We start from the raw sequence: 55,314 nt of genomic DNA, 5'->3' as shown, positions 1-55,314 counted from the left end.
GGTGTTCCGCTTCGTCGACACCGCCGGCCTGCGCAAGCGGGTCAAGATGGCCTCGGGCATGGAGTACTACGCCTCGCTGCGGACGAGCTCGGCGATCGAGTCGGCCGAGGTCGCCCTGGTGCTGATCGACGCCTCCGAGCCGATCGCCGAGCAGGACCAGCGGGTCCTGACGATGGTGGTGGAGTCCGGGCGCGCCCTGGTCATCCTGTTCAACAAGTGGGACAAGGTCGACGAGGAGCGCCGCCACCAGCTGACCCGCGAGCTGGAGCGCGACCTGATCAGCGTGCGCTGGGCGGAGCGGGTCAACGTGTCCGCGCTGACCGGCCGGTCGACCCAGCGGATCGCGCCCGCGCTGAACCGCGCGCTGGCGTCCTGGGACACCCGGGTGCCGACCGGGCGGCTCAACCAGTGGCTCAACGACCTCGTCGCCGCGACCCCGCCGCCGGTCCGCGGCGGCAAGCAGCCGAAGATCATGTTCGCGACGCAGGCGCAGACCCGCCCGCCGACGTTCGTGCTGTTCACCAGCGGGTTCCTCGAGGCGGGCTACCGGCGCTTCATCGAGCGGCGGCTGCGCGAGGAGTTCGGGTTCGGTGGCACGCCGATCCGCGTCTCGGTCCGGGTCCGCGAGAAGCGCGCCCGGAAGAAGTGATGCGGGCCCTGCGCGGCCGTCCCGGCGCGCGGACCTGGGAGCTCGGCCGGATCGACACCCCGGTCCCCGGTCCGGGGGAGCTGCTCGTGCGGGTCCGGGCGGCCGGGGTGAACCGGGCCGACCTGCTCGCGCTGGGCGGTGGCTACCCCGCCCCGCACGCCGACGACGACGGCTCCTTCACCGCAGGCATGGAGCTCGCGGGTGAGGTCGTCGCCGCCGGTCCGGGCGTCACCGGCGCCCCGGGCCGCGGGCCGGGGGACCGGGTGTTCGCGTCCGCCCCGGCCGCGTTCGCCGAGTACGTCGTCGTCGACGCCCGCCGCGCCCTGCCCGTCCCGTCCGGGCTGAGCTGGACCGAGGCCGCCGCGCTGCCGGTCGCGCTGGAGACCGCGCACGACGCGCTGGTCACCCAGGCCGGATTCGGCGCCGAGGGCGGCGCCGTCCTGGTGCTCGGGGGCAGCACCGGGGTCGGGCAGGTCGCGATCCGGCTGGCCGCGGCGCTGGGGGCCTCGCCGGTCCTCGCGACGACGACCTCGCCCGCCAAGCGATCCGCGCTCGTCGACGCGGGGGCGATCCCGCTCGTCGGGATCGATGCGCTGGGTGATCTCGACGGGCCCGTCGACGTCGTGCTGGACCTCGTCGGCGGCGACCACCTGGCGGCCGCCCTGTCCGCCGTGCGGATCGGCGGGACGATCGTGCAGATCGGCCGGCTCGCCGGGCCGTCGGCGACGCTGGACCTGAACACCCTGTCCTTCCGCAGGCTGCGCCTGATCGGCACCACCTTCAGCGTCCGTGGCGCCGCCGAGCGTGCCGCCGTCGCCACCGCGCTGACACCGGTCCTCGGCCTCGTCGGCGACGGGCGGGTGCGTGCCACCGTCGACCGCGTCGTGGCCCTCGACGACGCCCCGGACGTCGTCGCGCACCTGCGGTCCGGCAGGGCCGTCGGCAAGGTCGTGATCGAGGTGTCCGGCTCGTGACGCCACGCCCGCCCCCACCGGCGCCGCCCCGATGTGACGGTGTCGAGTTGACGGTGCAGAGGTGACGGTGCCGGAGTGACGGCCGTCGCACGGCTCCGGCGGGCGGGTGCTGCCTGCGAGCCCTCGATCCTGCTCGCTCGGCGCACCGTCACCACGGGCCCCCTGGAACGGTGACGACACGGTCACTATCGTGGCCGGACGTGAGGGAGACACCGGCCGAGGTCTTCCACGGCCGGGTCGCGGAGCTGGACCTGCTCGCCGAGGCGCTGCGCGACGCCGTCGCCGGCGGCGCCTCGGCCGTGCTCCTCGGCGGCGACGCCGGGGTCGGCAAGACCCGGCTGGTGTCGGAGTTCGGCCGGACCGCGACGAGCGGTGGCGCGGTCGTGCTGTCCGGCCGCGCGCTGGACATCGCCGACGCCCCGCCGTTCTGGCCGGTCGTGTCCGCCCTGCGCGAGCAGTCCCGCAGCCGCGGCGCGCTGGGCCGGGAGTGCGCCGCCGCGCTGTCCCGGCTGGACCGCGCCGACGGACCGGCCGGGCGGGTCGAGATGCTGGGGGAGCTGGCCGCCGTCGTCGAGCGGGCGGCCCGCCGGGCACCGGTGGTGCTCGTCGTCGACGACCTGCACCGCGCCGACCGCTCCACCCGCGACCTGTTCGCCTACCTGCTGGCGGCGCTGTCGTCGTCGCCGGTGCTGTTGGTCGGCACCTATCGCGACGACCCGGCGGGCGGTGTCCCGGTCGACCTCCTCGGGCTCACCGGGGAGCTGCGCCGGCACCGTGGGGTGCGCTTCGCCCGGGTGGAGCCGCTGCCCCGGCACGAGCTGGCCGAGCTGGTCGCGCGGTGGGCACCCGAGCGGCACGACGTCGAGGACCTGGTGTGGCGGCACTCCGGTGGGAACGTGTTCCTGGCCCGCGAGACCGTCCGCGCCGTGCTCGACGGGGACCCGCACGGCGTGCCGCAGTCCGTCCGCGAGCTGGTGCGGGCCGGCGCCGCCGGGCTGTCGGCGGCGGCGACGGCGGTCGTGCGGGCCGTCGCGGCCGGGGTCGGGGAGGTCGAGCACGCGTTGCTGGCCGCCGTCGTCGACGTCGACGGGGCGGAGCTGGCCGCCGCCGTGCGGGAGGCTGCCGACGCCGGGTTCGTCGTCGTCGCCGGTGCCGACGGCTACACGCTGCGGCACGGTCTGATGACCGAGGTCGTCTCCGCGGACCTGCTCCCCGCCGAGCGGGTCGAGCTGCACGGCCGCTACGCCACCGCGCTGCACGGCGGCCACCGCGTCCCCGGGTCGGCGGCCCGTCTCGCGCACCACTGGCAGCTCGCCGGGCGCCCGGACGAGGCGCTGGAGGCGACCCTCGACGCCGCGCAGGAGGCGGAACGGCTGCGCGGCTACGCCGAGGCGCACCGGCACTGGCTGCGCGCGGCCACGTTGCCGGTCCCCGCCGCCGTCCGCGACCGCAGCCGCTACCTGGAACGGGCGGCGGCCGCCGCGGCCCTGGCGGGCGACCACGGCTCGGCCGTGGCGCTGCTGGCCGAACGGCTCGGCGAACCCGACGCGCCCAGCGGCACCGAGCAGGCGGTGCTGCGGTCCCGGCTCGGCCGCTACCTCGGTGCGGCGGGTCAGCTGACCGAGGCCGAGGGGGCCCACCGGCGCGCCGTCGCCACCCTGCCCGCCGACGACGACCCGGACGACACCGCCGTCGCCGCCCGCGCCGAGGTCCTCGCCGGGTACGCGGCCGCGCTCCTCGACCGGGCCGACTACGCCGGTGCCCGCACCGTCGCCGAGGAGGCGCTGGTCGCGGCGCGCCGGGTGGGGGAGCCGCGGGCACTGGCATCGGTGCTGGCGACGCTCGGGTTCGGTGCCGCGCACTCCCGCGACGGCACCGCCGGGCTCGACGCGCTGACCGAGGCGGTTGCCGTCGCCGAGGCCGGCGGCGACCCGGAGACGCTGGGGGAGTGCCTGGCCCGGCGCGCGGAGCTGCTGACCGGCCCGCTCAACGCCCTCGACGGCGGCGTCGCCGCGGCCCGGGCGGGCGCCGAGCGGATGGCCGGGCTGGGGCTGGGGCGGACCGCGTCGGTGTCGCTGCGGGTGGTGGCGGCGAACGGGCTGTTCCGCGCCGGAGCCTGGGACGAGGCCGAGCAGGAGGTGGCGACGGCGTGGGCGGCCGCCCCGTCCGGTGCGCAGATGTTGGAGCTGCGCCTGGCTCGCGCCCGGCTCCGGATGGGTCGTGGCGACCTCGACGGCTCCGACGTCGACCTGACCGCGGCCGAGCTCGTCGCCGGGTCGACGGGGCTGCCCAAGCAGCGGCTGCCGCTGCTGATCCTGCGCGCCGGGCTGGAGATGTGGCGGGGCAACCCGGAGCTGGCGTTCGCCCACGTCGGGAAGGGGCTCGACGTCGTCGAGTCCGGCATCGACGACGTCTTCGCGGTGGCGCCGCTGCTCTGGCACGGCGCCCGCGCGCACGCCCAGGCCGTCCTCGCCGGACGACCCCCCGACGCCAGTGGGCTGCGGCGGCTGCGCCGCCACCGCCGGGACCTCGTCGAGCGCGGGGAGCGTTCGGCCCCGGCGCTGCGCGGGGTGATCGCGAGCTACGAGGCCATGTGCTCCGCCGAGGACGCCCGGACCACCCCGGGTGCCGACCCGGACACCTGGCGGGGTGTCGCCGACCTGCTCGACGGCCTCGGCCAGCCCTACCCGGGTTCCTACGCCCGGCTGCGCAGCGCCGAGGCGCTGCTGTCGGGCCGACGCACCGAGGACGGCGCCGCGGACCTGCGCCGTGCCGCCGATCTCGCCGCGGGACTGCGGGCCGGTCCGCTGCTGACCGAGATCGCCGAGGTCGCCCACCGGGCCCGGATCGAGGTGCCCGCACTCGCCGCGGTCGGCGCGGTCGGTCATGCCCCGGTCGCCGTGGACGGCCCGCTGGCCCGGCTCACCGACCGGGAACGTGAGGTGCTGGAGGTCCTCGCCGACGGCGCCACCAACAAGCAGATCGCGGCCCGGCTGTTCATCACCCCGAAGACGGTCGGTGCCCACCTCGCCTCGGTATTCGCCAAGCTCGACGTCACCAACCGCACCAGCGCGGCGGCCGTCCTGCGTGAGCACCGCGCCGACATCTAGGTCATTCGCCCTATACCGTCGCCACGCCCGCTCGACCAAGGTGATCACCGGACCGAGCGACGCGGAGGAACCGATGACGGCCACCATCGACACGCCCTCCGACGAGGGCGCCGCCGCGGCGGGCCGGGCGCGCGTCGCGGAACTGCTCGCCACCCCACCCGAGACGATCGACGGCGTCATCGCGCACCAGGAACGCCTCCAGGAGATCCTCGAGAGCGAGTACGGCCCCGGCGACGGCGTCGCCTCGTTCAACCGGCTGTACCTGCGCATCACCCGCGGGATCCGCGACCAGCTCGACGACGACCTGTTCGCCGACCGGGACTTCCTGGTCCGGCTCGACGTGGAGTTCGCCCGCCGCTACTTCCGGGCGCTGCACGCCGAGGCGACCGGCGGGACCCCGCCGCGGTCCTGGGGGGTGCTGCTGGAGCGCCGTCGGCACGAGCGGATCTCCCCGGTGGAGTACGCGGTCGTCGGGGTGAACGCACACGTCAACTTCGACCTGGCACCCGCGGTCGTGCGGACCTGCACCGTCCTCGGGCGCAGCGCCCCCGGTCCCGCCGAGCGAGCCGACTACCGGGCCGTGAACGACGTGTTCTCCCTGCACATGGTCCGCCTGCTCGACGATTTCGACCAGACGGCCCCCGGTGAGATCTCGCTGACCGAGCAGCTGCTGGGCTGCGTCGCCGACGTGCCGGTGGTGCTGGCCCGCGACGTCGCCTGGCGGCAGGCGCTCGAGCTGTGGGAGCTCCGCTCCCGGCCGATGGAGTACGAGAACGAGGTCGCGGCGCTCGACCGCCGGACCGCGCTCCTGGGGCGTGGCCTGCTCACGCTGGGAGCCCTGACGTGACACCCGCCCGAGTGGGGGGCGGGCGGGTGTCACACCCTCGGTCGGCGGCGGCCCCGCCGCTCGACAGCGTGCTGATCATCGACGACCACGAGCTCGTCGGGTCGTCGCTGGCGCTGGCGCTGCGCGCAGAGGGTGAACCGGCGTCGTTCCGGCCCGCGCACTCCCACGTCGACGTGCACCGCGCCGTCGCGGGGGTCGAGCCCGGGTTGCTGGTCCTCGACCTGGACCTCGGTCGCGACGCCGACGGCCGCCGGATCGACACCGTCCCGCTCGTCCCGGGGCTGCGTGCCCAGGGCTGGCGGGTCCTCGTGCTCTCGGGGAGCTCCAACCCCATCCGGATCGGCGCCGCCCTGCACCACGGCGGCTTCACCTGGGTGTCGAAGACGGCCTCGATGCCGGCGCTGGTCGTCGCGATCCGCGAGGCCCGCGCCGGCCGTTCGCTGCTGCACGCCACCCACCGCGACGAACTCGTGCAGCGCTACGTCGAGTGGGACCGCCGCCAGCGGGCCGTCCGCGGACGCATCGCAACCCTGACCCGCCGCGAGCGGGAGGTCCTCGAACTGCTCGCCGCTGGCATGCGGGCGCACGCCATCGCCGAGCACTTCGTCGTGTCGCTCCCGACGGTCCGCACGCAGGTCAGGGCCGTGCTCGCGAAGCTCGACGTCGGCTCGCAGCTGGAGGCGGTCGCCCTCGTGCGCAGCGTCGACGCCACGGACGACACCCCTGGTGGGGGCCTGCCGTGGATGCGGTAAAGTTCCACGTGCCCCGCGAGGGGTGGCCGGGACGTGGCGCAGCTTGGTAGCGCACTTGACTGGGGGTCAAGGGGTCGCAGGTTCAAATCCTGTCGTCCCGACAGGCCGGAGGCCGGTATCCGAGAGCATCGGGTACCGGCCTTTACTCGTGTGACCAGCGGATTCGTGGCTTTGTCGTGGTCCCCGGATAGTCCCCGCGGCTGGTGGGCCCGAGTCCTCGGGCGGTCCCGCGAACCGCCGAGTGACTAACTGAGTGACTATGCGCGGGAGGTCGGTCCGCCATGATCGTCGCTGTTGAGGGACCCAGTGCGGCGGGGAAGTCGACGTGGTGTGCGCGGTTCGGGAAGGGCCGGGTGGTCCCGGAGTACACCCCGACGGGGCGCGAGCCCGACGGTGTGGATCGGGAAGCCCAAGCGGCCTACTGGGTCGGGGTGAACGCGGATCGATGGGCGGCGGCCAGGTCGATCGACGCGGACGGTGGTGTCGCGGTGTGTGACAGTGACCCGCTGAAGCTGCATTACAGCTGGTGTTTGGCGCGGATCGGAGCAGGCCCGATCGACCGGTGGGAGCACGAGTTGCGCGCGGTGCGCCGGGCGTTGGAGACCGGTCGGCTGGGGTTCGCCGATCTCGTGCTGGTGTCTGTTCCCGATCTGGCGACGTTGCGGTCGCGGAAGGTCGGTGACCGGACGAGGTCGCGGCGTAGCTTCGAGCTGCACGCGCGGCTACGTGAGCCGTTGCGGGAGTGGTACCGGGCCGTGGATGGACTGGAGCCGGGGCGTGTGTGGTGGGAGCTGCCGGGTTCGGGCGTGCCGATGGGCATCGAGCCCCGACGGAACCGGTCGGACCCCGCGTTGCTCGATGCCCTTGTCGACTCACTTCCCGCGATTGCGACTGCGTGAGCCGATGAGCTAGCGATCGACGACCGGGAAGATGTCGTCCATCGCGGTTGCGCCCTGCTCCAGGACGGGCCGGAGCTGCTGCCGGTACACGGCCTCGGTGATGGCCGTCCCGCTGTGCCCGACCAGCCGTGAGATGTGCTCCAGTGGCATCCCGGAGTCCGAGAGCAGCGAGACGAAGCTGTGCCGCATCTCCCGGGGTGTCCACTCGGCCGCGTTCAGGCCGGCGGCGGCTGCGACCTTGCGAAACGATCGGCGGACGTTGTGCGCGTCCATCTCTGATCCGGTTCGGGTGGCGAAGACCAGCGAGTCGGGCGCGCTGTCAGCTCCGGGTCGGTTCGCGTGGTCACGGAGCACGGTGACGCAGCGCTGCGGCATCCCGAGGCGGCGGCGGGACCTCCGCGTCTTGGTGTCCCCACCGATCCGCACCGACCTGACGACGGAGATCGATGGCGGGAGCGGGGGAGTCGCGTTCGGAGCCCCGTCGAGGTCCACGTCTCCCCAGCGCAGTGCACGCAGTTCCTCGGTCCGGGCCCCGGTGAGGAGCGAGAGGACGATGTACGCCCGCAACGGACTGGCGTCGGCGGCCTGGAGGAGCGCGGTCGCCTGTTCCAGGGTGAGGGACTTGGAGGGGCGGCCCGTGCGACCGGCCGGGGGAGTGCAGATCGAGACGACGTTGCGCTTCACTTTGTCCCGGGCCATTGCGTGGGTTACCGCGCGGTTGAGCAGCGAGTGCATGAGCCGCACTGTCCGGGTGCTGACCGTGGGTGCCTCTGCCCGCATCCACCGGTCGACGTCGTCGGCGGTCAGGTCGCGCAGTCGTCTTGCTCCGAGCTGGCTGACGATGTGGGTCTCGGCGATCGTCCGGTAGTTCGACACCGTCGACGGTGCGCGGCCCGACAGCCCGAAGGCCAACCAGTCGTGCACTGCTTCGCGGACCGTGTAGCTCCCGGGAGCGACCGTGGTGCCGTCCTCGTGGTCGCGCAGGATCTCGCGCAGCTTGGCCTTGGCCGCGGTCTTGGTGGTCCTGCTGGCCTTGCGGGTGATCCGTTTGCCCCGGCCGTCGAACCCGAGTGTGGCGGTGGCGATCCAGCGTTGGCGGGACTCGTCTCAGTGCAGTCCGCCCTCTCCGCGGCTCCTGCGGTTGGTCATGACGCGGCCCGGTAGTCGTCGGTGTCGGCGGCTTCGCGCTCCAGGAGGGCGATGTGCTCGGCGATGGCGGACGCGGGGATGAGCCGGGTGCGCCCGACGCGGACAGACCGGAGGCGGCCACTGCGGAGCTGCTCGTAGATCACGCTGCGGCTCAGGGAGAGAACGGCCATCGCGTCGGTGACGCGGTGCAGTTCCTTGCCGGTCATGACGTCCTCCCGTGCTCGGTGCGAGGAGTGCTGCGGGTGCGGCGTTGTACCCGTCGCCGTTCGGCGATGCCGAGGGCGATCTCCCGCTCGGCGTTGTCGCGGTGCCCGATGTGCATGACCTGCCAGTCGTTGACCACCAGCACCGAGCCCGGCTCCGTGCGGGTGTCGAGGGCGGCCAAGGTCTCCCCGAGCCGGTAGGTGCGTCGATCCCCGCGGATCGCGCCGAAGGTCGTGGAGTAGGCGCGGGACTTGGTGAGGAAGTGGCCGCGGAACCCGAGCATGTGTGCCCATCGGCGCAGGTTCAGCCCCTCGTACTCCTCGCGCCCACCGAGCTCCCACGTGGTTTCGATCAGCCGCCGGTGGTGCGCTGTGATGTCGAGGTGACGGACATGGGCGATGTCGCGGATGGGCCGGTCGGTGGCTTCGGACTTGCCGGGGTGCCCTTGGTGGCGTACTTGGCGACGTAGGCGGCCAGGGCTGAATCGGTGATCTCGCCGTCGTCGTTCTCCAGCAACGCCGCGGTGGTGGAGGTGATGGGGCGGACGTCGACCTGCGAGCCCCACGCGAGTGCCAGCGGGGCGCCGTCGGGCCGGTCGACGGCGAGCGAGACGCCGCGTGCAGCGTCCCGGATGGCGGCGTTGAGCCCGTCGGCGGTGAGGCCGGCGGGTGGGGTGGTCCAGGGCCCGTCGGGGCCGTCGAGGCGGACGACGGTCGGCAACGACGAGGCGTCACGGGCCGACTCGGCGGTTCCGGGTGGTGGGGAGATGGTCATCGGCGAACCTCCGTCACGGTGTGTGCGCATGGCCGAGCACTGTCGGCGACGGGCTCGGGGTGGTCCAATGCCGGTTGGCGCCGCCGTGATGCATGGCGCTCATCAGCGTGTCCGAGGCGGCCACGTCACCGGAAGGTGCGTGTGACGGCGACGGTGACCTGCGGGGCGCCGCCGAGGAGCCCCAGCTGCCGGTCCGCGAGTCGACGGCGGGCATCGACTACAGTCGCCTTCGGACTTGCTGGATCGGGGACGGGTGATGACGCGCATGGCTGCTTCGGGCTCGCGCAGCCGGGGCGTGTCACCGCAGGAGTACGACGAGCTGGCCCGTGACGCGGTCCGCCAGGTCGTCCCGAGCGCAGACCTGGAGGCCATGGCGTTCGGGTTCGGCCTCGTCCGGGTGGCCAATCGGTTCCAGCAGGACGTCGAGGCCCACATCATGCGTCCCGCCGGCCTGACCTACGCCGCGTTCCGGGTGATGTTCTGCATCCGGATCGTGGGGCCGGTGCCGCCCAAGGAGATCGCCCGGCACTCCAACGTGTCCCAGGCGACGATCTCCAGCGTGGTCAACACCCTCGAACGCCGCAAGCTGGTCACCCGCACGCCGTCCACCGACGACGGACGCGGGGTCATCGTCGGGCTCACACACATCGGCGAGACGACGGTGACGCAGCTCCTGCACGGGATCAACGAGCGGGAGAGCCGATGGCTCGCGGCGCTTCCCGCGGACGAGCGTAGCCGGCTCGTGAGGACCCTGCGGAGCCTCCTCCACCGCGAGCTCTGACACGTCCTGTCCGGGACCTTCCGTCCGGGGGCCCGAGGCCTGCGGGCGGTGTCCGGCGGAAGCATCCTGACGTGCGGATCCGGCGTCTGAGACACAGCTGTGCGGACGGAACGACTGCCTTCTCCGGGTGACCCGCTCCGGCGGCAGCCGACCCTTGACGACGTTCCGGGTGCCGCGTAGGGTCCCGCAACAACTTAGAGATCTAAGTACTTCTCTCACTCGGCCAACGTCGACCGAAAGGGCTGTGCGATGACGACGACCCAAGGGCGTGCTATCGCGGGCCTGTCCGCCGCGGCCCGCGCCGATCTGGTTGCCCTGCTCGGTGCGGATGCGGTGCTGGACGAGGAGACCTCGGGTCGCGAGTACGGCGACCCGTTCACGTTCGCCGGGTGGCACGATCGTCGGATCTCGGCGACGGTGCTCCCCGAGACGGTCGCAGACGTCCAAGGAGTCCTCCGGCTCGCGGGCCGTCACGGATTCCCGCTGTGGGTGGTCTCCCAAGGGCGCAACAACGCGTACGGCGGCTCGGCGCCGCGAGTGCCGGGGTCGGTCCTCGTGAGCCTGCGTCGGATGAACCGGGTGCTCGAGGTCGACGAGGAGCACGCGGTGGCCCGCGTCGAGCCCGGCGTCCGCTTCTTCGACCTGTACGACCACCTGCGGGCGGGCGGGCACCGGCTCTGGTCGTCCGCCCCGGACCTCGGGTGGGGCAGCGTCGTCGGGAACGCGCTCGAGCACGGCGTCGGGTACACGGTCCACGGTGACCACGCCGCGCGGCTGTGCGGCCTCGAGGTCGTGCTTCCGGACGGCGAGGTCGTCCGGACCGGGATGGGTGCGATGGAGGGCAACGGGACCTGGAACCTGCACCCGCGCGGCTTCGGTCCCACGTTCGACGGCCTGTTCGGGCAGTCGAACCTGGGGATCGTGACGAAGGCCAGCGTGTGGATGATGCCCGAGCCGGAACACTATTTCTCCGGGAGCATTCGGGTGCCGCGCCGCGAGGACCTGCCTGCGCTCGTGGACGCCGTGCGTCCGCTGCTCCTGTCCGGAGTCGTGCAGAACCCGCCCGCCATCGGGCATCCGGCGTTCATCGCCGGGCTCGTACCGGGGGCACCCTCTCGTAGCGAGGTGCACTCGGGCCCGGGACCGATCCCCGAGGCCGCCGTCGCGGCGTTGGCCGACCGGCTGGACGTCGGTCGCTGGACAATGCGGTTCGCGCTGTACGGGACCGAACCGATCGTCGCCGCGCGACTCGACGCGGTCCGGGCAGCGGTCGCCGCCATCGACGGCGCACGGATCGACGGCACGTCGTTCGCGGGGCACGAGGTGCACGACCTCGCTCGCGACCAGAACGACCAGGTGCAGGCAGGCATCCCCAGCCTGGATCTGATGAAGGCCCTGGACTGGTACAGCGGTCCGGCGGGTGGGCATCTCGACTTCTCCGTGGTGGCCCCCCTGCGCGGCAACGAGATCACCCGCCTGCACGACCTGCTCGACGGGCTGATGGACGGCTCCGGCTTGGACTTCGACAACGCGTTGATCCTCGGCCGCAGGTACGCGATCAACGTCATGCAGCTGTACTTCCACCCCGAGGACGAGGCCACGGTCTCCCGCGTCTGGGAGCTCTACCCGCGGCTGGTCCGCGCAGCCGCAGCAGAGGGGTTCGCCCTCTACCGCGCGCACCTGGACTTCATGGATGTCGGGGCGGAGCAGTTCGACGCCCACGATCACGCCCAGCTCCGCTTCAACGAACGGCTCAAGGACGCACTGGACCCCACCGGAGTCCTGGCGCCCGGCAAGCAAGGGGTCTGGCCGGCGGCCTACCGGGCCGGCTGACCCGCGCGCTGCGCACGGACTGTGCGCACCTGCTCTGCCGCGGGTTCCTTCTTCCGCGTTCCGTCCGAACCCCTGTCTCGATGAGGAGACGCCGTGAACATTCCCATACGCGCCCGGCGATGGCCGGTGATCGCCGCCGTCGCCACGGTCGCGTTGGCGCTCGCCGCCTGCGGCGCCGGCTCGACGAACGCCCCGTCCGCCTCTGGATCGGGGGCCGCGAACACCGGACCGGCGTCTTCCTGCGGGGAGGGGACCGGGCAGCAGGCGACCGGAGAGCCCATCAAGCTCGGGGCCGTCGTCACGAACACCCCCGGGCTCAGCTTCACCGACGCCACGGGCATGGTGAAGGCCTACTTCGACTGCGTCAACGACAACGGCGGCATCCACGGCCGTCCGATCGAGTACGTAGCCAAGGAGGATGCCCTCGACCCGCAGCTCACGGCGTCGCAGGCCACGAACCTGCTCGACAGCGAGAAGGTCGTGGGGCTCGTCGGCTCGATGAGCGTGCTGGACTGCACCGTCAACGCCAAGACGTATGCGGACCGCGGTCTGCGGGTCATCAACCTGGGGAGCAGCCTCGAGTGCTTCGACACCCCCGCGATGGCCCCCGTCAACGACGGGCCGAGCTTCAGCGCGCTGTCGACGGCGAAGTACCTGCTCGACTCCGGGGCGAGGAAGCTCGTCATCTTCACGAGCAACACCCCCGGGTCGGACGCGATCAACGAGTCGATCACGCTGCTGGGCCGGCAGGCGGGTGTGCCGGTCGAGGCCTGGCTGGAGAACGTCCCCGTGAACGACGCCAACGCGCTCGCGCTGCGCGCCGTCCAGGCGGCAGGAGAAGGCGGCGGAGTCGTCGTCAACTTCAACCCCGGTGAGGCCATCAAGGTCTTCAGGGCGGCTCAGCAGCAGGGTCTGATCGACCGGGTCAAGTGGGGCTGCCCCGCCGGTTGCAACGACGCGTCGTTCGCCAAGCAGCTCGGCGGTGCCTGGGACGGCAAGGTGGGGATCGACGCCGAGATGAACACCGTCGGCTCCGGCGGGCCGGACGACCAGCTCTACCGCAGCGTCCAGGCGAAGTACGGGGCGAACACAGCGGTCGGCAACTTCGGTCAGCTCGGCTTCACCGCCGCGCGGATCGCGACCCAGGCGCTGCTGAAGATCCCGGCCGGTGGCGACTACACGGTCTCCACCGTGTCGGCGGCCTTCCAGGGCCTCACCGACTACACGTCCGACCTCTACTGCACGCAGTGGTACTTCGGCACCCAGGACTTCCACGCGGCCAACAACTCCACCCGGATCGTCGCCCCCCGGAACGATGGCTTCGAGCAGGTCCGAGGCTGCCAGGAGATCCCCGCCCTGCCGAACAACAACTTCGCCGAGATCCGCTCGTACGAGAAGACGCTCGGGATCGGCTAGGGCTGACCATGACTCAATTCCTTCCCTTCCTGGTCCTCGGAGTGTCGCTGGGCAGCGTGTTCGCGCTGTCCGGCGTGGGGATCGTCGTCCTGTACCGAGCCACCGGTGTGCTGTTCCTCGCCGGGGGTGCGGTCGGAGCGGTCGGCACCCTCTGCGCATGGAGCCTGGTCAACGGGGCCGGCGTCCCGGTGGGGGTCGCGGCGGTGGTCGCGGTCGCCATCGGCGTCGGCGTGACCCTCGCCTACGGCATCCTGGTCGGGCCCCGGCTGGCCGACCGCGAGCCCGTGGTGAAGTCGACGGCGACGCTCGGGCTCCTGCTGGCTCTGCTCGGCACGATGTCGACCGTCTGGGGAGCGGACACCTACGACCTCACCTTGCCGAGTACGGAGTGGGGCCTGCCGCTGGGACAGGCCTACGTCAACGGGACCCAGCTCATCGGCCTGGTCCTCAGCCTGCTCGCGACCGTCGGGGTGTCGTGGTTCCTGCGCCGGACGAGGACGGGGACGGCGATGCGTTCCCTCGCGGAGGACCGGCAGACCACGGCGATGCTCGGCGTCGACGTGGGCAGGCTGGAGATGCTCGCCTGGGCCGGATCCGGGTTGATCTTCGGGGTCAGCGGCCTGCTGCTGTCGAACCTGGTCGGGCTCGACATCACCGGCCTGACCTTCCTCGTGGTGTCCGGGTTGGCCGCGGCTCTGCTCGGCGGCCTCGCGTCGCTGCCCGCGACCCTCGCAGGCGGGATCGCGATCGGCGTCCTGCAGTCCCTGCTCACGCCGATCTCGGCGGTGTCGTCCTACCGGGCGCTGACGCCGTTCGTCGTGGCGGTCGTCGTCGTCCTCGTCGTGGCGGGCCGCAGGCCTTCCACGGCCCGGGTTTGAGGGAGGCTGGAATGCACAGGACGACCGAGAAGCTCTGGCGCGTCCTCGGCGTGCCGCTCGCCGTGGTGGTGGCTGCGGCCCTGGTGCTACCGCCCGTCGTCGGGACCTACTGGCTCCAGGTCTTCACCGCCGCGGTCGTGTACTCCGTCGTGGCACTGGGGCTGGGAATCCTCCAAGGCCGGGTGGGCCTCATCTCCATGGGGCAGATCGCCATCCTCGCGATCGGCGGATGGACCGCGTTGCGCCTCGAGCAGGCGTTCGGACTGCCCTTACCTCTCCTGCTCCTGGCGGTCGGGCTGGTGACGGCGGTCGTGGGGGTGCTCATCGGCCTGCCCGCGCTGCGCCTGTCCGGTCTGCACCTGGCGCTGGTGACGCTCATGCTCGCCGCCGCGCTCGCCATCGTGCTGACGAACGCCGGCTTCCCCAACGGTGGCGGCGGGCTGCTCGGGCACGACCCGTTGCTGCCCGGAAACGTGGCCCTTCCGAGACCGAGCTGGGCGACGACCGACGAGGCGTACTTCCGGCTCACCGTGCTCGTCTGCGCCCTCCTGTTCGCCCTGGCGTTGGCCCACCTGCGCGGCCGTCCGGGGCGGGCGTGGGCCGCGATCCGGCAGAGCGAGTTCGCGGCGAGGTCGGCCGGGATCAACGTGACGTTGTACAAGCTCGTGGCCTTCGCCCTGGCCTGTTTCATGACCGGGGTGGCAGGCGGTCTGCTCGCCGGGAGCAGCGGCGGGCTCAGCGTCTACCAGTTCGCCCCGCAGGAGTCGATCTCCCTGCTGGCCGTCGTGCTCATGGCAGGCATGGGATCTCCGTGGGGAGCGGTGCTCGCGGGCGTCCTCATGAAGGTGATGCCGGCCGTGACCGACCTGTTCGGGGTGAGCAGCAGCCTGCTCCTCGTGCTCTTCGGGCTCGGGCTCGTGCAGACCCTCGTCACGTCACCCGGCGGGATCGTGGGGCAGCTCGGGTCCGACCTGGGCCGGCTCGGTCGCAGGCTGCGCCCCCGCCCTGCCGGTGCCCCCGCGCCGGTCGCGCCGGGAACCCCGTTCGACACACCGCCGCCGGTCCGCAGCCCCGACGACGGGCACCCCGCCGCGGGCGCGGCACCGTCCTTCACCTCGGCCCGGCGGGAGGGGCGATGATCCTCATCGAGGACCTCACAGTCCGGTTCGGTGGCGTGGTGTCCCTGGACGGGGTCCGGGCGGAGCTGCCCGTGGGCACCGTCGGGCTGATCGGCCCCAACGGCGCTGGCAAGACCACGCTGCTCAACGTGCTCTCCGGGTTCGTCCGGCCCGCGGCCGGACGGGTCGTCGCGTTCGGCGAGGATCTCTCCGGCATGCCGGCTCACCGGAGGGCCCGCTGGGGCGTGCGCCGCACCTTCCAGACCGAGCAGGCGATCGGGGCGCTGTCGGTCGCGGAGAACGTCGCCATGGTCCACGAGCACTGCGGCAGCGGACGGCGCGACCGGCGGGCCGCGGTGGATCGGGCGCTGGAGTTCACCGGCCTCGCCGGGCAGCGCGAGCGCCCGGTCGCCGGGCTCTCGGCGGCCGACCGCCGGTGCGTCGAGCTCGCGCGCGCGGTGGTCGGACGGCCACGGATCATCCTGCTCGACGAGCCGGCGGCCGGCCTGCCCGAGGCCGAGACCGAGCGGATGCGTGACGCCATCCGGGAGATCCCCGAGCAGTTCGGGGCGTTGACCATCCTCGTCGACCACGACATGGCCCTCGTGTCGGCGTGCTGCGAACGTGCCGTCGTCCTCGACTTCGGCCGCGTCATCGCGTCGGGCCCCACTGCGGAGGTCCTCCAGGACGACCACGTCCGGCGGGCCTACCTCGGGACCGAGGAGGTCGCATGAGCCCAACCGACGAGACACCGAGTACCGGTGGTCTGAGGCTGCGAGGTCTGCGGGTCGCGCGCGGAGGGCGGGAGGTCCTCCACGGCGTCGACCTCGACGTGCCTGCGGGTGAGGTGACGGCGCTGCTCGGCGCGAACGGCGCGGGCAAGTCGAGTCTGGTCCTCGCCGTCGGTGGCCTCGTCCCCGTCACGTCGGGGGAGGTGAGCCTCGGCGACAGCCCGATCACGGGCCTGCGACCGGAGCGGATCCGGCGGCGCGGGGTGGCCGTCGTCCCCGAAGGCCGGCGGCTGCTGAGGACGCTCACTGTCGGCGAGAATCTCGAGGTCGCCACGAACAGCGTCCCCAAGAAGGCGGCCAAGGACCGCATCGAGCATGCCCTGGAGCTGTTCCCCGAGCTGCGTGAGCGGTGGACCCAGGTGACGTCCACCCTCTCGGGCGGCCAGCAGCAGATGGTGGTGCTCGCCCAGGCGCTCGCCGGGCGTCCCGAGGTCCTCGTCGTCGACGAGCTCTCGCTCGGACTCGCGCCAGTGGTGGTGCGCAGACTCGCACCCGTGTTGTCGACGGTGGCCGAGGCGGGGACGGCGGTGCTGCTCATCGAGCAGTTCGCGCACGTGGCCCTCGCGGTGTCCGCGACCGCACACGTGCTGTCCGGCGGACGCATCGTCGCGAGCGCCGCCTCGCGAACCTGGCAGAACGACCCCGAGGCCCTGAGCGCCGCCTACGCACTCGGGCCTGCGGCGGGCACCGCCCCCACGGAGAGGCAGAGCGTATGAACACCCGGACCGACGACCCGTCGACGCAGACCCGACCCGGCGGCCTCGACGTCGCCGTCGAACGCTTCGCCGCCGTCGTGGGGGAGGAGCACGTCACGACCGACCCGTCGCAGGTCGCTCAGTTCCGCGACCCGTACGCGCACCCCGCCTGGGTCGAGCACGAGCCGGCCGCGGTCGTGTCGCCTGCGAGCACCGAGGAGGTCCAGGAGGTCGTCCGGATCGCCGCCGAGACGGGCGTGCACCTGTGGCCGATCTCCCAGGGCAGGAACAACGGCTACGGCGGGCCCGCCCCGCGGCTGGGCGGCGGCGTCGTCGTCAACCTGCGCCGGATGAACCGCATCCTCCAGCTCGACGAGGAGCTCGCCTTCGCCGTCGTCCAGCCCGGCGTCCGATTCTTCGACCTCTTCGAAGAGATCCGGCGTCGGCGGCTGCCGCTGTGGCCCTCCATCCCGGACCTGGGCTGGGGCAGCATCGTCGGCAACACCCTCGACCACGGCATCGGCTTCACCCCGCTCGGCGACCACCAGGCGCGGCAGTGCGGCATGGAGGTCGTGCTGGCGGACGGCTCGGTGATGCGCACGGGCCTCGGCGCCATGACGACGGCCCGCACCGGAGCACTGCGCAAGTACAGCTACGGGCCGTCCGCGGACGGCATCTTCATGCAGTCGAACTACGGCATCGTCACCGAGATGGGCTGCTGGCTGGTCCCGCAGCCGGAGGTCTACGTCGCGGCCGACGTCGTCGTGGAACGGGACGAGGACCTGGCCGCGCTCATCGACGCGGTCCGGCCGCTGCTCCTCGACGGCACGATCCCCAACCACCCGATCGTCTACAACACGGCGCTCGTCGCGGGGGCGCTCAGCGACGTCCCCCGCAGCCACTGGCAGCAGGACCCGGGACCGCTCACCGAGGAGACGATGCTCCGGATGCGGGCCGAGACCGGGTGTGGAGCCTGGTTGATGAGGTTCGCGCTCTACGGACCGGCGGCGGTCGTCGATGCTCAGCAGGCGCTGTGCGAGCAGGCGCTGGCCCGGGTGCCGTCGGCGCGGACGAGCCTGCGGCGCATGGACGGTGCCACTGCGGTCGACGAGCTGCTGGACCGGGCTCGGTCGGACACCTCGCCCGCCGGCCCCGCGGGTGCCGTCGCGCGACTGCGCCACCAGTCGGACTCGACCCAGGCCGGCGTGCCGTCACTGGATCTGCTGGAGCACCTCAGCTGGGACGAGCGGGGTTCGGGTGGCCATCTCGACTACTCGCCGGTGGCGCCGCTCGACGGGCACTCGGGGCGGGCCCTCTGCGACTTCCTGGACGGAGCGTGCCGAGATCTCGGCGTCGACTTCGCCGTGTCGCTCATGCTCACTCCGCGAGTCATGATCGCGGTCGTGTCGCTGTGGTTCGCCCCGGCGGACGAGGTCGGCACCCGGGAGGCCTACGCGACGGTGCGTTCGCTCGTGCAGCGCGGCGCCGAGCAGGGGTACGGCGCGTACCGGACGCACCTGGAGCACATGGACGACGTCGCAGCGACGTACGACTGGAATGACCACGCAGGGCTGCGTCTCGCCGAGCGGCTCAAGGACGTGCTCGACCCGCAGGGCATCCTCGCGCCGGGCAAGCAGGGGATTTGGCCGGGGTCGATGCGTGACCCGGCCGATCGGCCGCTGCGACCGCTGGGAACGCACGTCGAGCCCGGGACGGTGAGCTGAGATGACCGGACCTCTGGCCGACAAGGTGGCACTCGTCACCGGCGCCTCCGGCGGCATCGGCCGGGCGAGCGCCGTCGCTCTCGGGGCGGCGGCGGCCACCGTCGTCGTGACCGACGTCGCGGCTCGTGCCGACGACGCGGAGAAGACCGTCACGCTCGTCCAGGAGGCGGGCGGTGGCGCCTGGTTCGAGCCGCTCGACGTCACCGACGAGGCGGCCTGGGAACGGACGGTCCGGGACGTCGTCGCCCGGGCGGGGCGGCTCGACCTGGCACACAACAACGCCGGTGTCGGCTACGCGGCCGCCCTGGTGGACACCGGCCTCGAGGACTTCCGCCGCGTCGTCGACATCAACCTCACCGGGGTCTTCCTCGGCCTGAAGCACCAGATCCCGGTCATGCTCGCCGCTGGCGGCGGGAGCATCGTCAACACCGCCTCCCTCGCCGGGCTCAAGGGCCTGGAACGCGGCAGCGCCTACTCGGCGAGCAAGCACGCGGTGGTCGGTCTGACCCGTAGCGCAGCCCTGGAGCTGGCCGACAGCGGGATCCGGGTCAACGCGGTCTGCCCCGCCGCCACGGAGACCGCGATGACGGCGGAGCTCCCGGCGGACCTGCGGGCCGCGATCGTCGCGCCGCAGCTGATGAAGCGCTTCGCCGCGCCGAGCGAGATCGGTGCGGCGGTCGCATGGCTGCTGTCCGACGAGGCGTCGTTCCTCACCGGGGTCGCCTTCCCGGTCGACGGTGGGGCGACAGCGGGATGACATCACCACGCGCCCTCGGATCTCCGGTCGCGGACCGGCCGGTCGTACCGGACGAGCTGGACGGCCTGGTCGTGCTCGTCACCGGCGGCTCCCGGGGCATCGGCGCGGCCGTGGCAGGCGCCGTGCTCGCCGGCGGAGGCAGCGTCTGCCTCACCGGGCGGGACGCGGGGACGCTCCGCGAGACGGCGGACCGGCTCGGCGGTGGCGACCGGGTGCTGACCGCGCCCGGAGACGCCGCCGACCCCGGCCATCGCGAGCATGCGGTCGACCGGCTGGTGGCCCGGTTCGGCCGGCTCGACGCGGTCGTCAACAACGCCGCGGCGGCCGGGCCCCCGACCCTCCTCGTCGACTCCCGGGCGGAGGACCTGCGGCAGGCGTTCGAGACGAACGTCGTCGCGGCGTGGGACTGGGTCCGGCTCGCGTGGGAGGCGTGGATGGGCGCGCACGGAGGCCGGGTCGTCAACATCTCCTCCGTCGCCGGGCTGCACCCCGAAGCGGGGATCGGGGCCTACGCGGTGAGCAAGGCCGCCCTCCAGCAGCTCACCCGAGCGATGGCCCTGGAGCTGGCTCCCGGCGTCCGGGTCAACGCCGTCGCCCCGGGGCTCGTCCGCACCGATGCCACCCGCCCGCTCTGGGAGGGCCGCGAGACCGAGGTCGCCGCGGCCTACCCGCTCCACCGGATCGGCAGACCGGACGACATCGCCGACGTCGTCCGGTTCCTCCTGGGTCCCGCGGCGTCCTGGATGACCGGCCAGACGCTGGCCGTGGACGGCGGGCACACCGTCCACCCGACCCCCGCCGGCAACTGGCTGCAGACCTGACCGAGCCGTCCGCGACAGGAGCTCCATGACAGACACCACGACCACCTCCGCGACCGCCGAGCAGGTGGCGGACCGCGGCGGCGCACGCCCGGACCTCACCGCGGCACGACGGGCCACTCCCGCCTCCGTGCCGGTGGGAAGGCGATCCTCGACGCTCAGGTCGCAGAAGGGGTCTCGCTGGTCTTCGGGATGCCCGGCTGGCACGTCCTGCCGATCTACGACGCGATCCTTGACGAGCCCGCGATCAGCAGCGTTCTCGTGCGGCACGAGCACCAGGCTGCGGCGATGGCGGCGGTGCACGTGCAGCTCACCGGTCGGCCCGCCGTCGTCCTCGTCACCGCGGGGCTGGGGGTGACGAACACAGTGACCGCCGTCGCGGGGGCGTGGGTCGGGCCGCTGCCGCTGGTCGTGCTGGGCGGGCGGGCGTCCACGGTCGCCGCCCACCGCGGGGCCAGCCAGGAGATTTCCACCGACGACGTCTTCGCACTGATCACCACATGGTCCGTTCGGGTCGACCGCGCCGAACCGGTGCTGGACAGCCGGGGGCCGTTCCCGGGCCGAACGCCGACTACGTGCAGGTCGACATCGAGCCCTCCGAGATCGGTCGCAGCGTCCGGGCGGACGTCGTCCTCGTCGGGGATGTGGGCACCGTGGTGGAGCAGCTGCTCGGCGAGCTGTCGTCCGGATCGGCCGCGGTGCGGCGGGACGTCCCGCGCGGCGCCGCGCGGCGGGCCCGACTCGCCGTCGACCTCGCCGAGGTCGAGGCGGACGTCGCTCAGCCGGCGCGTTCCCCGCACCGCCCCCTGCATCCGGTCCGGGGCATCAGGCCCGCGACGGAGGTGCTCGGTCCCGACACCGCCCTGGACCGTGCCGCCGCGGCGAACCGGCACGGGATCCCCGGTCGTCGACGTGGCCGTCGCCCGCGAGCGCTTGCCGCAGACGCGCGAGCAGGCCCCATGTCCATCGCCTGCAGACCTGACCCGGACCACGAGGAGAACCCATGTGCGCATCCCACCGCCCCGTCGAGAGTCCGGCCGCCGAGGGCCCTCCGGCGGTCGAACCCGGGCCTCCCGACGGGCCACCGGCGACGGCGCTCGATCACGTCGGGCTGTCCGTCCGCGACCTCGACGCGGCGCTGTCGTTCTACCGTGATGCCTTCGGGCTCGTCGAGGAGTTCCGGTTCACCGTCGACGGCGCGGGGATGACGGCCGTGGTGCTGCGCAGCGAGGACGGCTGGGCGGTGGAGTTGCTGCACCGGTCGGACTCCGTCGACCCGGTGGTCCGGTACGCCCGACCCGACGAGGCGGTCCGCAACCGCGGCTACGGCCACCTGTGCGTCAGGGTCCAGGATCTGGAGACGGTCTTCGAGCGTCTCCTGGCCGCCGGGGCCACGGTCATCGTGCCGCCCGGGCCCGCGCCGCACCCCGCTGTCCGCTACTCCTATATGGCGGACCCGGAGGGCAACCTGCTCGAACTCGTCCATTTCGGTGCCGGGGCAGACCTGGCGGCGCCGGCATGAACGGCTGGTTCGACGGGCGCGCGGGCATCGTCACCGGTGCCGCCGGTGGGATCGGCAGGGCGAGCGCCCTCGCCTTCGCCCGGCGTGGTGGTGCGGTCCTCGTGACCGACCTCGAGGCCACCGCGGAGGAGGGAGAGCACACCGTCGACCTCATCCGCGCCGAGGGCGGCACGGCGGAGTTCGTGGCGGGTGACGTGACGAGTGCCAAGGACCAGGAGAACCTCGTCGCCGAGTGTGTCCGTCGGTTCGGTCGGCTCGACTTCGCCCACAACAACGCGGGCATCGAGCACCAGGCGTCGTTGACCGACATGGAGGAGGCCGACTTCGACCGGGTCCTCGCGGTGAACCTCAAGGGTGTCTGGCTCGGGATGAAGTACCAGCTGCGGCACATGCTCGCCGCCGGGTCCGGTGCCGTCGTCAACACGTCCTCCCTGGCCGGGCTCGTCTCGCCGCCGCTGCTCGGTGCGTACGTCGCGAGCAAGCACGCGGTGGTCGGCCTGACCAAGACCGCCGCCGTCGAGTGCGCCGAGGCCGGGATCCGGGTCAACGCGGTCTGTCCCGCGTCCATCCGGACGCCGCTGATGGACGTCCTCCCCCCGGACCAGCTCGAGCTGTGGGTCGGCCGGATGGCCATCCACCGGCTCGGAGAGCCGTCCGAGGTGGCCGCGGCGGCCACCTGGCTCTGCTCGGACGAGGCCGGCTTCGTCACCGGTGTCGCGCTGCCCGTCGACGGAGGGGCGACGGCCAAGTGAAGGACGACGCCGGGCGGCCCACCCACCCCGAACGACCCACACCCTAGGAGGCCCCGTGTCCCTCGCCCTGTCCGAGCAACCCGCGCCGAAGCTCGACGTCCTGGCCGTCCCGCGAGAGGCGGACCGGCTCCTCGGGGTCGTCACCGACGAGCGTCAGCGCGCCATCCTGGAGAACTTCCGGCGGCACGCCATGCTCGAGGTGACAGGCCGCTGGCCCGAGATCCTCGTGCCCGAGCTCACCTGCTCGCACCCGGTCTACCGGGTGGCCGAGGGCACGAGGACCGAGGTCTTCGACGGGTACGACGCCGTCGCAGGCTTCTACCGCGGGATGACCGACGTCGGACTCAATCTCATCATGCCCCTCGTGGAGCGGATGGCCGTGGCCGACTGGGGGCTCGCCTTCGAGTCCGAGCTCGCCCACGTCGTCCCCGGCGCCGCGCTGCCCCTGCTCGGCGTCGTCGTCGACGGTGCCGACCCGGCTGCGACCTACGTCCTCACCGAACGGGTGGCCAACATCTGGCCGTACGACGCCGACGCGAAGCTGTTGGGGGAGAACGTGTTCATCGACGTCGCGTCGCGCAACCTCTACCTCGTGCAGCCCGGCGACATCATCACGGCCGACGACGCGCGGCAGGCACTGGAGCCGCTGCTGGACGCGGCACGCACCAGCTGACGTCGCACACATCGATCTCGAGCACAGGAGAAACGGTCATGAGTCTGTTGGATCCGGCGATCTGGTCGGAACGGGTCTTCTCGGTGGGGGGCTGGGTACCGGGCAGCGGTGGCGCGGCGGACGTCGTCGAGCCGGCGACGGGGAACGTCCTGGGGCGCCTGGGGGTGGCGACGCAGGAAGACGTGACCAAGGCGGCCGCCGCCGCGGCACAGGCGCAGCGGGACTGGGCGGCGACGTCGTACGAGGAGCGTGCTGCGGTCCTGCGGCGGGCGGGACAGCTGTGGCTGGACCACGCGGCGGACATCGAGTCGTGGATCGTCCGCGAGGCGGGCTCGATCCCGTCGAAGGCCGCGATGGAGACGCACGTCGCGAGCCAGGAGTGCTTCGAGGCGGCGGCGTTGCCGTCCTTGCTCTCGGGGTCGGTGCTGCCGAGTGCGGAGCCGCGGTGGAGCTTGGCGCGCCGGCGGCCTGCTGGGGTGGTGTCGGTGATCGCGCCGTTCAACTTCCCGTTGATCCTCTCGATCCGTTCGGTGGCACCGGCATTGGCGTTGGGGAACGCGGTGCTGCTGAAGCCGGACCCGCGGACCGCGGTGTGCGGTGGCGTGGCCCTGGTGCGGGTGTTCGAGGAGGCCGGGCTGCCGCAGGGCCTGCTGCACCTGCTGCCGGGCGACGGGTCGATCGGTGAGGCGGTGGTCACCGCCCCCGAGGTGCGCGTGATCTCCTTCACCGGCTCCACCCGGGCCGGGCGGATCGTCGGCAGGCTCGCCGGGGAGCATCTCAAGCGGGCGCACCTGGAACTCGGCGGGAACAACGCGCTCGTCGTCCTGCCCGGGGCCGATCTGGCGAAGGCGGCGTCGGCGGGGGCGTTCGGGTCGTTCCTGCATCAGGGGCAGATCTGCATGACGACCGGTCGCCATCTGGTGCACACCAGCGTCTACGACGGCTACGTCGAGGCGCTTGCCGAGAAGGCGCGGCAGCTGCCGGTGGGTGACCCGGCGACCGGCCAGGTCGCACTCGGTCCGCTGATCGATGCCGGCCAGCGTGACCGGGTGGACGGTCTCGTGCAGGACACGGTGCGGGCCGGTGGTCGGCTCGCGGCGGGCGGGACCTTCGACGGGTTGTTCTACGCGCCGACGGTGCTGGCGGACGTGACGCCGGACATGCCCGCGTACGCCCAGGAGGTCTTCGGCCCCGTGGCGCCCGTGGTCGCGTTCGACACCGTGGAGGAGGCGGTCCGGCTGGCGTCGGACAGCGAGTACGGATTGTCGTTGGGGATCCTGGGGGATGTGGGATCGGCGATGCAGGTCGCGGACGCGGTGCCGTCCGGGATCGTGCACATCAACGAGCAGACCGTCGCGGACGAGGCGAACGTACCGTTCGGGGGTGTCGCCGCGTCCGGCACCGGCTCCCGGTTCGGTGGCCCGGAGGCCAACCTGGAGGCGTTCACCGAGACGCAGTGGCTGACGGTGCGGGGCAGCATCGCCCCGTACCCGTTCTGACCGGAACCTGCAGGTGGCGGCGGTGGGACGTCGGTGAAGAACCGACAGGTGCCTCGCCGAGCAGGCGGATCGCGGTCGTCGGGACGACAGGTGCCTCGCCCGCAGGCGAGGCACCTGTCGGGTGACCGGAGCACGAGGATCCCGACGACCGCGGTACCGGTCCCGGCCGACAGCTCAGACGCTGGTACTCGTCGACCCGCCTGGCGCCGGCCGTGGCCCCCGCATGCCGGACAGAGCGGCCTTCAGTCGGCCGCTCATCGGGGACTCCGGGTGGGGCTCGCCGAACGCGGCGAGGATCGGTGCGGGCTCGACCGGGTCGGGCGCCCATCGGCTCTGCACGGTGATCAGCGTGCGCAGTGTCCGCCGCAGGGTCCGGGCCACGAGCGGCCGTGGGGCTGTGAGCCCGTGGACGGCGATCAGCTCCGGGGTGGCGATGGACAGCACGAGAGCACGACCGAACCCGTGCAAGGGGCGCGGGAACCAGCGGTCGGAGAACTGCTGCAGCAGCGCCTCTGCGGCGACGTTGCTCTCCGGAGCGGTGGAGTAGTCCTTGCGCTCGAACTCGGCCAGGAATGCGAGCATCCCGTCGAAGTCCGCCGGGACCGGGACGCCAGGGTCCGAACCGATGCGGAACAGTCCGGCGATCTGCGACCAGTGCCGGTGGGCGGCCCGCTGCTCCGTGGCGCTGAAGCCGGGTAGGCCGAGCCGCCGCATGACCCGGTGCGGCTCGGCGGCGAGGACGCAGATGGTGTACGTGTACTGGCGTACGTCCAAGATCGCCTCGGGGTACTTCCCCGCCCATGCGTCATGCTGTCGGTTGACCCGTTCGACGGACTCACGCACGCGCGGGTCGTGCGCACCCTCGCCGAGGTACCAGGTCCACACCTCGCGCATGGTGCCCTCTATCCGACGCTGCTGGTGCAGGACGACCTTGCCCTTGCCGCCGCGGACGAGTGTGCGTGCGCCGCTGCCCGGCCCGACGAGCCGCAGGAAGCCCTGACAGACCGCCATGTTGAGGATCATCGGGTTGGTCCGGTAGGCGTTGCCCAGCTGCCAGATGCGGGCGCTGTCGACGTCCGGGTCGAGCGTCTCGATCTCGGCGTCGATCCACTTGCGCGGCTTCTCCCTGGACGCTCTGCCGGCCATGTGTTCTCCTCGGGTTGCTGATCGTGCGTGGTGATCTCGTCGGACGTCGGCGCTGGATCGCCTCGTTCTCCCGGCACACTTCGAGTCCCTGGGCTCCATGTCGACCCGGGATCCGCCGTGCCCGTCTCGGTGACCACGACCGGCCCGCAGGCTCCGGTCCCGAGCGGCACCACATCAGCCACCTGGCACTCCCTCGCCGTTCGCCGTTGTCCGATCGCGGGGTCGGGCCGAGCGCGCCGACCCATCCATCGTCGATGTGTGACGGGCGGCACTCAATGGTGTGGTGCACAGTATCCCCTGACAGGTCAGTGCATACTGCACCGCCGGCGGGTAGCGTGACGCCATGCATGGCGCCGGTCTATCGGGCGACTCCGAAGAGTTGCTCCGTGCTGTCTGCAAGGAGATCTTGGCCGACCCCGCCCTCTTGCGCCCGATCCAGGACGCACTCCTCAAGGCCATCCGTCCCCGCTTCGGATCGGACCCCTCCATCGCCGACGCGATCGGTGAGGCGACCCGGGCCCACACCCACCATTGGGCCCGCTCGATGCACGAGGACCCGCGGGGGGACGTGGAGCCCTACCTGACGAGCCAGATCATCGGCATCGCGCGTGACGGCTACCGCTGGGGTGAGGAGGACACCTTCCGCATCTCTCACCACGCCGCTCAACAGGAGATGTTGTCCGTCTTGATGCGGATCGCCTTCTCTCTGTGCGATGACTCCGCCGTATTGGAACCCGCTCTCGACCGGGCGTCGCGCTCACTGTCGCTCTGGACCGACCGCACGGTCACGGCCCTGAGCAGGGTTCTGGAGCAGGAGCGCGCAGCCCTGTCCGGTGACGAGCACGTCAGACGCCTCGAGCTGGTCAATCTCATCCTGGGTGGAGCGCCGGTACCGGTGACCGGTGTCGACCAGAGTCTCGGCTACCCACTCACCGCCAGACACCTGGGGGTGATCCTCTGGGCACCACCACAGCTAGCCGATCGCGCGGCACTCGTGCAGGTGGCGAGCGAGATCGGGCGCATCATGGAGTGCCGGAGCCGGCTGCTCGTGCACGCCAGCGCATCCTCACTGTGGCTGTGGCTGACGCCCGGGAACCCGGTCTCGGTCGGGGCGCTCGACACCGCACTGGCCCCGCATCGCGACATCCGGGTGGCGATCGGATCGTCGGAGTCGGGAGTGGACGGGTTCCGTCGCACCCACGATCGCGCGGTGGAGACCCAACGGCTGGTACAGGGCACCAACGCACACCGGATCGCCTGCTACGACGACGTCGCCGCCGTCTTGTTGCTGGCCCGAGATGAAGCCCGGTTACGCGAGTTCGTCCACGCGACCCTGGGCCCGTTGACCTCAGGGCCCCAGGACCTCCGTGACACTCTGCGAACTTTCATCCATCAGCGGTACAACGCGTCCCGGACGGCAGAGCTGCTGTTCACCCACCGCAACACCATCCTCCAACGCGTTCGCCGCGCCGAAGACCGCCTGCCCGTCACCCTGGACCGGCACGGCACGAACGTCGGCATCGCCCTGGACGCCATGCACTGGCTGAACCTCCAGGACGAGTAGGAGCAGGGTCGGAGAGGGCATCGTCGGGTCAACCCTCTCGGACGGGGTCGGTGCCGTCCCAGCCCACGGAGGCCAGGTGGATGTCGGTGTAGACGCGCTCCTGGGCCTCGTTCATCTCGACGATCTCGACCATGCCGGGCAGGATGTCCGTGGTGTCGACGTAGGCGACGCGGGCGCCGGTAGGCAGCGTGTCGGTGAAGACGACCTCGGCACCGGCGCGGCGGTGCCCGGTCACGGCGGCGTCGAAGTCGTGCACGCCGATCGCGATGTGGTGGAAGCCGTGGCCGCGGCCCTGACCCTCGATGACGTCGCGGTAGACCGAGGGCCCGTCGTCGTGCTGTCGGACGAGTTCGATCATCGTGTGGCCGTTGAACGCGCGGGCGAGGGTGAGGGTGGGAGCGGTCGGCAGGTCGCGGTACCGCGCTCCGGGCGGGGTGAACGGACCGCGGACGAACCAGGGCCCGATCCCGACGCGCTCGGTCCAGGCCTTCATCGCGGTATCGATGTCGGGCACGGTGTAGGTGACCTGGATCATGCCGCCGACCGGCTGTCCGAAGTCGAACCTGGTCACGAGGCGTCCTGCTGCTGCGGGTAGGTGTTCGCGTAGTGCTCGCGGGTCTGGGCCAGGCGCACGCGGGCCACCCGCACGTCGAGCACGGCGGGCCGCCCCGCCTCGTTGGCCTTCAACGCCCGCTCGAGCGCTGCCTCGACCTCGTCCGGATCGTCGACGCGTTCGCCATGGCAACCGCAGGCCTCGGCGAGGGCGGCGAAGTCGGGTTGGTACGCGAACTCGGTGTCGATGATCCGGCCGTCGAAGACGTACTGTTGGATGTCGCGGATCGACCCCAGCGCCTCGTCGTTGAGCACCACCCACGTGACCGCCAGCCGATTGGCCGTGGCGACCGGGAGCACGGTGTTCACCATCTGGAACGAGCCGTCGCCGGTGAAGCACAGCGCCGGGCTGTCCGGGCGGGCCAGTTTCGCGACGGGCATCGCGGCCGTCACGAAGCCCATGCCGTAGAAGCTGGACGGCACGATCGTGGTCCGGGGGCCGAACACCCGGAAGTGAGGGAACGCGCCGCCGATGTGTTGGGCGAGCACGCCGACGTCGACGCCCAGGGTGGTGTCGCGGGGGAAGACCTCGCGGGCGGCGCGGATGACCCGGACCGGATGGATCGGCCGCTCCGTGGACGCGGCCATGGCCTCCGCCCCGGCGTCGAGCTCCGCGACCGCCGCTGCGATCTCCGCGATGCGGGCGTGCTCGCCCTCGGCCGGACCGAGCTCGTCGGCCAACTGCTGCAACACGGTCCGCGCGTCGCCGCCCACCCCGATGCGCGCGGGGACGCTGCGGCTCAGTTCGAGCGGGTCGACGTCGACCTGGATGTAGGTCGCGTCGGGGGCCGGGACCGCGCCCGGCTGCCAGTTCGTCTCCATCTCCTCGAAGCGGGTGCCGATGCCGAGCACCACGTCGGCCTCGGCCAGCAACCGTTTGGCCAGCGGGTTGCGGTGTGCTCCCAGGCCGCCCGCGGCGAGCGGGTGGTCCTCGGGGAGGCTGCCGCGCCCGGCAAGGCTGGTCAGCACCGGCGCGGCCAGCCGCTCGGCCACCGCTCGAAGTTGCTCGGCCGCACCGGAGGCGATCACACCGCCGCCGGCGACGAGCAACGGCGAGCGGGCGGCGCGCAGGGCCTCGGCCGCGCGGCGGACGACCGCGGGGTCGGCGGCGATCCGGGCGGCCGGGCCGGCGGGGAGGTAGGGCTGGGCGGGGACCTGCTGGGACAGGACGTCCCGAAGGATGTCCACCAACACGGGTCCAGGCTTGCCGCCGCGTGCGGCGGCGACGGCCTGCCGCACCGCGGTCACCAGCAGGTCGGCTCGGTCGACCCGGACCGCGGACTTGGTCGCCGGGGTGAACATCACGTGGGTGTCGATCTCCTGGCTGGCCCCCCGGTACACGGTGGCGCTCGCGCCTCGGCCGCCGAGCACGAGCATGGGGATCGCGCCGATGTGGGCCTCGGCGACCGCGGTGAGCACGTTCGTGACTCCGGGCCCGGCGGTCACGACGACCGCGGCCAGTTCGCCGGTGAGCTGGAACCAGCCGGCCGCCATCGCCGCGGCCTGGTGCTCGTGGGTGACCAGGGTGGTGCGGATCTGCGGGGTGTCGTAGAGGGCGTCGTAGATGCCGAGGACGTGCCCGCCCGGCATCCCGAAGACCTGGGTCACCCCCTCCGCGACGAGCGTGTCGACGATCGCGCGTCCGGCGGTCACGGTGTCGGTCATCAGGGATTCCTCTCCGTCGGACGGGTCTCGTTCTGGGCGGAGCCGAGGACCGGGTCCATGCTGTTCTCGTCGGGATCGTCGCCGACGAGGATCTGCTCGGTGCGGGTACGCAGGGCGTCGGCATAGCGATCGGGGTCGCTGAGGACCCAGAACCGGTCGTGGCGCACCGCCTCGAGCATCTGCTCCGCGACGACGTCCGGGGGCAGCCGGGCGGGGTCGTCGTCGGCGATCCGGCCGCTGGCGCTGACGGCCGGTGCGTCGCCCAGGGCGGCGGGGGCGTTGCGGCGGGCGGTGCTGATGTTGGTCCGGACCAGGCCGGGACAGACGAGCGAGACGCCCACGCGGGATCCGGCGGCCCGCAGCTCGCGGTGCAGCGCCTCGGTCAACCCGACCACGGCGTGCTTGCCTGCGCTGTAGTGCGCGCTGCCGGGGCCGGTGAGCAGCCCGGCCATCGACGCGGTGTTGACGAGGTGACCGTCGTCGGCGGCGACGAGATCGGGCACGAACGCCTCGATCCCGTGGATCACGCCCCACAGATTGACCCGCAGGGACCACTCCCAGTCGCCGTGGCGCAGCTCCCAGCTGCGCCCGGAGAAGGCGACGCCGGCGTTGTTGACCACCAGCCACGGGGGTCCGAACGCCTCCCGCGCCCTGCGGGCCAAGGCCTGCACCTCCTCGATGTCACCGACATCGGTCCGCACACCGAGGACATTCGCCCCCTGGGCGGCGAGCTCGTCGGTGGCGCGGTCGAGAGCACGCGGCTCGACGTCGGCCAGCACGACCTGCATACCCTCGCGCGCTGCCTCGCGGGCCAGGGCGAAGCCGATCCCGCTGGCGGCCCCGGTGATCACGGCCGTGCGGCCGTCGAGGCTCCTCATCGGGCGTTCTCCTCCTGCGGTCGTGCGTCGTCGCGGGCCGCGGCCGCCCGCATGGCCTCGGTTTCGGTCTCCACATGGAGCAGTACGGCGGTATCGGGGACGGCCCAGAACCGCCCTTCCCGGACCGCGGTGAGCGCGGCGTCGGCGACGGCGTCGGCGTCCTGCCCCTCGCTGTTCATCCGAGCGTAGAACTCCGCCCGGGTGGCCGGGTGGCTCGGCTCCAACCCGCCCGCGGGCGGTGGACCCAGCCTGGCCGACGGCCAGGCGCGGCCGGACTCGTTCATCCGGGTGCGGGTCATGCCCGGACACAGGACCGTCACACCCACCGGCGAACCGGCCAGTTCCAGGTCGCGGCGCAACGACTGGGACAGTCCGATGACGGCGTGTTTCGCGGCGGAGTAGGGCGCCATGCCGGGCGTGCCCACCAGGCCTGCCACCGAGGACGTGTTCAGCACGTGTCCGTGCCCCTGCTCGACCAGGCGCGGCACGAACGCCCTTACCCCGTGCACGACTCCCCACAGGTCGACGTCGATCACCCATCGCCACACCGAGTCCGGGATCTCCCATGCCACTCCGCCGGGCCCCACGCCGGCGTTGTTGCAGACCAGGGCGACTGCGCCGAACCGCTCCCAGCTGCGCTCGGCGAGTGCCTCGACCGAGGCCGGATCGGTGACGTCGGTGAGTACCGTGAGCACGGTCGCGCCCGTGTCGGTGAGCTGGCGGGCCGCCTCGTCCAACCCGGCCGGGTCGACGTCGGCCAGCACGATCGGCATCCCGTCGGCCGCGCATCGGGCGGCGAGGGCGTACCCGATGCCCCCGGCTGCGCCGGTCACCACGGCGGCGCCGTCGATCCGGCTCATTTCTCCGTACCCGTGACGGCGGGGGTCCGGCTCGTGGCGGTGTCGTCGAAGGTGAGGTCGCGTCGCGCGGTCTCCCGGGTGAGCAGGAGGGCGACGACGGTGATCGCGGCGGTGGCCGCGACGTAGATCGCGACCGGGACGGCGCTGTCGTAAGCCGCGAACAGGGCCACGGCGATGATCGGGGCGAGGCTGCCACCGAAGATCGACGCGAACTGCACACCGATCGAGGCACCGCTGTAGCGCACCGACGTGCCGAACAGCTCGCTGAAGAGCGCACCTTGCGGGCCGAGCATGCCGCCGTGACAGATCAGGGCGACGGCCACAGCCAGGGTCAGCAGCACCGGAGAGCCGAGGTCGATGAGCGGAAAGACGGCGAAGACCCAGATCCCGACACCGACGGCCCCGCCGATGTAGAGCGGACGACGGCCGAACCGGTCCGACAGCGCCCCCCACGTCGGAACCGCGATCATGTGGCATACCGAGGCGGTCATCACGGCGTAGAGGGCGACCTGCCGGGACAGGCCTTGCTGGGTGGCGTAGGTCAGGATGAAGACGGTGAAGATGTAGCCGGAGGTGTTCTCGCACAGCCGCGCGCCCATCACCAGCAGCACCTCACGCCAGTAGTGGCGCAGGACCTCGAACAGCGGCGCCTTGCGCGGCGCGCCCTCCGCCTGCCGGGCGGCCTGCGCCTCCTTGAACATCGGTGACTCGTCGAGGGAGAGGCGGATCCACAGTCCGACGACCAGCAGCAGCCCCGACAGCAGGAACGGAACCCGCCAGCCCCAGCCCAGGAACGCGTCGTCGCTCAGGACCGCGCCGAGGACCACGAGGACGGCGATCGAGAGGGCCTGGCCCGCCGGGAGTCCGACGTTCGGCCACGAGCTCCAGAAGCCACGTCGTCGGGTGTCGCCGCGCTCCGACACCATCAACACCGCGCCGCCCCACTCGCCGCCGACGGCGAAGCCCTGCAGCAGCCGGCAGACGACCAGCAGGATCGGCGCGGCCACACCGATCTGCGCGTACGTGGGCAGCAGGCCGACCGCGACGGTGGCGGCGCCCATCAGCACGAGGCTCAGCACCAGCATCTTCTTGCGGCCGACGAGGTCGCCGAAATGCCCGAACACCACCGCGCCGACCGGACGCGCCACGAAGCCGACGGCGAAGGTCGACAGCGACAGCAAGGTGCCGACGACTGGGTCGAAGTCCGGGTAGAAGAGCTTGTTGAAGACCAGGGCCGCGACCGAGCCGAAGAGGAAGAAGTCGTACCACTCGATCGTCGTTCCGACCAGGCTCGCCGTGACGATCTTGACCATCCCCGGTTGCGCCCGGCCGGCCGACGAGGTCGAGGCACCGCTGCTTGAGCTCATGGGTTTCCCATCGTCGTTGAGGGGTGAAGGCGGGTACAACGTGGCGCGGTGCGAGGGACATCGGGTCCTGCTCGACCGAACCGAGCTGTTCGCCGCTCAGAGATTGTCAAATATCGATCTATCTCCGATGATGGCGAAGTGTGGACACCGACCGGGAACCGTGTCAACCCCTTGAGTGGCCGTGGATGATGTCGCGATGGCCGTCGACCCGACCACGATCTCCCGCGCCGAACACGTGCAGCTGGCCGTTGCCGCCGCCCGTGAGCAGGTCCCCGAGGTGGACGAGGAGGCCATGCGGGTGGGCCTCAACCTCGTCGGGGCCTCCAACAGCCTCATCTCCGAGGCAGAGTCCCTGATCTTCCGGGCGGAGAAGCTGAGCTGGCCCAGCTTCCGCGTACTGTTCATCGTCTGGATGTACGGTGAGATCGAGGCCCGCAGCATCGCCCGCATCGCAGGCGTGACCCGCCAGACGGTGTCCAGTGTGTTGTCCACTGTGGAGCGCTACGGCTACGTTCAGCGCGAGAAGGCCAACGGACAGGACCGTCGGCTGATCCGGGTCCGCCTCACCGAGACCGGCCGCGAGGCCGTCCGCCACGCCTTCGCCCTGCACAACGAGGTCGAGGCCCGCCTGTTCGCGCGCCTCACAGCTGACGAACAACGGCAGCTGGCCTCCCTGCTCGGCAAGCTCATCGACACTACTGACGGTGTCGACGACCGCACGAGCCCTTCCCTCTGAATCCCCTGTTGCGAGGTAAACCCATGACGTCGACGGGCACGATCGACACCACCACGACCCTCTTCCACTGGGCCGACGGTCAGAAGGTCTACGGGGAGTCGGGCCGGTTCTCCGACGTCACCAACCCCGCGACCGGTGCGGTGACCGCGTCCCTGCCGCTGGCGTCGGAGCAGGAGGCGGCCGAGGTGATCGCCGCCGCGAAGGCCGCGTTCCCCGGCTGGCGGGACACCTCCCTGGCCCGACGGACCCGGATCCTGTTCGCGTTCCGGCAGCTGCTCGACGAGCGCGCCGGGGAGCTGGCGGCGATCATCACCGCCGAGCACGGCAAGGTCCTCTCCGACGCCGCCGGGGAGGTCGCTCGGGGCCAGGAGGTCGTGGAGTTCGCCTGCGGGGCACCGCACCTGCTGAAGGGGTCGGCCACGCAGAACGCCTCGACCGGGGTGGACGTGGCCTCGATCCGGCAGCCGCTGGGCGTCGTGGGCATCGTCTCGCCGTTCAACTTCCCGGCCATGGTGCCGATGTGGTTCTTCCCGATCGCGATCGCCGCGGGCAACACCGTGGTGCTCAAGCCCTCGGAGAAGGTGCCCAGCGCGGCGCTGTGGATCGCTGAACTGTGGAAGGAGGCCGGGCTGCCCGACGGCGTGTTCAACGTCCTCAACGGCGACAAGACCGCAGTCGACGCCCTGCTGACCAGTCCGGACGTGAAGTCGATCTCGTTCGTGGGGTCGACCCCGATCGCGCGCTACGTGTACGAGACCGGCACCGCGCACGGCAAGCGGGTCCAGGCCCTGGGCGGGGCGAAGAACCACATGGTGGTCCTTCCCGACGCCGACCTCGACCTGGCCGCCGACCAGGCGATCAACGCCGGGTTCGGCTCGGCGGGTGAGCGCTGCATGGCGATCTCCGCACTGGTCGCGGTCGGCGACATCGCCGACGAGCTGGTCGCCAAGATCAAGGTCCGAGCGGTCGCCCTGCGGACCGGCGACGGGACCCGGGGCTGCGACATGGGACCGCTGGTGACCAGAGCGGCGCAGGAACGGGTGTCGGGCTACATCGACGCCGGACAGGCCGAGGGCGCGACCGTGGTGGTCGACGGGCGGGCGGGCTCCTACGACGCCGAAGGTGCGGGGTTCTTCGTCGGGCCGACCCTGTTCGACGACGTGACGCCCGACATGTCGATCTACACCGACGAGATCTTCGGCCCCGTGCTGTCGGTGGTGCGGGTCGACACCTTCGACGAGGCCGTCGAGCTGGTCAACGCGAACCCGTACGGCAACGGCACTGCGATCTTCACCCACGACGGCGGCGCGGCACGGCGGTTCCAGACCGAGATCGAGGTCGGGATGGTCGGGGTGAACGTGCCGGTGCCGGTCCCGATGGCCTACTACTCCTTCGGCGGCTGGAAGAGCTCGCTGTTCGGCGACACCCACGCCCACGGCACCGACGGCTTTCACTTCTTCACCCGCGGCAAGGTCGTCACCACCCGCTGGCTCGACCCGGCCGCGCGGGAACAGCACGCCGGCATCAACCTCGGTTTCCCCCAGAACGCCTGACCGTCGCCGAGCAGGGTGGCTCACGGCCTGCTCGTGGTGGCGACGCGCCGGTCAGCGCGCACGGGTGGCCATCCAGCGGAGATCGGAGGCGGTCGGCATCCCGGGCCGGCACAGTGCCTCGTGCAGCGCGTTCGTCGCGTCCAGGAGTAGGGCGACCATGTAGCCCCCCCGTGCACGGATCTCGGCGAGCGACTGGCGGAGGCGGCCAGGATCGGGAACCGCGGCGACGGGCGGGTCTTCACACGTTCGCGCGAGGTATGCGTCGACGAACGGGTCGGGCTGGTGCGCGAGCAGCGCCAGCCCGACCCCGTCGACGTGCCTCGGCTGCCGGCTACCGATTCGTGCGGCGCGGACCAGGCGAGCGGGCCAATGCCGAGTTGAGGAACTGGCGAGTCCTGAGGAGGATCCGCTCCAGTGAACACCGCGCACAACCTCATGGCGCAGTTCAGATCCTCATCATCGCCAGTACATGACCAGGTTGGCAAACGCTCGGTTCGACCCGCGGCAGGGGTCGGCCCGCCGGTCGGGCTGGACAGTCGCAGCCGCGCGCCGGAGAGGGCGACGCGCTCCGCGAGCCCGATCAGCCCGGTCACAGCGGTCGAGGTCGGCGTCGACGCGTCAGGGAAGCTCGACGGTGATCTCGCCGTCGGCGACCCTCGACACACAGAGGCAGATGTCGCGGCCAGCGGACTTCTGCCGCGGGCTGAGGAACACATCCCGGTGGTCGATGGCTCCTGATCCCACGGCGAGAACCGGGACGACGCACAGCCCGCACTCGCCCCGCAGACAGTCGGACATCACCTCGGCGCCTGCTGCCTCCAGAGCCTGCACGGCCGTGCTCCCCGGTGACACCTCGACATCGAGGCCCAGCCGTGGGACACGGACGATGAACGGTGTGGTCGGCAGGTTGCCGCTGTTCCCGAACGTCTCGAAGCGCAGGCGGGCGGGTGGGCGGCCGCTGGTGCTCCACGCGTGCTGGACGGCGGCGAGCATGCCCGAGGGGCCACAGACGTAGAGCTCGGTGTCGGGGCTGACGCCGTCGACGAGCGCAGCAACGTCCAGCGGTCCGTCCTCGTCGTCCACCACGGTCCGCAGCCTGGCGGCATGGTCGGCCTCGAGGTCGGGGAGGAACGCCATCGACGCGCGGGACCGCCCCGCGTAGACCAGTTCGTAGTCGGCGCCCCACGCCGCCAGCGCGTGCGCCATGCTGAGCAGGGGAGTGATACCGATGCCGCCGGCGAGCAACAGGTACCGCTCCCGGCCGGGAGTAAGTTCGAAGTCCTGGACGGGCTGCGACACCGTCACCGTGTCGCCCGCCTCCAGCGTGTGCATGAACGCGGAGCCACCCCTGCTGCGCGGATCGAGACGTACCGCGATCCCGCAGCCACCGGACTGCCTGCCGTGCTCGACCACCGAGTAGGAGCGGACGAGCTGCCCCCCGTCCCTCGTCGGGACGAGCACGTCGACGTGTGAGCCGGGCGGGGCGGGGCGGCTCCGGGGAATGTCCAGCAGGATGTGCCGGACGCCATCGGCCACCGTCGTCGAGGAGGCGACGACCGCGCGCTCCCACCGCGGGGCCACACGGTGTGCCATCAGCTCGTCCCGTCGGAGCGGGCGCCCACCAGCTCCGCCTCGGCCTCAACGAGCCGGCCGATCATGCGTCGGACCCACATGCTGCCGGCGTCGATGTTGAGGTTGTAGAAGTCGTAGCCGGGGTGGGCGTCGACGGCGACCTGCTGGGCGTTGAGCATCACCTCGTCCTCCCCGAAGATCCGGTGGACCGCTGCCCGATGGGCACGGGTGAGAACGACGTCGTCGAGGGCGTGGTTGCGCATCCGGAACCAGAAGTAGTGCGCGGTCCGGTCCGTCTCCGGGGTGACGGTGTTGAGCACGTAACCGCGCACGCCCTGGTCGTAGTTCCCGTCCGGGGCGCCGGAGCCGGCCTTCGCCACCCCCACGTCGATCGTGATGGTCGACGGTGCCTGCCACCGGATGACCTGCCATCGGTCGACGGGGCCGTCGTAGTCGGGAAAGCGCAGTCGCATCTCCTCCGCCCAGGCGGGGGGAGGCGTGATCCCCAGCATCCACCGGGTGACGGTGACGCTGTCGTCGGTGTGGCTCACGGTGAACGGTGTCTCGGCGACGGCGGCGTTCCCGATGCTGGAGCCATGGATGAAGCTCTCGTGGGTGAGGTCCATGAGGTTGTCCAGGATCAGTCGGTAGTCGCACTCCATTGCGAGCAGTTCGCCGTCGCCGGCCCAGCGAGGGTCGTCCGCCCAGTGGAGGTCCGGGACCGTGCCGGGATCTGCCAGCGCCGGATCACCGAGCCAGACCCAGATGAGCCGGTCCCGCTCCACCACCGGGAACGAGGTCACGGACGCGCTGGGGTTGATCGTCTCCTGGGAGGGCATGAAGGTGCATCGACCGCGCGGGTCGTAGGCGATGCCGTGGTATCCGCAGACGAGGTCGTCACCGCGCAGGGAGCCGAGCGACAGCGGGACCAGCCGATGCCAGCAGGCGTCCGCCAGGGCGACCGGCGCGCCCGCTTCGGTGCGGTAGAGGACGACCGGGCGTCCCCCCATCGTGCGTGACAGCGGGGTCCGATCCACTTCGCGACCCATGGCCGCGGCATACCAGGCGTTCGAGGGAACACTGTCTCCTCCTTCGTCGTCGGACGAGATGACTGCGGGCCGAGGCAGGCTGGACGCAGCTGTTCGTGAGGCTCCCGATGCCTTCGACATCGGTTCCCACCACCTGCGAGGAGGATCGGCAGCGGTGAACGCGTCGACGACGGAGCCGCTGTGCGCGCGACCTCGGCGTCAGGTGGTCGTGGCCGCGTCCAGCCGGAGGTAGCCCCGCAGGATGTCGTCGGGCTTGCGTTCCCGCGTGCCGCCCGGGATGAGCCGCAGATCGGGGAACTCCGACGTGAGGAGCTCGCCGGCGACCGCGGCCTCCAGTCGGGCGAGGGGAGCGCCGATACAGAAGTGTGGGCCCACCCCGAGCGACAGATGCTGGTTGTCCGGACGGTCGAGGTCGAACTCGTCGGGCCGGGAGAACCGGCGTTCATCGTGGTTGGCCGAGGCCAGGACGATCCGGACGAGGTCCCCGGCCGGGAGTGTCCGGCCCGCGATCTCGGCATCCCCGGCGAGCCTCCTCAGGGTGGACACGATCGGTGCCTCGAGCCGCAGGGTCTCCTCCACCCACGCCGGGACCAGCCCGGAATCGGCTCGAACCCGGTCCGCGACCTCGGGGTGCGAGTCGAGTACGACCGCCATGTGGCAGAGCAGGTTGGTGGTCGTCTCGTTGCCCGCGACGAGGAAATGGAGGAGGTTGCCCCGGACCTCCTCGGGGGTCATGCCTCCGGACTCCCGGTCCCGGGAGACGAGGAGCGAGATGAAGTCGTCCTGCGGCGCCGCCCGCCGTTGGTCGATGAGCTCGTCGAGCAACGCGGCCAGCCCGGACACCTCGACGAGCATGCCGAACCGCTCGGGGTCGGACAGACGCGGTTCGAAGATGAGCGCGAGCCGATCGGCCAGCACACGGACGGTCTCGCGATCGGACACGGGGATTCCGATGTAGTCGGCGATGACCAGGCTCGGCAGCAGGTTCGCGAAGTCGTGCGCCCAGTCGAAGTCGCCCTTCTCCCGGCACATGGTGAGCAGTTCGCGGCAGATGCGTTCCACCGCGTCCCTGCCGGAACGGATCTTGCGAGGGGAGAACGTGAGGCCGGAGAGCCGACGCATCCGCGTGTGGTCGCCTCCGTCCTTCATCATCATGATCTGCGAGAAGCTCTCGATGACGTAGGCCTGCCGGTCGTCCGCCGGGTCGTGCCGACTCGTCGGGGCGTCCCAGAACGTGTTGCGGGTGAAGAGCTTCGGGCTGCGAAGACAGAGGTTCGCGTCCTCGTAGCGGGTCACCAGCCAGCTGTTCATGGGTTCGTAGAACATGACCGGCGTCCGGTCACGTACCTGCCGGTAGAGCGGGTACGGATCGTCGTGAAACTCCTCGTTGCGCTGGTCCAGCACCATCGTCATCGCTCGTCCTCCCATGGTGTTCCGCAGCAGAGGGTCGGGCAGACGTGTGGGGTCAGCGACCCGTTGGCCCGGGGTCGTCGGCCCGGCGGACGGGCAGATGCTCGGGGACGTCCCGCTCGTAGCTGGTGATCAGGTCCTCGGGATCGAAGGTCGTCCTGCTGGGCGGTGCCCGCGAAACCCACGGTGGCCACACGGCGGGTCTGGTGGGCGAGGCCGATGTCGACTCGGAAGGACACCGCGACTCCTCTCTCCGGCGCTGGAGGGTGGTCCGGACGACCCGAGGGGGCTGATCCGCCGTGCCCCTGTGTCCTGGCCGCAGCTATCTTGACTCCCATTCAAGAGAAGTGCAAGGGGTTGCGGGGGCAAGGTGCGGTCATGCGCAGCAGGTGGCGCCGGGTCTCGTCGTCGATCCCGTCGAGCTGGCAGATGCCCGCCTCGAGGCCGTGGGACCACAAAGAGTTGCTGCATGCCGTGGCTGGCCTCGGGCGGGGAGGCTCACCGAGCGTGTTGGCGGGGAGGGCCGTGGGTCTCGCGTCAGTGCCCGCTGGAGGTGGGTGACCGCGCGGCGGACCTCGATCGGTGGGGGACGGTTGTTGGGCAGCTCGACTCAGGCCGCGGTCAGGACGTGCACCACCGCCGAGCGCGGGCAGCTCGGCAGCTCGTGCAGCGTGCCCGTGAGCTCGGCGGCCTGCTGATAGCCGCGCATCTGGTCTTCCAGCAGCCCATCGCGCGCCACCGGTGCCGGACCGCGCTGGTCCGCTCGCTCGGCCGGCGGCCGCGGCGGTGGGTGATGGTCGCGCGGGTGACCTCGACGCTGCGGCGCCACCTCGACGCCCGTCCCGCTGAGAGCGGTCTGAGACCGGCTCCCTGCCGGGTCCGGATCCCGCCCCACGGGTGGCGGCGCACAGTCGCCGGAGCCGACCGCCGGAGCCGGCCACGTGGTGCCGGCTCCGGCTTACGGTCCTCCGGTCTGCTGACTCAGGAACGGATGAAGTCCAGGAGGTCTGCGTTGATCGTGGCAGCCTCGGTGGTGGGCATGCCGTGGGGGAAACCGGAGTAGGTCTTGAGGGTGCCGTGGGGCAGGAGCTCGGCCGACAGCGGGCCGGAGTCGGCGTAGGGGACGATCTGGTCGTCGTCGCCGTGCATGACCAGAGTGGGCACGGTGATCTTCTTGAGGTCGTCGGTGAAGTCGGTCTGGGAGAAGGCGACGATGCCCTCGTAGTGAGCCTTGGCGCCGCCCATCATGCCCTGCCGCCACCAGTTCTGGATGAGCGCTTCCGACGGCTCGACGCCGGGCCGGTTGAAGCCGTAGAACGGTCCGGCCGGCAGGGACCGGTAGAACTCCGAGCGGTTGGCCGCAAGCTGGGCCTGCAGGTCGTCGAACACGCTGCGGGGCAGGCCGCCCGGGTTCGCCTCGGTCTGCACCATCAGCGGCGGAACCGCCGAGATGATCGCCGCTTTCGCGACCCGGGACTCGCCGTGGCGGGCGAGGTAGCGGACGACCTCACCACCTCCGGTGGAGTGCCCGACGTGCACAGCGTCGTGCAGGTCCAGCTGTGAGGTCAGTGCGGCCAGGTCGTCGGCGTAGTGATCCATGTCGTGGCCGTCACTGACCTGGGCGGAACGGCCGTGGCCGCGCCGGTCGTGGGCGATGACCCGGTAGCCGTGCTGGAGGAAGAACAGCATCTGGGCGTCCCAGTCGTCGGCCGAGAGCGGCCAGCCGTGGCTGAAGACGATGGGCTGACCGGTGCCCCAGTCCTTGTAGAAGATCTCCGTACCGTCGTTCGTGGTGAGCGTGGGCATCGGGGTGTCTCCGTTCGTAGATGGGGGGTCTCCCCGCCGGGGTCGCCGGGGCTTCGGTCACCCCGCGTTCGACAACGCGAATATTGCAGAAGCCGTCGGCGAGCAGGGCCCGTCAGATGACTGGATTCGTGACGGTCGCCCGACGGCCTGATGCGGAGCGCCGCAACGGAAGTAGGGGCGCGGTCTCCGCGATGAGGCCGGCCCGCACGAGCTGCCTGCGCTCGGCGGCGTGCCCCGACCACCGTGCCCGCCGCCCCGCTGGACGAGGTCCACGCGGTCGGGGACGATCACCGCGATGAGCCGCCCGTCGTTCGTGCAGCGTCTGGGCCTGGCTGCGCCGATCGTGCAGGCCCCGATCGGGAGTGCCTGCACACCGGAGCTGGTGGCGGCGGTGGGCGAGGCGGGCGGCCTGGGTGTGCTGGCCGGGTCCTGGCTGTCCGCCGCGCAGCTGGTGCGGGCGATCGCACGAGTACGTGAGCTGTCGGACCGGCCGTTCGGGGTCAACCTCGTGCTGGCCCAGGCGCCCGCCGACCACGTGCGGATCTGCGTCGCCGAGGGGGTCCCCGTGCTGTCGACCTCGTGGGGAGACCCCGCGCCGGTCGCGGCGGCGCTGTGCGGCAGCGGGATGGTCCACGTGCACATGGTCGGGGCGGTCGAGGACGCCGTCCGGGCCGCCGCGGCCGGCGTCGACGCCGTCGTCGCGCAGGGGTGGGAGGCGGGCGGGCACGTCCTGGGGACGGTCTCCACGCTGGCCCTGGTGCCCGCGGTGGTCGACGCGGTGGACGTGCCGGTCCTCGCCGCCGGCGGGATCGCCGACGCCCGCGGGGTGGCCGCGGTGTCGGCCCTCGGCGCGGACGCGGCGTGGGTCGGGACGCGGTTCCTGGCGGCCCGCGAGGCGGACGTCCACCCCGAGTACCGCGCGCGGCTCGCCGCCGCGGGCCCGTCGGACACGGTGCTCGGTGAGGTGTTCACCGGTGGCTGGCCCGATGCGCCGCACCGCGCACTGCGCAACAGCAGCACCGCCCGCACCGACCTGTCGCCGGAGGTCGTCGCCGTCGACGCCGGCGGACGCCCGGTCCGGCGCTACGACGACGTGATCCCCACGGCCGGGGTCCGTGGTGAGATCGAGGCGCTCGCGCACTATGCGGGCCAGGGCGTCGGTCTCGTCCCCGGGGTCAGCCCGGCCGCGGCGATCGTGGCCGCGCTCCGGCCGGCGCCGGCGCGGCCCGACGACCGGGGCCGCGGATCATCCTGAGCAGCGGTGCCGTCATGAACGTCGTCACGACGGCGACGAGGACCAGGACGGTGAACACGGTCGGGCCGATCAGCCCGAGGTCCAGCCCGACGGTCAGCACCACGATCTCGGTGACGCCCCGCGCGTTCATCAGCACGCCGAGCGTCGCGGCGTCCCGCCGCTCGTCGCCGAGCAGGCGCGCGGTCAGGCCGACCCCACCGATCTTGCCCACGACGGCCACGACCAGCACGGCCACGAACACGAGCGCGTCGAGCGGGGTCAGCGTGTCCACGCGGGTCGAGAGCCCGACCACGACGAAGAAGACCGGGAGCAGGACGGCGGTGACGGCCGGGTCGAGCCGGGCGCGCACGTGCTCCCGCCAGAGATCGGACCTCGGCATCGCCACACCGGCGAGGAAGGCCCCGAAGATGGCGTGGATCCCCACCTGCTCGGCCGCCCACGCCGAGAGGAGGGCGACGACGACCGGGACCCACAGCGGCGGCGTCCCCCAGCGCGCCAGCAGCGGCCGGACCCCCGACAGCAGCACCAGCACGAGCACGACGGCGCCGCCGGCCGTCAGCAGGAAGGGCCCGACGCCGTCGGCCTCGGTCACCGTCGCCGCCACGGCCACGAGCACCCAGGCCACGACGTCGTTGGCGGCGGCCGCGACCAGCGCCGTGGCTCCGATCCGGGTGCCCGTCAAGCCGGTCTCCCGCAGCAGCCGGGCCAGCACGGGCAGCGCGGTCACCGAGACCGCGGCCCCGACGAACAGCACGAACGCGACCAGCGGCGAGCCCTCGCCGTATGCCGGGTACAGCCCGATGGCCAGCGCGCCGGCGAGGACCAGCGGGACGACGACGGACGCGGCGGCGACACCGCCCACCCGGACCGGTTCGAGCCGATCGCCACCCGGGGCGGTCTCCATGCCGACGAGCAGCAGGAACAGGACCAGACCGAGCTGGGCGACGACGCGCAGTGCCCCGATGACCGGCTCGGGGAACAGCTGCGCGACGACCTCCGGCAGTACGAGGCCCAGCGCGCTCGGGCCCAGCGCGATCCCGGCGAGCAGCTCGCCCACCACCCGGGGTTGGCCGATCCGTCCGACGAGCCAACCGGCGACGTTGCAGGCCAGCAGCACGATCCCGATGGCGAGCAGGGTCCGGACCGCGACCTCGCTCGCCGTCACGCGGCGGCCCCCCGGGGCAGCGGGGCCGCGGGCTGGAGCGGGTGACGAGGATGCCCAGCACGATCAGGACCCCGCCCACCAGGGTGTTCCAGCCGAACGGCTCGCCGAGCAGCACCACCCCGATGACGGTGGACCAGATGGGGGTCACGTAGGTGACGGTCGAGGCGATCGTCGCTCCGGCGGCTCGGATGACCTGCAGGTTGAGCAGGAAGGCGTAGCCCGTCCCGAGCGCTCCGAGGACGACCAGCCCGATCGAGGCGACGGGCCCCGGCAGCGTGGGAGCCGTCCCGGTGACCGCCGCGACCAGCGCCAGCTCGACGGTCGCCGCCCCGATCTGAGCGGCGGAGAGCGCGACCGCCGACTCCGTCCGGCCGGAGAAGAACCGGCGGGTGTAGGCGAACCCGGCGCCGTAGCAGGCCGTCGCGGCGAGACAGGCCAGCGTGCCGGTGAGCGTGCCGCCCGCCAGCCCCCGCCACACCGCCAGCAGGCACAGCACCCCGACGAAGCCGAGCAGCAGTCCCTGCACCCGGCGCAGCGTCATCCGCTCGCCCCGCACGAGGGCCAGCACGAAGACCAGCGTCATCAGCGGGGTGGTCGCGTTGATCACCCCGGCGAGCAGGGAGCTGACGTGTTGCTCGCCGAACGCGAAGAGCGCGAACGGCGCCGCATTGAGCAGTGCCGCCACCACCGCGGCGTGACCCCACGTCGACCGGGACCGGGGCAGCCGCTCGCGGCGCAGGGCACACACCGCCAGCAACGCCAACGCGCCGAACAGGCACCTCCACAGCGCCACCCAGATCGGCGCGACGCCGTCGTCCACGGCCAGCTTGATCAGCGCGAAGCTGGATCCCCAGATCGCGGAGAGCAGGATGAAGCCCGGCAGCCAGCGGGTCACCGCCCGGGTCCCGTCGGGTCGCTCGGTCGTCCGGTCCGTGGTGCTCATGGGTGTCTCGTCCTTCCCCGTTCGCGAGAGGTCTGGCGTGGAGTCTCGCGATCGGGTAAGCATGAGTCCAACAAGTGATGATCAGTCTGTCATGAGGATCGTTCATGTCCGTCGCTCTTCCCCAGCTGCGTGCCCTGGTCGCCGTCGTCGACACGGGCGGCTTCGGCGCGGCCGCGCATCGGCTCGGCGTCAGCCAGTCGGCCGTGTCGCACGCCATCGCCGCCCTGGAGCGGGCGGCCGGCCGCCCGGTCGTGGCGCGTGGTGTCCCGATCACCCCGACACTGCTCGGCCGCAGACTGGTGGAGCACGCCAGGATCGCGGTCGCGGAGGCGGCGGCCGCGGAGGAGCTGCTCCGGGATCCCGCCGAGAACCCGTCCGGTGCGGTCACCCTCGCCGCGCCGCCGACCGCGTGCCACGCCGTGCTCCCCGGCCTGCTCGCGGGATGGTCGGCCGAGTACCCGGAGCTGCGCATCGTGCTGCTGGAGGGCGAGGACGACGAGGTCGTCGGCTGGCTGGAGGACGGCACGGTGGACCTCGCGATCGTGGTGGACCCGGACTTCGGGACGACCGAGGCGCTGCCGGTCGCGGCCGACGGGTTCCAGGTCGTGCTGCGTACCGACCACCCCCTGGCGGGGGAGCGGTCCGTGGACGTGGCGGACCTGGCGGACGATCCGCTGCTGCTGTCCACCGGGGGGTGCGAGCGGCAGATCCGCGAGCTGTACCGGCAGGCGGGCTGCGCGTTCACCCCCACCCACCGCGTCCGCCAGCTGAGCACCCTGTTCTCCATGGTGCGGGCCGGGATCGGGGTCTCGCTCGTGCCCGGCCTCGCCGCGGGGATGGAGGGTGCGGGCCTCGTGCTGGTGCCCGTGGCCCAGCACCTGCGCCGCGAGCTCGTGCTCACCGGCCCCGCCCGCAGGCCGTGGCGTCCGGGAATGGCGCAGATGATCGACGCCGTCCGCGCCCGGCGGGCCGCCTGAGCCCTCACAGCTGCTCGATCAGCGCCCGGACCGCGTCGCGGACCTCGTCGGGGCGTTCCTCCTGGGGGAAGTCCCCGCACCCGGGCAGCTCGACGAGCCGGGCGTGCGGCAGCAGCTCGGCGAACCGTCGGCCCGTCGACGGCGGGACCAGCCGATCGGCGGCGCCGAAGACCAGCGTCGTCGGCAGCGTCGCGCCGCGCAGCGGACCGGCCAGCACGTCGAAGTCCTCGCCGTAGCTCAGCCGCACGCCGAGGCCGAACCGCGCCATCGGCGCGCCCCGCCCGCGGAGCTGTCGGTGGTAGTGGGCCACGGCCGTGGGCTCCGGGACGAAACCGGGCCCGTGCGTCGCCGCCCACCGGGCGGCGAACGGCCCGTACGGGAACGCCCGGGCCAGCAGCGGCCCCAGCAGCGGAGCGCCGAGAGCGCGGAAGAGCCCCAGGTTCGCCGCCCCCTCACCGAGGGCTCCGGCCGCCATCACCACCATCCCCGCGAGCCGGCCGGGATGGCGGGCCGCCGCCCACGCTGTCAGCGAGCCGCCCATCTGACTGCCCACCAGCACCGGGTCCCGCAGCTCCAGCGCGTCCAGCAGCCCGACGAGCAGGTCGGCGGCGGAGTCCGCGGTCCAGTCGGTCCGACCGGGCACGGGCGAGCCCCCGCAGGCGGGCAGGTCGACGAGCACGGTCCGGTACCGCTCGGCCAGGCCGGGGGCCACGTGCCGCCAGGTCGTCGAGTCGGTGAGGAAACCGTGGACCAGGACGACCGGCCGCCCGCCGGGCGGGCCCGACTCGGTGACGTGCAGGGTGGCCCCGTCGAGCTCCACCAGCCGCCCGCCGGCCTGGTCGGCGGCCGTCACGACCGCCCGCCGAAGGCCTCGACGAGCAGGGCGTTGAACGCCTCGGGTGCCTCGACCGGAGGCAGGTGCGCGGCGGCCAGCAGCTCACGGCGCGATCCCGGCACGAGGTCGGCGAGCCGCTCGGTGAGCACCGGCGGGAACAGGATGTCCTCCCGGCCGCCGACGACGAGCGTCGGCACGCCCGTCAGCCCGGCGAGCAACGTCGTCCCGTCGTGCTCGAGTGCGCCGCCGTAGATGCTGCGCAGGCTCGCGGCGTCGTACTGGTCGAACATCGCCCGCCGCAGGGCGCGCTCGCGGCGGCGCAGGGTCTCGGCGCCCGCCTCGGAGAACAGGAAGGCCTTCAGCACCTCCCAGAACCCGCCGACGTCGTCCCGCTCGAGGAACCCGTTGAGCATTCCGAGCAGCAGCCGCGTCGGCCCGTGTGACGCGCCGAACGTGGCGACCAGCCCGAGGCCGCTGAGGCGCTCGGCGTGCTTGGCCGCGACGTGCTGCGCGACCAGCCCGCCGTGCGAGAGGCCCACCACCGTGGCGGCGGGCACGCCCAGCGCGTCCAGGACCCGGGCCAGGTCGTCCGCATGGGCGGCGTTGTCCGGGAACCCGGTGGTCGACGGGGAGTCGCCGAAGCCGCGCATGTCGTAGGTGATCACGGTGAAGTGCTCGCGCAGCGTCGGAACCTGGCGCATCCAGCTCCCGGACAAGGTGGTGAGCAGCACCAGCGGCGGTCCCGCACCCACCGTCCGGCAGCGGATGCCGCCGCCGGGCACCGCGATGGTGTCCACCGTGGACCCGTCCGCCATCCCTGCTCCTCTCGTCATCGGACGGCGACCCACGTGGCGGCCCGTCCGTGGATCTCGTCGATCGCGTGCCTGCGGGGTTTGGTCGTCTCGGTCAGGCAGCCCTCCTCCACCGTCGGCATGCGGTCGACCACGGCGTAGCTGCGGACCCGTTCCCAGCCCGGCACCGCCGCGTTGACGGCGGCGAGGAGCTCGCCGACCGGCGGCCGCGCGGGGTCCGGGTGCGGGAAGAAGAGCAGGGCGCCCAGCCGCCCGTCCGGCCGCAGCCCGACCTGGCAGAGCCCCGCGCCGGTCGCCGCCGCCACGGCCTCCTCGATCGGCCGGACGAACACCTTCTCGCCGCTGCCGAGCGCGACGAAGTCCCGGGTCCGGCCGAGCACGGTGAGCAGGCCCCGCCCGTCGAACGACCCGGCGTCGGCGGTGGGCTCGTAGCGCTCGGGGTCCCACGACCGCCGTTCGACCCGACCGTCGACGAGCCGGCCGTAGAGGAAGGGGGTGGGTGTCCGGACGAGGATCTCCCGCGTCGTGACGTCGAGCCGGACCCGGCCCCAGGGGATCGGGCGCCCGACCGTGCCCGGCTCGCGGGTCTCGGGGGTGTTGAGCCCGATCATGCCCAGCTCGGTGGTCCCGTAGACCTCGTAGAGCGGGATCCCGGCGTCGAGCAGCTCGGCCATCAGGGCGGGCGGTGTCGGCGCGCTCCCGACGAACACCGAACGCACCGAGTCCCCGAGCATCGCCGCGACCGCGGCGGCGGGTGCCGGGGTGCCGGCCGCGGCGGCCCGGGCGCGGAGGTGCTCGAGCACCCGGGGGACGGTGACGTGCAGCGTCGGGTGGTGCCGCGCGGTGTCCGCGACGAACCGCGCGGGGTCCGACAGCACGAAGTCCAGACCCGTTCGCAGGCCCCAGTAGAGCATCATCCGCTGCGGCAGGTGGGACAGCGGCAGGTAGAGCAGGAGCCGGTCCCGGTCGTCGATGCCGTAGATCTCGGCGAACCGGTCCATCGTGAACAGCAGCGGGTCGGCGTGCACCGCGAACAGCTTCGGTTCCGACAGCGTGCCACTCGTCGAGACGACGGTGAACGGTCCGGTCCGGCGGTGGGCGGGGCGGAACCCCTCGTGCGCCCCCGCGGCCACGATGTCGCCGACCGCGACCGCCCCCGCGCCGTCGCCGGACCCCGGCGGACCGAGGAACAGCACCGTCAGGCCCGCCTCCGCGAACGCCGGGACCGCCTCCCGGCGGTCGGTGAGCACCAGCGCGCACCGGCTCTCGACGGCGGCCGACACGGCCCGCGGCACGGGCGCGGTCGAGTACAGCGCGACGGACAGCGCACCGACGATCGTGCAGGCCAGGTCGGCGAGCACCCACTCGATGCCGGTGCCGCCGTGGATCGCGACACGGCTCCCCGGACCGACCCCCGCGGCGCGCAGCGTCTCGGCGAGCACTCCGGCGTCGGCTCGGCACCGGGCGAAGGTGGCCTCCTGCGGCCCGGACGGACCGTGGAAGAACAGCCGGGGGCCCGTCCGGTCCGCCATGCCGTCGACGATCTCGGCGAGGGGGCACGGCGGCTCGGGCCCGAGTACCGCCGGGGCGGTGCCCGGGTCGGAGGTGACGTCGGTGTCGGTGGTCATGGCTACGCCGTGGTCATGGCGTCGGTGAACAGCTGTCCGTAGGCGCGCAGCGTGTACGACCAGGCCGTGACCATCAGCTGGTACCGCTCCGGGGTCGTCGCGGCCCGGTCGAAGGCCTTGCGGACCAGCTCGATGTGCTCCTGGTCCTCCTCGGAGTGCACCTTGAGGAAGTTCAGCGCGGTCCGCGCGAACGGGTAGCCCGCCATCGCCTCGGTGACCTTGGGTCCGAGCGAGGCGCCGAGCCCCTCCGTCGCCGCCGCGAACCCGATGAGCGCCGCCGGGTCCTTCATCGACACCAGCCAGTGGTTCTGGCCGACCATCGTCCAGGTCCCGAGCCCGGGCAGCCCGGACAGGTAGGTGTCGGTGTCGTAGCCCAGCCTGCGCAGGTCCTGCACGCACAGCCGGTCGTGGTGGCGCTCCTCGATCGCGAGGTTGAGGAACCAGTCCTGCAGCCATCCCTCGGCGGCGCGGGAGGCGGCGGCGGAGAGGAAGTACGGGGTCTGCTGGACGAGGTGGTAGGTCTCGCGCAGGTAGGCCGCGTACACCCCCTCGGTCAGCTCGCCGCGCAGGATCAGGTCGATGAAGGGATGCTCGACGACGTCGGACCTCAGCACGTCCGAGGTCTCGGCCAGCGCCTTCTCGTAGTTGCCGGTGGTCATGTCTCAGCTCTCCAGGATTCCGATCTTGCCCATCACGTCGTCGAACCGTAGGCGGGTGCGGTCGATGTAGTCGGCCGAGACGAACCCGGCGTCGATGGCCCAGCCGATCGACTGCTTCAGCCGGCCCTCCAGGTAGCCCTCGAGGTGCTCGCGGTACCACTTGCAGTGCTCCACGGCCCGCTTCTGCGCCTCCGGGTTCTCCGCCAGCACCCGCTGGGCGACGGTGATGCCGAAGGCGACGTGGCGCCGTTCCTCGCGTTCGATCCGGTCGAACTGGTGGAAGTAGCGCGATCCGCTGCGGCCGAGCTGGTAGAGCTCCTCCATCGCGAGGACGCCCTCGGCGTAGAGGTTGAGTCCGATCAGGACCTCGACCTCGTCGTCGCTGTAGAACAGCTTCGCGAACCGCTCGCCGATGTCGTCGATGCGGTACGGCTCGTGGTCGAAGCCGTGCCACGGCTGGCCGAGGATCTCGACGCCCTCCCGGAACAGCCGGGCGTGCACGACCTCGTCCGCCGCGTGTTTGATCAGGTAGTTCTTCTCCTGCAGGCTGTTGCGACGCGGCAGCCACCGGGCACAGAGATCGATGATCTCCAGCTCGGAGTAGTAGAAGTTGACGTAGACGGTGAGGATCAGGTCCCAGGCGTCCCGCCCGTAGGTGTCGATGATCTCCTGCTTGAGGGTCGTCGACGAGTCGGATGCCGTGGTCGTGTCGAGAGTCATCGGGTGTCCTCCTGGGCAGTGGACTGCGGGGTGGGCGGGCTGGACCCGAACACGTCCTCGACCCCGATCTCGAGGGCCTTGAGGAACCGGCTCGTGAGGTTGTACATGCCGACGGCCAGCACGATGTTGACGATCTCGGCTTCGGAGAACCGGGCCCGCAGCCGCGCCCGCAGGTCCTCGGTGACGCCGTCGGGATCGCGGGTCAGGGCGTCCGCCACCTCCAGGACGAGTGCCTCGCCGTCGTCGAAGACCTCGGCGACCGCGATCGCGTCCCCGATCGCCCCGATCTGCATCTCGCCGATGCCCGCCCGCCGGGCGGAGGCGCTCATGTGGGCGATGCAGTAGGTGCACTCCTGGGTCGTCGCGGTGCCCAACGCGGCCAGCGCCCGCAGGCGGGGACCGATCGTCGGCGAGCGGTAGACCTCGGCCCACAGCGGGACGAAGGCGGACGTCAGGTCCGGACAGTGGGCGAGGGCGCGCAGGATGTTGGGGACGAAGCCGTACTCGGCGCGGACCGCCTCGAACAGCGGGGCCAGGCCCTCGGGGAGGTCCGCGTCCGGCAGCAGCCCCACCATCGGGCCGGTCCCGGTGCCGGCCTCGGTGCCGGTGCTCACGAGACCGGCACCAGCAGGCCGTAGCTGACCGCCTCGTGGACCAGGCTCTGGGCCTGTTCGCGGGCCTGGCCGCCGTCGGCGACGAGCCGCTCGACGAGGTCGAGGCTGTTGGTCCTGCCGTCGGCGAGGTCCAGCAGCGACTCCAGAGCGGCGGTGTAGGGGACGGTCACACCCGACGGCCCCGCGATCGCCTGCGCGGCCCGCAGGTGGGCCCCGTCGACCGCGAGGTCCGAGGAGATCGTGACCTCGTCGGACCGGCGCACCGGCTGGGTGGGATCGACGCCGATGCCCGTGGACTTGCCGTCGAAGATGTTCTCGATGGTGCTGCGCAGCTGGTCGGGCACGTCGAGCTGCTCCAGGTAGCGGCTGTACCAGGACCGGTGCGCGAAGGCTCCCGCGATGAGCGAGACGAAGGCCTTCTCCGGGTCGATGTCCGGCACGTCGAACTGGCTGCGGGCGTGCCAGAAGTAGGACTCCTTGCTCCCGCCGTGGCCGCCGTAGAGGAAGTAGACCTGCGCCCGCAGCCGGGCGAACTCCTTGCGGTAGGCCTGCTCGTAGAACCCCAGGACCTCCTCCCGCGGCAGCTCGGGCTTGTCCAGCGCGGTGTTGACCGTCACCGCCGCGAGGAAGCCGCTGAGCATCGCGAGATGGACGCCGGTGGAGAACAGCGGGTCGATGAAGCAGGCGGCGTCACCGACCGCGATGTAACCGTCCCCGCTGAACCGGTCGTAGATGTAGGACCAGTCCCGCGCCACGTGGATCTCGTCGGCGCGCTCGGCGCCCGCGAGCCGGGCGGCCAGCTCGGGGGTCCGGGCGAGGCACTGGGCGTAGTAGGCCTCCATGCCCTCCTCGCGGTGGCGGGCCAGCACCCCGGAGTCGACGACCATGCCCACGCTGGTGATCCCGTCGCGGAGCGGGATGAACCACCACCAGCCGTCGTCGAAGGTGGGCAGGAAGGTGTTCCCGGCGTCGAGGCCGGGCGGGCGCTCGGCGTCCTTCCAGTACGTCCACACCGCGAGGTTCTTCAGGTACGGGTCCCACTGCTGTTCGTGCAGGCGCCTGGTCACCGTGCCGCCCTGGCCCGAGGCGTCGACGATCCAGCGGGCCCGGGCCCGGGTCACGACGCCGTCCGGGCCCCGGAAGTCCACCGTGCCGCCCTGGCCGTCCAGGGCGAAGTCGACGACCTTGTGCTGCTCGCGGACCTCCACCCCGTGCTCCGCCGCGTTGTCCAGCAGCATCTTGTCGAAGGGGCCGCGTTCCACCTGGTAGCCGTAGTCGTACGGCATGGCGAGGGCGTCCTTGAAGTACACCGTCCAGGGTTCGCGGTTCTCGCCCCAGACCCACTCCACGCCGTGCTTCTTGATGTAGCCCTCGTCCTCGAGCCGGTCCAGCACGCCGATCCGCTGCAGCAGGTCCGCGGTTCCGGACAGCAATGACTCGCCGATGTGGTAACGCGGGAAGGAAGCGGCTTCGAGAGTGAGGACGGACTTTCCGAAATCGGCCAGGAGAGTCGCCGCCATCGCACCTCCCGGGCCCCCACCAATCACAATCACGTCGTACTCGAGAAGATGTCCGTCAGCCATGGGTCAGCTCGTTTCCGGTAGGAGTGGAAGCGGTCAGGCGGCGTAGACGTCGACGACCTCGTCGTAGCCCATCAGGTAGCGGTAGAACGGGGCGTCGGACCGGAAGGACCGCGAGAAGAGCTCGCCGACCTGCAGCAGCAGCGCCACCGAGCGGTCGGGTTCGTCCAGCTCGGTGTCGACGAACTCGAGGCCGGTCTCGGTGAACCCCATCGACAGCAGCGTGCGCATCGGCGTGGTGGGGGTGTTCAGGAACAGGTCCGCCACGATGTGGCTCACCCCCTGCTGGATGCAGTGGTGCAGGCAGCCCTTGACCAGCGCGGCGAGCACTCCGAACGGCATCTCCGGGTAGCGCCGCCTGCGGAACTCCGGAAGCACCATGAGCCGCTGGACCTCGACGAGCCTGCGGTCGCCGTCGCCGCGCAGCTTCTCGATCCCGACGAACTGCTCGACCGGCAGCCGCTCGGGGGAGTCCGCCACCACCCGCATGGTGCCCACGGGCTCGCCGGCCGCCCTGGCGAGGAGATAGGTCGAGTGCGGGTGGTAGCGGTCGTCGATCAGGGCCGGTGCGTCCGCGGCCAGCCAGCCGCACTCGGTGCCGTAGACCGCCCGCCAGAGCAGGTCGACGTCGCGCAGTTCCTCCTCGGTCCGGGCGAACCCGACGCGGAACGGGGAATCAGTCGCAATGCACCGTTCCCTGAATTGCAGATCCATCGCCGGCCCCCTGTTGTAGGTGTCCTGTACGGGCCTTCACGCTAACGATCCCGAGGTGCTCCGGTCAATAATCTCAACCGTGTTATTCGCGGGCCCTGAGAAAGGATTTCTGCGACGCTATGCGATCAGTTCTTCGTCGCAGAAATCCCTTTTCGGTACGGCGCTTCCGGCGAGCAGCAGAACCGCGCGCAGGCGCTCCCAGCCGACCTCGCGGGCGGGCCGGTGCAGGCACACGTCGGGCCGACCCGACCACCGGGCCCGGGTGGCGGGCGAGCGGCGCAGCTCGGCCTGCCCGCGTGGGTCCGCGACCACGTGCACGACCGTCCGCCCGGTGCCGCCGGTGCGGCCCCTCGGGTCCAGGACCCGGCGGAGCAGATCGTGCACCGAGTCCGTCTCGACCGGTCGTGGAGGTGCGCCGCCCGCCCCCGCGGACAGGACGACGGCCTCGCCCGCCCGCCCCGAGCACCTGCCGAGCACGGTCAGCGACCGCGCCTCCAGCACGGGTACGACGGCGAGGCCGAAGGCCCCGGAACGAAGGGGACGATCCCGTGCTCGTGCCAGGTCCGGGCGACGGTGGCGCCGCTGATGCCGAGCCGGGACGCGACCCCGCGGCAGGTCCATCGTCTGCCGACCGCGGGGGGCTCCAGCAGCGTCGTGCGCACCACGGCGTCGGCGTCGACGGTCCGCGGCCGCCCGGGCCGGGACGAGTCCCGGAGTCCGGCCGGCCCCTCGGCGAGGTACCTGTTCCGCCACGTCGCCACCGTGGGTCTGCTGGTGCCCAGCCGCTCGGCGACCGCCGTCACCGAGAGACCCTCGGCGCTGAGCAGCACGATCCGGGCGCGCAGCGCCGTCGGGGACGAGCCCTCCGCCAGCCGGAGCAGCTGCGCGCGGTCCGGCGCGGTGAGGGTCAGCGCGCGGCCACCGCTCATCTCACGCCGTCCCGGCGCGCGTCTGGGCGGCGGCGAGCAGCGTCTCGGCGTCCGCGTCCCGGGCCTCGTAGGCGCCCGCGGGATCCATCGAGAGCAGGGAGCGGTCGCGCATCAGCCAGCGGCCGTCGACCATCGAGTCCACCACCGCGTGGCCGCTGCCGCCGTAGACCAGCGCGGACTCCAGGGACTGCATGCAGGCCGGCCCGCGGTGCAGGGCTGCGGTCGCGACCGTGACGAGGTCGGCCGGGGCGCCCGCGGTCAGGGTGCCCGCCCCGCCGCCGGTCCCGAGGGCGCGGTGCCCGGCGACCGTCGCCATCTCGAGCAGGGTCCGCGCGGGCAGCGCGTCCGGGACCCGGCTGACGAACGAGGCCAACCGCCCCATGGCCCGCATCTCCGCGAACATGTCGTAGCTCCCGTTGTTGCAGACGTTGTCGGTGCCCAACGCGACCGTCACCCCGTGTTCGAGTGCCCGTCGAGCAGGTGGCGGGGCGGCGCCGCTGGCCATGCACACGTTCGGCGCGAGGACCAGCGCGACGTCGGTGCCGGCGAGGAGCGGGAGGTCCTCGGGCAGCACCGTGCAGCCGTGCGCCAGCAGCAACCGTCGTTCGAGCAGGCCGAGCTCGGCCATCCGGCGCAGCGCCGTCGTGCCGTGGTGCTCGAGGCACCACGCGTCCTCCTCCCCGCTGGTCGCGAAGTGCGCGTGCAGTCCGGTGTCGTGCGCGTCGGCGAGCGCCATCTCGGCGACGATCGCCTCCTCGGTGTTGTCGACGAAGAAGGCGTGCGGACCGACCCAGCCGCGGACCAGCGTTCCCGCGCCCGCGGTGGAGTCGAGGAACTCGGCACAGGCCTGCAGCTCGCGCGCGCGGGCCGCATCGTCCCCGAGCTCGACGATCCCGTAGGCCACCGCGGCACGCAGGCCGCTGCGGACGACGGTCGGCACGATCTCCTCGGCGAACAGGTACTGGTCGGCGAACGCCGTGGTGCCCGAGGCGATCATCTCGGAGCACGAGACGGCCACGGCGGCGGGCAGCGCGGTCGGCCGCAGACCGGCCTCCAGGGACCGGACGCTGGCCAACCAGCCCTGCTTGGTCAGCAGCGACCAGCCCTGTGCCACCCCCTTCATCAGCGACATCGGCGTGTGGGTGTGGGCGTTGACCAGGCCCGGCATCAGGATCCGGCCGTCCAGCCGGACGGTGTCGGCCCCGGTCGGTGGCCCCGCGGTCCCGACGGGGTCGACGCCGGTGATCGTGCCGCCGTCGAGCCGGACCACCCCGGGGCTCAGCACCCGGTCGGGCAGCAGGACGTGGTCGGCGACGAGGGTCGTCCTCCCCGCCGCCGTCGTCACGGCCGCCCCCCGGCCTCGGCGCCCGCCATCAGCCCGCCGACCCGCTCGCGGTCCACCTCGGCCCGCGGGTACGGGCCGAGCAGCCGCCCGTCGTACAGGACGGCCACCCGGTCGGAGAGGTCGAGCACCTCGTCGAGCTCCGTCGAGACGAGCAGGGTGGCCAGGCCGCGGTCGCGTTCGGCGCGCAACGCCCGGTGCACGAACTCGATGCTCCCGACGTCCAGCCCGCGGGTGGGTTGGTTCGCCACGAGGAGGGCGGGGTCCCCGGAGAGCTCGCGGCCGATCACGATCTTCTGCAGGTTGCC

Annotated in this window: 52 protein-coding genes, 1 tRNA gene and 2 pseudogenes (2 of these 55 only partly in view); 27 read left to right on the top strand and 28 right to left on the bottom strand. The window is 72.2% G+C overall.

Going from position 1 to position 55,314, the window contains the following annotated elements; translation table 11 throughout:
- From der to Ae331Ps2_RS25940, 7 genes are all read left to right on the top strand, one after another.
- Window positions 1-649, top strand: partial view of a ribosome biogenesis GTPase Der gene (der, locus tag Ae331Ps2_RS25970; RefSeq protein WP_075311680.1) — the end only. The gene continues 764 nt to the left of window position 1, outside the view; only the last 649 of its 1,413 coding nucleotides appear in the window; the start codon falls outside the window, past its left edge; the stop codon is at window positions 647-649.
- The gene (locus tag Ae331Ps2_RS25965) at window positions 649-1,623 is read left to right on the top strand and encodes a zinc-binding dehydrogenase (RefSeq protein WP_075305893.1); all 975 of its coding nucleotides are present in this window, start codon (window positions 649-651) and stop codon (window positions 1,621-1,623) included. The genes der and Ae331Ps2_RS25965 overlap by 1 nt, the downstream gene beginning before the upstream one ends.
- A 200-nt stretch (window positions 1,624-1,823) precedes the next feature.
- Complete coding sequence (locus Ae331Ps2_RS25960; protein WP_075305895.1) at window positions 1,824-4,733, top strand: LuxR family transcriptional regulator; 2,910 nt, start codon at window positions 1,824-1,826, stop codon at window positions 4,731-4,733.
- A 73-nt stretch (window positions 4,734-4,806) separates the two neighbouring features.
- The gene (locus Ae331Ps2_RS25955; protein ID WP_139318699.1) at window positions 4,807-5,580 is read left to right on the top strand and encodes a DUF5995 family protein; all 774 of its coding nucleotides are present in this window, start codon (window positions 4,807-4,809) and stop codon (window positions 5,578-5,580) included.
- 26 nt (window positions 5,581-5,606) lie between these two features.
- Window positions 5,607-6,332, top strand: coding sequence for a response regulator transcription factor (locus Ae331Ps2_RS25950; protein ID WP_075305898.1), 726 nt, complete (start codon window positions 5,607-5,609; stop codon window positions 6,330-6,332).
- A 27-nt stretch (window positions 6,333-6,359) separates the two neighbouring features.
- Window positions 6,360-6,433 (top strand) — tRNA-Pro (locus Ae331Ps2_RS25945).
- 180 nt (window positions 6,434-6,613) lie between these two features.
- A complete protein-coding gene (locus Ae331Ps2_RS25940; RefSeq protein WP_075305900.1) occupies window positions 6,614-7,231 on the top strand; it encodes a hypothetical protein in 618 nt (205 codons plus the stop codon).
- Window positions 7,232-7,240: 9 nt separating this feature from the next.
- Here Ae331Ps2_RS25940 and xerC read toward each other — a convergent pair whose 3' ends face one another.
- From xerC to Ae331Ps2_RS33625, 4 genes are all read right to left on the bottom strand, one after another.
- On the bottom strand, window positions 7,241-7,966 hold the full coding sequence (xerC, locus tag Ae331Ps2_RS32770) for a tyrosine recombinase XerC (RefSeq protein WP_254864915.1): 726 nt from the start codon (window positions 7,964-7,966) through the stop codon (window positions 7,241-7,243).
- 410 nt (window positions 7,967-8,376) lie between these two features.
- The gene (locus Ae331Ps2_RS25930) at window positions 8,377-8,586 is read right to left on the bottom strand and encodes a helix-turn-helix domain-containing protein (protein WP_075305902.1); all 210 of its coding nucleotides are present in this window, start codon (window positions 8,584-8,586) and stop codon (window positions 8,377-8,379) included.
- On the bottom strand, window positions 8,583-8,960 hold the full coding sequence (locus Ae331Ps2_RS33630) for a replication initiator (protein ID WP_371336427.1): 378 nt from the start codon (window positions 8,958-8,960) through the stop codon (window positions 8,583-8,585). Before Ae331Ps2_RS33630 ends, Ae331Ps2_RS25930 begins: the two co-directional genes overlap by 4 nt.
- Window positions 8,936-9,358, bottom strand: a complete 423-nt coding sequence (locus tag Ae331Ps2_RS33625; protein WP_233147516.1) for a replication initiator — start codon at window positions 9,356-9,358, stop codon at window positions 8,936-8,938. The genes Ae331Ps2_RS33630 and Ae331Ps2_RS33625 overlap by 25 nt, the downstream gene beginning before the upstream one ends.
- 265 nt (window positions 9,359-9,623) lie before the next feature.
- Here Ae331Ps2_RS33625 and Ae331Ps2_RS25920 point away from each other — a divergent pair, with 265 nt between their 5' ends.
- The 15 genes and pseudogenes from Ae331Ps2_RS25920 to Ae331Ps2_RS25850 all read left to right on the top strand — a co-directional run bounded on the left by Ae331Ps2_RS25920 (window position 9,624) and on the right by Ae331Ps2_RS25850 (window position 24,615).
- A complete protein-coding gene (locus Ae331Ps2_RS25920; protein ID WP_139319234.1) occupies window positions 9,624-10,139 on the top strand; it encodes a MarR family winged helix-turn-helix transcriptional regulator in 516 nt (171 codons plus the stop codon).
- A gap of 249 nt (window positions 10,140-10,388) precedes the next feature.
- On the top strand, window positions 10,389-11,972 hold the full coding sequence (locus Ae331Ps2_RS25915) for an FAD-binding oxidoreductase (RefSeq protein WP_075305904.1): 1,584 nt from the start codon (window positions 10,389-10,391) through the stop codon (window positions 11,970-11,972).
- A gap of 93 nt (window positions 11,973-12,065) precedes the next feature.
- A complete protein-coding gene (locus tag Ae331Ps2_RS25910; protein ID WP_083696004.1) occupies window positions 12,066-13,388 on the top strand; it encodes an ABC transporter substrate-binding protein in 1,323 nt (440 codons plus the stop codon).
- 8 nt (window positions 13,389-13,396) lie between these two features.
- Window positions 13,397-14,266 (top strand): branched-chain amino acid ABC transporter permease, encoded by an 870-nt coding sequence (locus Ae331Ps2_RS25905; protein ID WP_075305908.1) that lies wholly within the window; start codon window positions 13,397-13,399, stop codon window positions 14,264-14,266.
- 11 nt (window positions 14,267-14,277) lie between these two features.
- Window positions 14,278-15,405 carry a branched-chain amino acid ABC transporter permease gene (locus Ae331Ps2_RS25900; RefSeq protein ID WP_075305910.1) on the top strand — a complete coding sequence of 376 codons (1,128 nt, stop codon included), beginning with the start codon at window positions 14,278-14,280 and terminating at the stop codon, window positions 15,403-15,405.
- Complete coding sequence (locus tag Ae331Ps2_RS25895; RefSeq protein WP_075305912.1) at window positions 15,402-16,118, top strand: ABC transporter ATP-binding protein; 717 nt, start codon at window positions 15,402-15,404, stop codon at window positions 16,116-16,118. Before Ae331Ps2_RS25900 ends, Ae331Ps2_RS25895 begins: the two co-directional genes overlap by 4 nt.
- Window positions 16,115-16,891 carry an ABC transporter ATP-binding protein gene (locus Ae331Ps2_RS25890; RefSeq protein ID WP_075305914.1) on the top strand — a complete coding sequence of 259 codons (777 nt, stop codon included), beginning with the start codon at window positions 16,115-16,117 and terminating at the stop codon, window positions 16,889-16,891. Before Ae331Ps2_RS25895 ends, Ae331Ps2_RS25890 begins: the two co-directional genes overlap by 4 nt.
- Window positions 16,888-18,594: an FAD-binding oxidoreductase gene (locus tag Ae331Ps2_RS25885; RefSeq protein ID WP_075305916.1), complete on the top strand. Its 1,707-nt coding sequence runs from the start codon at window positions 16,888-16,890 to the stop codon at window positions 18,592-18,594. Before Ae331Ps2_RS25890 ends, Ae331Ps2_RS25885 begins: the two co-directional genes overlap by 4 nt.
- Before the next feature lies 1 nt (window position 18,595).
- Window positions 18,596-19,351 carry an SDR family NAD(P)-dependent oxidoreductase gene (locus tag Ae331Ps2_RS25880; RefSeq protein WP_075305917.1) on the top strand — a complete coding sequence of 252 codons (756 nt, stop codon included), beginning with the start codon at window positions 18,596-18,598 and terminating at the stop codon, window positions 19,349-19,351.
- Complete coding sequence (locus tag Ae331Ps2_RS25875) at window positions 19,348-20,172, top strand: SDR family oxidoreductase (protein ID WP_083696002.1); 825 nt, start codon at window positions 19,348-19,350, stop codon at window positions 20,170-20,172. Before Ae331Ps2_RS25880 ends, Ae331Ps2_RS25875 begins: the two co-directional genes overlap by 4 nt.
- A 189-nt stretch (window positions 20,173-20,361) precedes the next feature.
- Window positions 20,362-20,577 (top strand): annotated as a pseudogene (locus tag Ae331Ps2_RS34395) (thiamine pyrophosphate-binding protein); the annotation flags it as partial.
- Between the two features lie 595 nt (window positions 20,578-21,172).
- Window positions 21,173-21,691, top strand: coding sequence for a VOC family protein (locus tag Ae331Ps2_RS25865; RefSeq protein ID WP_083695999.1), 519 nt, complete (start codon window positions 21,173-21,175; stop codon window positions 21,689-21,691).
- Window positions 21,688-22,443, top strand: a complete 756-nt coding sequence (locus Ae331Ps2_RS25860; RefSeq protein ID WP_075305921.1) for a glucose 1-dehydrogenase — start codon at window positions 21,688-21,690, stop codon at window positions 22,441-22,443. The genes Ae331Ps2_RS25865 and Ae331Ps2_RS25860 overlap by 4 nt, the downstream gene beginning before the upstream one ends.
- A 55-nt stretch (window positions 22,444-22,498) precedes the next feature.
- A complete protein-coding gene (locus Ae331Ps2_RS25855) occupies window positions 22,499-23,116 on the top strand; it encodes a hypothetical protein (RefSeq protein ID WP_083695998.1) in 618 nt (205 codons plus the stop codon).
- Between the two features lie 38 nt (window positions 23,117-23,154).
- Entirely contained in the window at window positions 23,155-24,615 is a 1,461-nt protein-coding gene (locus tag Ae331Ps2_RS25850; protein WP_075305923.1) for a benzaldehyde dehydrogenase, read from the top strand.
- Window positions 24,616-24,789: 174 nt separating this feature from the next.
- Here the strand turns inward: Ae331Ps2_RS25850 and Ae331Ps2_RS25845 are convergent, their stop codons facing one another.
- The gene (locus Ae331Ps2_RS25845) at window positions 24,790-25,761 is read right to left on the bottom strand and encodes an oxygenase MpaB family protein (RefSeq protein ID WP_075305925.1); all 972 of its coding nucleotides are present in this window, start codon (window positions 25,759-25,761) and stop codon (window positions 24,790-24,792) included.
- A gap of 343 nt (window positions 25,762-26,104) precedes the next feature.
- Here Ae331Ps2_RS25845 and Ae331Ps2_RS25840 point away from each other — a divergent pair, with 343 nt between their 5' ends.
- A complete protein-coding gene (locus Ae331Ps2_RS25840) occupies window positions 26,105-27,325 on the top strand; it encodes a CdaR family transcriptional regulator (RefSeq protein ID WP_075305927.1) in 1,221 nt (406 codons plus the stop codon).
- A 28-nt stretch (window positions 27,326-27,353) separates the two neighbouring features.
- Here Ae331Ps2_RS25840 and Ae331Ps2_RS25835 read toward each other — a convergent pair whose 3' ends face one another.
- Genes Ae331Ps2_RS25835 through Ae331Ps2_RS25815 form a run of 5 tightly spaced genes read right to left on the bottom strand, consistent with a single transcriptional unit; the run spans window position 27,354 to window position 32,707 of the window.
- Window positions 27,354-27,896 carry a VOC family protein gene (locus Ae331Ps2_RS25835; RefSeq protein WP_083695996.1) on the bottom strand — a complete coding sequence of 181 codons (543 nt, stop codon included), beginning with the start codon at window positions 27,894-27,896 and terminating at the stop codon, window positions 27,354-27,356.
- Entirely contained in the window at window positions 27,893-29,602 is a 1,710-nt protein-coding gene (locus Ae331Ps2_RS25830; RefSeq protein ID WP_075329806.1) for a thiamine pyrophosphate-binding protein, read from the bottom strand. Before Ae331Ps2_RS25830 ends, Ae331Ps2_RS25835 begins: the two co-directional genes overlap by 4 nt.
- Window positions 29,602-30,480 (bottom strand): SDR family NAD(P)-dependent oxidoreductase, encoded by an 879-nt coding sequence (locus tag Ae331Ps2_RS25825; RefSeq protein WP_075305931.1) that lies wholly within the window; start codon window positions 30,478-30,480, stop codon window positions 29,602-29,604. Before Ae331Ps2_RS25825 ends, Ae331Ps2_RS25830 begins: the two co-directional genes overlap by 1 nt.
- Window positions 30,477-31,340 carry an SDR family NAD(P)-dependent oxidoreductase gene (locus Ae331Ps2_RS25820; protein ID WP_075305933.1) on the bottom strand — a complete coding sequence of 288 codons (864 nt, stop codon included), beginning with the start codon at window positions 31,338-31,340 and terminating at the stop codon, window positions 30,477-30,479. Before Ae331Ps2_RS25820 ends, Ae331Ps2_RS25825 begins: the two co-directional genes overlap by 4 nt.
- On the bottom strand, window positions 31,337-32,707 hold the full coding sequence (locus tag Ae331Ps2_RS25815) for an MFS transporter (RefSeq protein ID WP_083695994.1): 1,371 nt from the start codon (window positions 32,705-32,707) through the stop codon (window positions 31,337-31,339). Before Ae331Ps2_RS25815 ends, Ae331Ps2_RS25820 begins: the two co-directional genes overlap by 4 nt.
- Before the next feature lie 196 nt (window positions 32,708-32,903).
- Here Ae331Ps2_RS25815 and Ae331Ps2_RS25810 point away from each other — a divergent pair, with 196 nt between their 5' ends.
- Complete coding sequence (locus Ae331Ps2_RS25810; RefSeq protein ID WP_075311689.1) at window positions 32,904-33,443, top strand: MarR family winged helix-turn-helix transcriptional regulator; 540 nt, start codon at window positions 32,904-32,906, stop codon at window positions 33,441-33,443.
- 23 nt (window positions 33,444-33,466) lie between these two features.
- Window positions 33,467-34,996 carry a CoA-acylating methylmalonate-semialdehyde dehydrogenase gene (locus tag Ae331Ps2_RS25805; protein ID WP_075305937.1) on the top strand — a complete coding sequence of 510 codons (1,530 nt, stop codon included), beginning with the start codon at window positions 33,467-33,469 and terminating at the stop codon, window positions 34,994-34,996.
- Between the two features lie 618 nt (window positions 34,997-35,614).
- Here Ae331Ps2_RS25805 and Ae331Ps2_RS25800 read toward each other — a convergent pair.
- From Ae331Ps2_RS25800 to Ae331Ps2_RS25785, 4 genes are all read right to left on the bottom strand, one after another.
- On the bottom strand, window positions 35,615-36,589 hold the full coding sequence (locus Ae331Ps2_RS25800; RefSeq protein WP_075305939.1) for a PDR/VanB family oxidoreductase: 975 nt from the start codon (window positions 36,587-36,589) through the stop codon (window positions 35,615-35,617).
- A complete protein-coding gene (locus tag Ae331Ps2_RS25795) occupies window positions 36,589-37,737 on the bottom strand; it encodes an aromatic ring-hydroxylating dioxygenase subunit alpha (protein ID WP_083695991.1) in 1,149 nt (382 codons plus the stop codon). The genes Ae331Ps2_RS25800 and Ae331Ps2_RS25795 overlap by 1 nt, the downstream gene beginning before the upstream one ends.
- A 78-nt stretch (window positions 37,738-37,815) precedes the next feature.
- Window positions 37,816-39,030: a cytochrome P450 gene (locus tag Ae331Ps2_RS25790; protein ID WP_075305943.1), complete on the bottom strand. Its 1,215-nt coding sequence runs from the start codon at window positions 39,028-39,030 to the stop codon at window positions 37,816-37,818.
- Window positions 39,031-40,008: 978 nt separating this feature from the next.
- Complete coding sequence (locus Ae331Ps2_RS25785; protein ID WP_075305945.1) at window positions 40,009-40,833, bottom strand: alpha/beta fold hydrolase; 825 nt, start codon at window positions 40,831-40,833, stop codon at window positions 40,009-40,011.
- 295 nt (window positions 40,834-41,128) lie between these two features.
- On the opposite strand from Ae331Ps2_RS25785, the gene Ae331Ps2_RS25780 reads away from it, so the two are divergent.
- Window positions 41,129-42,088: a nitronate monooxygenase family protein gene (locus Ae331Ps2_RS25780; RefSeq protein WP_075305947.1), complete on the top strand. Its 960-nt coding sequence runs from the start codon at window positions 41,129-41,131 to the stop codon at window positions 42,086-42,088.
- Here Ae331Ps2_RS25780 and Ae331Ps2_RS25775 read toward each other — a convergent pair.
- Both Ae331Ps2_RS25775 and Ae331Ps2_RS30685 read right to left on the bottom strand, forming a co-directional pair.
- Window positions 42,009-43,253, bottom strand: a complete 1,245-nt coding sequence (locus Ae331Ps2_RS25775) for a cation:proton antiporter (RefSeq protein WP_075305949.1) — start codon at window positions 43,251-43,253, stop codon at window positions 42,009-42,011. The genes Ae331Ps2_RS25780 and Ae331Ps2_RS25775 overlap by 80 nt on opposite strands.
- Before the next feature lie 100 nt (window positions 43,254-43,353).
- Window positions 43,354-44,196: pseudogene (locus Ae331Ps2_RS30685) on the bottom strand (DMT family transporter); the annotation flags it as partial.
- 104 nt (window positions 44,197-44,300) lie between these two features.
- On the opposite strand from Ae331Ps2_RS30685, the gene Ae331Ps2_RS25760 reads away from it, so the two are divergent.
- Window positions 44,301-45,173: a LysR family transcriptional regulator gene (locus Ae331Ps2_RS25760; protein WP_075305951.1), complete on the top strand. Its 873-nt coding sequence runs from the start codon at window positions 44,301-44,303 to the stop codon at window positions 45,171-45,173.
- A gap of 4 nt (window positions 45,174-45,177) precedes the next feature.
- Here the strand turns inward: Ae331Ps2_RS25760 and Ae331Ps2_RS25755 are convergent, their stop codons facing one another.
- The 12 genes from Ae331Ps2_RS25755 to Ae331Ps2_RS25700 form a co-directional block, all read right to left on the bottom strand.
- The gene (locus Ae331Ps2_RS25755) at window positions 45,178-46,026 is read right to left on the bottom strand and encodes an alpha/beta fold hydrolase (protein WP_075305953.1); all 849 of its coding nucleotides are present in this window, start codon (window positions 46,024-46,026) and stop codon (window positions 45,178-45,180) included.
- A complete protein-coding gene (locus tag Ae331Ps2_RS25750; RefSeq protein ID WP_075305955.1) occupies window positions 46,023-46,823 on the bottom strand; it encodes an alpha/beta fold hydrolase in 801 nt (266 codons plus the stop codon). The genes Ae331Ps2_RS25755 and Ae331Ps2_RS25750 overlap by 4 nt, the downstream gene beginning before the upstream one ends.
- Window positions 46,824-46,837: 14 nt before the next feature.
- Window positions 46,838-48,448, bottom strand: coding sequence for an AMP-binding protein (locus tag Ae331Ps2_RS25745; RefSeq protein ID WP_075305957.1), 1,611 nt, complete (start codon window positions 48,446-48,448; stop codon window positions 46,838-46,840).
- 2 nt (window positions 48,449-48,450) lie between these two features.
- On the bottom strand, window positions 48,451-49,107 hold the full coding sequence (locus tag Ae331Ps2_RS25740) for an iron-containing redox enzyme family protein (protein ID WP_075305959.1): 657 nt from the start codon (window positions 49,105-49,107) through the stop codon (window positions 48,451-48,453).
- A gap of 3 nt (window positions 49,108-49,110) precedes the next feature.
- Entirely contained in the window at window positions 49,111-49,827 is a 717-nt protein-coding gene (locus Ae331Ps2_RS25735) for a hypothetical protein (protein ID WP_075305961.1), read from the bottom strand.
- The gene (locus Ae331Ps2_RS25730) at window positions 49,824-50,441 is read right to left on the bottom strand and encodes a carboxymuconolactone decarboxylase family protein (RefSeq protein WP_075305963.1); all 618 of its coding nucleotides are present in this window, start codon (window positions 50,439-50,441) and stop codon (window positions 49,824-49,826) included. The genes Ae331Ps2_RS25735 and Ae331Ps2_RS25730 overlap by 4 nt, the downstream gene beginning before the upstream one ends.
- Window positions 50,438-52,024 (bottom strand): NAD(P)/FAD-dependent oxidoreductase, encoded by a 1,587-nt coding sequence (locus tag Ae331Ps2_RS25725; RefSeq protein WP_075333278.1) that lies wholly within the window; start codon window positions 52,022-52,024, stop codon window positions 50,438-50,440. The genes Ae331Ps2_RS25730 and Ae331Ps2_RS25725 overlap by 4 nt, the downstream gene beginning before the upstream one ends.
- A 33-nt stretch (window positions 52,025-52,057) precedes the next feature.
- Window positions 52,058-52,735, bottom strand: a complete 678-nt coding sequence (locus Ae331Ps2_RS25720; protein WP_075305965.1) for a GNAT family N-acyltransferase — start codon at window positions 52,733-52,735, stop codon at window positions 52,058-52,060.
- A gap of 117 nt (window positions 52,736-52,852) precedes the next feature.
- Entirely contained in the window at window positions 52,853-53,236 is a 384-nt protein-coding gene (locus Ae331Ps2_RS25715) for a hypothetical protein (RefSeq protein ID WP_075305966.1), read from the bottom strand.
- Complete coding sequence (locus Ae331Ps2_RS25710) at window positions 53,215-53,664, bottom strand: helix-turn-helix domain-containing protein (protein WP_075305967.1); 450 nt, start codon at window positions 53,662-53,664, stop codon at window positions 53,215-53,217. Before Ae331Ps2_RS25710 ends, Ae331Ps2_RS25715 begins: the two co-directional genes overlap by 22 nt.
- Before the next feature lies 1 nt (window position 53,665).
- Window positions 53,666-55,009: an amidohydrolase family protein gene (locus Ae331Ps2_RS25705; protein WP_075305969.1), complete on the bottom strand. Its 1,344-nt coding sequence runs from the start codon at window positions 55,007-55,009 to the stop codon at window positions 53,666-53,668.
- A protein-coding gene (locus Ae331Ps2_RS25700) for an ABC transporter ATP-binding protein (RefSeq protein WP_075305971.1) crosses the window boundary here: on the bottom strand, window positions 55,006-55,314 show its end. It continues 1,227 nt past the right edge of the window; 309 of the gene's 1,536 nt are visible here — the last part of the coding sequence; its start codon lies beyond the right edge, outside the window; it ends in the stop codon at window positions 55,006-55,008. The genes Ae331Ps2_RS25705 and Ae331Ps2_RS25700 overlap by 4 nt, the downstream gene beginning before the upstream one ends.

This window comes from Pseudonocardia sp. Ae331_Ps2 (genome assembly GCF_001932405.1).
Lineage (GTDB): Bacteria > Actinomycetota > Actinomycetes > Mycobacteriales > Pseudonocardiaceae > Pseudonocardia.
The sequence above is the reverse complement of the archived record's forward strand: the minus strand, read 5'-3'. Positions and strand labels throughout refer to the sequence as shown.

Excerpts from the sequence above, each read along its gene's own strand:
- Ae331Ps2_RS25965 (WP_075305893.1), top strand. The coding sequence starts at position 649 with ATGCGGGCCCTGCGCGGCCGTCCCGGCGCGCGGACCTGGGAGCTCGGC.
- Ae331Ps2_RS25955 (WP_139318699.1), top strand. The coding sequence starts at position 4,807 with ATGACGGCCACCATCGACACGCCCTCCGACGAGGGCGCCGCCGCGGCG.
- Ae331Ps2_RS25940 (WP_075305900.1), top strand. The coding sequence starts at position 6,614 with ATGATCGTCGCTGTTGAGGGACCCAGTGCGGCGGGGAAGTCGACGTGG.
- xerC (WP_254864915.1), bottom strand. The coding sequence starts at position 7,966 with ATGCACTCGCTGCTCAACCGCGCGGTAACCCACGCAATGGCCCGGGAC.
- Ae331Ps2_RS25930 (WP_075305902.1), bottom strand. The coding sequence starts at position 8,586 with ATGACCGGCAAGGAACTGCACCGCGTCACCGACGCGATGGCCGTTCTC.
- Ae331Ps2_RS33625 (WP_233147516.1), bottom strand. The coding sequence starts at position 9,358 with ATGACCATCTCCCCACCACCCGGAACCGCCGAGTCGGCCCGTGACGCC.
- Ae331Ps2_RS25920 (WP_139319234.1), top strand. The coding sequence starts at position 9,624 with ATGGCTGCTTCGGGCTCGCGCAGCCGGGGCGTGTCACCGCAGGAGTAC.
- Ae331Ps2_RS25915 (WP_075305904.1), top strand. The coding sequence starts at position 10,389 with ATGACGACGACCCAAGGGCGTGCTATCGCGGGCCTGTCCGCCGCGGCC.
- Ae331Ps2_RS25905 (WP_075305908.1), top strand. The coding sequence starts at position 13,397 with ATGACTCAATTCCTTCCCTTCCTGGTCCTCGGAGTGTCGCTGGGCAGC.
- Ae331Ps2_RS25900 (WP_075305910.1), top strand. The coding sequence starts at position 14,278 with ATGCACAGGACGACCGAGAAGCTCTGGCGCGTCCTCGGCGTGCCGCTC.
- Ae331Ps2_RS25895 (WP_075305912.1), top strand. The coding sequence starts at position 15,402 with ATGATCCTCATCGAGGACCTCACAGTCCGGTTCGGTGGCGTGGTGTCC.
- Ae331Ps2_RS25890 (WP_075305914.1), top strand. The coding sequence starts at position 16,115 with ATGAGCCCAACCGACGAGACACCGAGTACCGGTGGTCTGAGGCTGCGA.
- Ae331Ps2_RS25885 (WP_075305916.1), top strand. The coding sequence starts at position 16,888 with ATGAACACCCGGACCGACGACCCGTCGACGCAGACCCGACCCGGCGGC.
- Ae331Ps2_RS25880 (WP_075305917.1), top strand. The coding sequence starts at position 18,596 with ATGACCGGACCTCTGGCCGACAAGGTGGCACTCGTCACCGGCGCCTCC.
- Ae331Ps2_RS25875 (WP_083696002.1), top strand. The coding sequence starts at position 19,348 with ATGACATCACCACGCGCCCTCGGATCTCCGGTCGCGGACCGGCCGGTC.
- Ae331Ps2_RS25865 (WP_083695999.1), top strand. The coding sequence starts at position 21,173 with ATGTGCGCATCCCACCGCCCCGTCGAGAGTCCGGCCGCCGAGGGCCCT.
- Ae331Ps2_RS25860 (WP_075305921.1), top strand. The coding sequence starts at position 21,688 with ATGAACGGCTGGTTCGACGGGCGCGCGGGCATCGTCACCGGTGCCGCC.
- Ae331Ps2_RS25850 (WP_075305923.1), top strand. The coding sequence starts at position 23,155 with ATGAGTCTGTTGGATCCGGCGATCTGGTCGGAACGGGTCTTCTCGGTG.
- Ae331Ps2_RS25845 (WP_075305925.1), bottom strand. The coding sequence starts at position 25,761 with ATGGCCGGCAGAGCGTCCAGGGAGAAGCCGCGCAAGTGGATCGACGCC.
- Ae331Ps2_RS25840 (WP_075305927.1), top strand. The coding sequence starts at position 26,105 with ATGCATGGCGCCGGTCTATCGGGCGACTCCGAAGAGTTGCTCCGTGCT.
- Ae331Ps2_RS25830 (WP_075329806.1), bottom strand. The coding sequence starts at position 29,602 with ATGACCGACACCGTGACCGCCGGACGCGCGATCGTCGACACGCTCGTC.
- Ae331Ps2_RS25825 (WP_075305931.1), bottom strand. The coding sequence starts at position 30,480 with ATGAGGAGCCTCGACGGCCGCACGGCCGTGATCACCGGGGCCGCCAGC.
- Ae331Ps2_RS25820 (WP_075305933.1), bottom strand. The coding sequence starts at position 31,340 with ATGAGCCGGATCGACGGCGCCGCCGTGGTGACCGGCGCAGCCGGGGGC.
- Ae331Ps2_RS25815 (WP_083695994.1), bottom strand. The coding sequence starts at position 32,707 with ATGAGCTCAAGCAGCGGTGCCTCGACCTCGTCGGCCGGCCGGGCGCAA.
- Ae331Ps2_RS25810 (WP_075311689.1), top strand. The coding sequence starts at position 32,904 with ATGGCCGTCGACCCGACCACGATCTCCCGCGCCGAACACGTGCAGCTG.
- Ae331Ps2_RS25805 (WP_075305937.1), top strand. The coding sequence starts at position 33,467 with ATGACGTCGACGGGCACGATCGACACCACCACGACCCTCTTCCACTGG.
- Ae331Ps2_RS25800 (WP_075305939.1), bottom strand. The coding sequence starts at position 36,589 with ATGGCACACCGTGTGGCCCCGCGGTGGGAGCGCGCGGTCGTCGCCTCC.
- Ae331Ps2_RS25795 (WP_083695991.1), bottom strand. The coding sequence starts at position 37,737 with ATGTCGAAGGCATCGGGAGCCTCACGAACAGCTGCGTCCAGCCTGCCT.
- Ae331Ps2_RS25790 (WP_075305943.1), bottom strand. The coding sequence starts at position 39,030 with ATGACGATGGTGCTGGACCAGCGCAACGAGGAGTTTCACGACGATCCG.
- Ae331Ps2_RS25785 (WP_075305945.1), bottom strand. The coding sequence starts at position 40,833 with ATGCCCACGCTCACCACGAACGACGGTACGGAGATCTTCTACAAGGAC.
- Ae331Ps2_RS25780 (WP_075305947.1), top strand. The coding sequence starts at position 41,129 with ATGAGCCGCCCGTCGTTCGTGCAGCGTCTGGGCCTGGCTGCGCCGATC.
- Ae331Ps2_RS25760 (WP_075305951.1), top strand. The coding sequence starts at position 44,301 with ATGTCCGTCGCTCTTCCCCAGCTGCGTGCCCTGGTCGCCGTCGTCGAC.
- Ae331Ps2_RS25750 (WP_075305955.1), bottom strand. The coding sequence starts at position 46,823 with ATGGCGGACGGGTCCACGGTGGACACCATCGCGGTGCCCGGCGGCGGC.
- Ae331Ps2_RS25745 (WP_075305957.1), bottom strand. The coding sequence starts at position 48,448 with ATGACCACCGACACCGACGTCACCTCCGACCCGGGCACCGCCCCGGCG.
- Ae331Ps2_RS25740 (WP_075305959.1), bottom strand. The coding sequence starts at position 49,107 with ATGACCACCGGCAACTACGAGAAGGCGCTGGCCGAGACCTCGGACGTG.
- Ae331Ps2_RS25735 (WP_075305961.1), bottom strand. The coding sequence starts at position 49,827 with ATGACTCTCGACACGACCACGGCATCCGACTCGTCGACGACCCTCAAG.
- Ae331Ps2_RS25725 (WP_075333278.1), bottom strand. The coding sequence starts at position 52,024 with ATGGCTGACGGACATCTTCTCGAGTACGACGTGATTGTGATTGGTGGG.
- Ae331Ps2_RS25720 (WP_075305965.1), bottom strand. The coding sequence starts at position 52,735 with ATGGATCTGCAATTCAGGGAACGGTGCATTGCGACTGATTCCCCGTTC.
- Ae331Ps2_RS25710 (WP_075305967.1), bottom strand. The coding sequence starts at position 53,664 with ATGAGCGGTGGCCGCGCGCTGACCCTCACCGCGCCGGACCGCGCGCAG.